General features: G+C 72.6%; 46 protein-coding genes (1 of these 46 cut by a window edge). 27 read left to right on the top strand and 19 right to left on the bottom strand.

What is annotated here, in order from left to right; translation table 11 throughout:
• Positions 1–132 (top strand): integrase core domain-containing protein (locus tag ACYVLJ_RS19150; RefSeq protein ID WP_460439622.1); only part of this gene is annotated, 132 nt, incomplete at its 5' end.
• Here the strand turns inward: ACYVLJ_RS19150 and ACYVLJ_RS19145 are convergent.
• Complete coding sequence (locus tag ACYVLJ_RS19145; RefSeq protein ID WP_460439607.1) at positions 129–926, bottom strand: hypothetical protein; 798 nt, start codon at positions 924–926, stop codon at positions 129–131. The two genes, ACYVLJ_RS19150 and ACYVLJ_RS19145, sit on opposite strands and share 4 nt — an antisense overlap.
• 100 nt (positions 927–1,026) lie before the next feature.
• Here ACYVLJ_RS19145 and ACYVLJ_RS19140 point away from each other — a divergent pair, with 100 nt between their 5' ends.
• Together ACYVLJ_RS19140 and ACYVLJ_RS19135 are read left to right on the top strand one after the other, a co-directional pair.
• The gene (locus ACYVLJ_RS19140) at positions 1,027–2,424 is read left to right on the top strand and encodes an ATP-binding protein (protein ID WP_460439606.1); all 1,398 of its coding nucleotides are present in this window, start codon (positions 1,027–1,029) and stop codon (positions 2,422–2,424) included.
• The gene (locus ACYVLJ_RS19135) at positions 2,421–4,385 is read left to right on the top strand and encodes a vWA domain-containing protein (protein WP_460439605.1); all 1,965 of its coding nucleotides are present in this window, start codon (positions 2,421–2,423) and stop codon (positions 4,383–4,385) included. Before ACYVLJ_RS19140 ends, ACYVLJ_RS19135 begins: the two co-directional genes overlap by 4 nt.
• A gap of 135 nt (positions 4,386–4,520) precedes the next feature.
• Here ACYVLJ_RS19135 and ACYVLJ_RS19130 read toward each other — a convergent pair whose 3' ends face one another.
• Complete coding sequence (locus ACYVLJ_RS19130) at positions 4,521–5,792, bottom strand: hypothetical protein (RefSeq protein WP_460439604.1); 1,272 nt, start codon at positions 5,790–5,792, stop codon at positions 4,521–4,523.
• 128 nt (positions 5,793–5,920) lie between these two features.
• Between ACYVLJ_RS19130 and ACYVLJ_RS19125 the strand changes: the two genes are divergently transcribed.
• Positions 5,921–6,679: a MerR family transcriptional regulator gene (locus ACYVLJ_RS19125; RefSeq protein WP_460439603.1), complete on the top strand. Its 759-nt coding sequence runs from the start codon at positions 5,921–5,923 to the stop codon at positions 6,677–6,679.
• Positions 6,680–6,750: 71 nt separating this feature from the next.
• Positions 6,751–7,989, top strand: a complete 1,239-nt coding sequence (mshC, locus tag ACYVLJ_RS19120) for a cysteine--1-D-myo-inosityl 2-amino-2-deoxy-alpha-D-glucopyranoside ligase (RefSeq protein ID WP_460439602.1) — start codon at positions 6,751–6,753, stop codon at positions 7,987–7,989.
• Positions 7,990–8,035: 46 nt separating this feature from the next.
• On the opposite strand, the gene ACYVLJ_RS19115 is transcribed toward mshC, so the two are convergent.
• Positions 8,036–9,664 (bottom strand): ABC-F family ATP-binding cassette domain-containing protein, encoded by a 1,629-nt coding sequence (locus tag ACYVLJ_RS19115; RefSeq protein WP_460439601.1) that lies wholly within the window; start codon positions 9,662–9,664, stop codon positions 8,036–8,038.
• 157 nt (positions 9,665–9,821) lie between these two features.
• Positions 9,822–10,298: a MarR family winged helix-turn-helix transcriptional regulator gene (locus tag ACYVLJ_RS19110; RefSeq protein WP_451972543.1), complete on the bottom strand. Its 477-nt coding sequence runs from the start codon at positions 10,296–10,298 to the stop codon at positions 9,822–9,824.
• A 146-nt stretch (positions 10,299–10,444) separates the two neighbouring features.
• On the opposite strand from ACYVLJ_RS19110, the gene ACYVLJ_RS19105 reads away from it, so the two are divergent.
• Genes ACYVLJ_RS19105 through ACYVLJ_RS19095 form a run of 3 tightly spaced genes read left to right on the top strand, consistent with a single transcriptional unit; the run spans position 10,445 to position 13,100 of the window.
• Positions 10,445–11,032 carry an ArsR/SmtB family transcription factor gene (locus tag ACYVLJ_RS19105; protein WP_460439621.1) on the top strand — a complete coding sequence of 196 codons (588 nt, stop codon included), beginning with the start codon at positions 10,445–10,447 and terminating at the stop codon, positions 11,030–11,032.
• On the top strand, positions 11,029–12,303 hold the full coding sequence (locus ACYVLJ_RS19100) for an MFS transporter (RefSeq protein WP_460439600.1): 1,275 nt from the start codon (positions 11,029–11,031) through the stop codon (positions 12,301–12,303). Before ACYVLJ_RS19105 ends, ACYVLJ_RS19100 begins: the two co-directional genes overlap by 4 nt.
• A complete protein-coding gene (locus tag ACYVLJ_RS19095; protein WP_460439599.1) occupies positions 12,267–13,100 on the top strand; it encodes a metallophosphoesterase family protein in 834 nt (277 codons plus the stop codon). Before ACYVLJ_RS19100 ends, ACYVLJ_RS19095 begins: the two co-directional genes overlap by 37 nt.
• Here ACYVLJ_RS19095 and ACYVLJ_RS19090 read toward each other — a convergent pair.
• The gene (locus tag ACYVLJ_RS19090) at positions 13,095–13,640 is read right to left on the bottom strand and encodes a CGNR zinc finger domain-containing protein (RefSeq protein ID WP_460439598.1); all 546 of its coding nucleotides are present in this window, start codon (positions 13,638–13,640) and stop codon (positions 13,095–13,097) included. The two genes, ACYVLJ_RS19095 and ACYVLJ_RS19090, sit on opposite strands and share 6 nt — an antisense overlap.
• A gap of 38 nt (positions 13,641–13,678) precedes the next feature.
• Here ACYVLJ_RS19090 and ACYVLJ_RS19085 point away from each other — a divergent pair, with 38 nt between their 5' ends.
• Positions 13,679–14,614: a phosphotriesterase family protein gene (locus ACYVLJ_RS19085; protein WP_460439597.1), complete on the top strand. Its 936-nt coding sequence runs from the start codon at positions 13,679–13,681 to the stop codon at positions 14,612–14,614.
• 4 nt (positions 14,615–14,618) lie between these two features.
• Here the strand turns inward: ACYVLJ_RS19085 and ACYVLJ_RS19080 are convergent, their stop codons facing one another.
• Positions 14,619–15,524, bottom strand: coding sequence for a PAC2 family protein (locus ACYVLJ_RS19080; protein WP_451972553.1), 906 nt, complete (start codon positions 15,522–15,524; stop codon positions 14,619–14,621).
• A gap of 38 nt (positions 15,525–15,562) precedes the next feature.
• Here ACYVLJ_RS19080 and metH point away from each other — a divergent pair, with 38 nt between their 5' ends.
• The 6 genes from metH to hisG all read left to right on the top strand — a co-directional run bounded on the left by metH (position 15,563) and on the right by hisG (position 23,051).
• Positions 15,563–19,117 carry a methionine synthase gene (metH, locus tag ACYVLJ_RS19075; RefSeq protein ID WP_460439596.1) on the top strand — a complete coding sequence of 1,185 codons (3,555 nt, stop codon included), beginning with the start codon at positions 15,563–15,565 and terminating at the stop codon, positions 19,115–19,117.
• Positions 19,118–19,129: 12 nt separating this feature from the next.
• Positions 19,130–19,792 (top strand): HAD family hydrolase, encoded by a 663-nt coding sequence (locus ACYVLJ_RS19070; RefSeq protein WP_460439595.1) that lies wholly within the window; start codon positions 19,130–19,132, stop codon positions 19,790–19,792.
• 59 nt (positions 19,793–19,851) lie between these two features.
• On the top strand, positions 19,852–21,315 hold the full coding sequence (locus ACYVLJ_RS19065) for an AlkA N-terminal domain-containing protein (protein WP_460439594.1): 1,464 nt from the start codon (positions 19,852–19,854) through the stop codon (positions 21,313–21,315).
• Between the two features lie 8 nt (positions 21,316–21,323).
• Positions 21,324–21,830: a methylated-DNA--[protein]-cysteine S-methyltransferase gene (locus tag ACYVLJ_RS19060; RefSeq protein ID WP_451972561.1), complete on the top strand. Its 507-nt coding sequence runs from the start codon at positions 21,324–21,326 to the stop codon at positions 21,828–21,830.
• A gap of 66 nt (positions 21,831–21,896) precedes the next feature.
• Positions 21,897–22,160 carry a phosphoribosyl-ATP diphosphatase gene (locus ACYVLJ_RS19055; protein WP_451972563.1) on the top strand — a complete coding sequence of 88 codons (264 nt, stop codon included), beginning with the start codon at positions 21,897–21,899 and terminating at the stop codon, positions 22,158–22,160.
• 45 nt (positions 22,161–22,205) lie between these two features.
• Positions 22,206–23,051, top strand: coding sequence for an ATP phosphoribosyltransferase (hisG, locus tag ACYVLJ_RS19050; protein WP_451973304.1), 846 nt, complete (start codon positions 22,206–22,208; stop codon positions 23,049–23,051).
• Between the two features lie 29 nt (positions 23,052–23,080).
• Here hisG and ACYVLJ_RS19045 read toward each other — a convergent pair whose 3' ends face one another.
• The 3 genes from ACYVLJ_RS19045 to ACYVLJ_RS19035 form a co-directional block, all read right to left on the bottom strand.
• Complete coding sequence (locus ACYVLJ_RS19045; protein ID WP_451972565.1) at positions 23,081–24,016, bottom strand: ParA family protein; 936 nt, start codon at positions 24,014–24,016, stop codon at positions 23,081–23,083.
• Positions 24,017–24,080: 64 nt separating this feature from the next.
• Entirely contained in the window at positions 24,081–24,872 is a 792-nt protein-coding gene (locus ACYVLJ_RS19040; RefSeq protein WP_460439593.1) for a thioesterase family protein, read from the bottom strand.
• Positions 24,872–25,768 (bottom strand): RecB family exonuclease, encoded by an 897-nt coding sequence (locus tag ACYVLJ_RS19035; RefSeq protein ID WP_451972569.1) that lies wholly within the window; start codon positions 25,766–25,768, stop codon positions 24,872–24,874. Before ACYVLJ_RS19035 ends, ACYVLJ_RS19040 begins: the two co-directional genes overlap by 1 nt.
• Before the next feature lie 146 nt (positions 25,769–25,914).
• On the opposite strand from ACYVLJ_RS19035, the gene ACYVLJ_RS19030 reads away from it, so the two are divergent.
• Positions 25,915–27,066, top strand: coding sequence for a site-2 protease family protein (locus tag ACYVLJ_RS19030; RefSeq protein ID WP_451972571.1), 1,152 nt, complete (start codon positions 25,915–25,917; stop codon positions 27,064–27,066).
• A gap of 62 nt (positions 27,067–27,128) precedes the next feature.
• A complete protein-coding gene (locus tag ACYVLJ_RS19025) occupies positions 27,129–27,959 on the top strand; it encodes a tRNA (adenine-N1)-methyltransferase (RefSeq protein WP_451972573.1) in 831 nt (276 codons plus the stop codon).
• Here ACYVLJ_RS19025 and ACYVLJ_RS19020 read toward each other — a convergent pair whose 3' ends face one another.
• Together ACYVLJ_RS19020 and ACYVLJ_RS19015 are read right to left on the bottom strand one after the other, a co-directional pair.
• Positions 27,960–28,409, bottom strand: a complete 450-nt coding sequence (locus ACYVLJ_RS19020) for a hypothetical protein (protein ID WP_460439592.1) — start codon at positions 28,407–28,409, stop codon at positions 27,960–27,962. It lies immediately after the preceding gene.
• A gap of 13 nt (positions 28,410–28,422) precedes the next feature.
• Positions 28,423–29,274, bottom strand: coding sequence for a flagellar basal body-associated FliL family protein (locus ACYVLJ_RS19015; RefSeq protein WP_460439591.1), 852 nt, complete (start codon positions 29,272–29,274; stop codon positions 28,423–28,425).
• Positions 29,275–29,637: 363 nt separating this feature from the next.
• Between ACYVLJ_RS19015 and arc the strand changes: the two genes are divergently transcribed.
• Positions 29,638–31,440, top strand: a complete 1,803-nt coding sequence (gene arc / locus ACYVLJ_RS19010) for a proteasome ATPase (RefSeq protein WP_451972579.1) — start codon at positions 29,638–29,640, stop codon at positions 31,438–31,440.
• 51 nt (positions 31,441–31,491) lie between these two features.
• Here arc and ACYVLJ_RS19005 read toward each other — a convergent pair whose 3' ends face one another.
• The 3 genes from ACYVLJ_RS19005 to ACYVLJ_RS18995 all read right to left on the bottom strand — a co-directional run bounded on the left by ACYVLJ_RS19005 (position 31,492) and on the right by ACYVLJ_RS18995 (position 33,801).
• Complete coding sequence (locus ACYVLJ_RS19005) at positions 31,492–32,418, bottom strand: DMT family transporter (protein ID WP_460439590.1); 927 nt, start codon at positions 32,416–32,418, stop codon at positions 31,492–31,494.
• Positions 32,419–32,513: 95 nt separating this feature from the next.
• Positions 32,514–33,401: an LLM class oxidoreductase gene (locus ACYVLJ_RS19000; RefSeq protein ID WP_460439589.1), complete on the bottom strand. Its 888-nt coding sequence runs from the start codon at positions 33,399–33,401 to the stop codon at positions 32,514–32,516.
• A 67-nt stretch (positions 33,402–33,468) separates the two neighbouring features.
• Positions 33,469–33,801, bottom strand: a complete 333-nt coding sequence (locus ACYVLJ_RS18995; RefSeq protein ID WP_451972585.1) for an ArsR/SmtB family transcription factor — start codon at positions 33,799–33,801, stop codon at positions 33,469–33,471.
• A gap of 87 nt (positions 33,802–33,888) precedes the next feature.
• Here ACYVLJ_RS18995 and ACYVLJ_RS18990 point away from each other — a divergent pair, with 87 nt between their 5' ends.
• From ACYVLJ_RS18990 to ACYVLJ_RS18980, 3 genes are read left to right on the top strand one after another with little or no spacing between them, the layout of a single operon-like run.
• Positions 33,889–34,227, top strand: coding sequence for a hypothetical protein (locus tag ACYVLJ_RS18990; protein ID WP_460439588.1), 339 nt, complete (start codon positions 33,889–33,891; stop codon positions 34,225–34,227).
• A gap of 8 nt (positions 34,228–34,235) precedes the next feature.
• Positions 34,236–35,165: an aldo/keto reductase gene (locus ACYVLJ_RS18985; RefSeq protein WP_451973306.1), complete on the top strand. Its 930-nt coding sequence runs from the start codon at positions 34,236–34,238 to the stop codon at positions 35,163–35,165.
• Between the two features lie 53 nt (positions 35,166–35,218).
• Entirely contained in the window at positions 35,219–35,833 is a 615-nt protein-coding gene (locus ACYVLJ_RS18980) for a hypothetical protein (RefSeq protein ID WP_451972589.1), read from the top strand.
• Here the strand turns inward: ACYVLJ_RS18980 and ACYVLJ_RS18975 are convergent.
• On the bottom strand, positions 35,824–36,342 hold the full coding sequence (locus ACYVLJ_RS18975) for an NUDIX hydrolase (RefSeq protein WP_460439587.1): 519 nt from the start codon (positions 36,340–36,342) through the stop codon (positions 35,824–35,826). The genes ACYVLJ_RS18980 and ACYVLJ_RS18975 overlap by 10 nt on opposite strands.
• A 42-nt stretch (positions 36,343–36,384) precedes the next feature.
• Between ACYVLJ_RS18975 and dop the strand changes: the two genes are divergently transcribed.
• The 4 genes from dop (at position 36,385) to prcA (ending at position 39,987) form a co-directional block, all read left to right on the top strand.
• Positions 36,385–37,887, top strand: a complete 1,503-nt coding sequence (gene dop, locus ACYVLJ_RS18970) for a depupylase/deamidase Dop (RefSeq protein ID WP_451972593.1) — start codon at positions 36,385–36,387, stop codon at positions 37,885–37,887.
• An 86-nt stretch (positions 37,888–37,973) separates the two neighbouring features.
• Positions 37,974–38,168, top strand: a complete 195-nt coding sequence (locus tag ACYVLJ_RS18965; RefSeq protein WP_013226725.1) for a ubiquitin-like protein Pup — start codon at positions 37,974–37,976, stop codon at positions 38,166–38,168.
• A gap of 111 nt (positions 38,169–38,279) precedes the next feature.
• Positions 38,280–39,134, top strand: a complete 855-nt coding sequence (prcB, locus tag ACYVLJ_RS18960) for a proteasome subunit beta (protein ID WP_451972595.1) — start codon at positions 38,280–38,282, stop codon at positions 39,132–39,134.
• A 52-nt stretch (positions 39,135–39,186) separates the two neighbouring features.
• Positions 39,187–39,987, top strand: a complete 801-nt coding sequence (gene prcA, locus ACYVLJ_RS18955; RefSeq protein ID WP_460439586.1) for a proteasome subunit alpha — start codon at positions 39,187–39,189, stop codon at positions 39,985–39,987.
• Positions 39,988–40,036: 49 nt separating this feature from the next.
• Here prcA and ACYVLJ_RS18950 read toward each other — a convergent pair whose 3' ends face one another.
• From ACYVLJ_RS18950 to ACYVLJ_RS18940, 3 genes are all read right to left on the bottom strand, one after another.
• Complete coding sequence (locus ACYVLJ_RS18950; RefSeq protein WP_460439585.1) at positions 40,037–40,807, bottom strand: class I SAM-dependent methyltransferase; 771 nt, start codon at positions 40,805–40,807, stop codon at positions 40,037–40,039.
• Positions 40,808–40,838: 31 nt separating this feature from the next.
• Complete coding sequence (locus tag ACYVLJ_RS18945) at positions 40,839–42,026, bottom strand: alpha/beta hydrolase (RefSeq protein WP_460439584.1); 1,188 nt, start codon at positions 42,024–42,026, stop codon at positions 40,839–40,841.
• A gap of 103 nt (positions 42,027–42,129) precedes the next feature.
• The gene (locus ACYVLJ_RS18940) at positions 42,130–43,554 is read right to left on the bottom strand and encodes a phosphatase PAP2 family protein (protein WP_460439620.1); all 1,425 of its coding nucleotides are present in this window, start codon (positions 43,552–43,554) and stop codon (positions 42,130–42,132) included.
• 200 nt (positions 43,555–43,754) lie between these two features.
• Here ACYVLJ_RS18940 and pafA point away from each other — a divergent pair, with 200 nt between their 5' ends.
• Positions 43,755–45,113 carry a Pup--protein ligase gene (gene pafA, locus ACYVLJ_RS18935; RefSeq protein WP_451972603.1) on the top strand — a complete coding sequence of 453 codons (1,359 nt, stop codon included), beginning with the start codon at positions 43,755–43,757 and terminating at the stop codon, positions 45,111–45,113.
• A gap of 63 nt (positions 45,114–45,176) precedes the next feature.
• The gene (locus ACYVLJ_RS18930; protein ID WP_460439583.1) at positions 45,177–46,202 is read left to right on the top strand and encodes a WD40/YVTN/BNR-like repeat-containing protein; all 1,026 of its coding nucleotides are present in this window, start codon (positions 45,177–45,179) and stop codon (positions 46,200–46,202) included.
• Here ACYVLJ_RS18930 and ACYVLJ_RS18925 read toward each other — a convergent pair.
• Positions 46,199–46,340 carry the final stretch of an SDR family oxidoreductase gene (locus ACYVLJ_RS18925; RefSeq protein WP_460439582.1) on the bottom strand. The gene runs 557 nt beyond the window's last position, so the window shows 142 of its 699 coding nt (coding positions 558–699); its start codon lies off the right edge, out of view; the stop codon is at positions 46,199–46,201. The two genes, ACYVLJ_RS18930 and ACYVLJ_RS18925, sit on opposite strands and share 4 nt — an antisense overlap.

The following is a 46,340-nucleotide window of genomic DNA, read 5'->3' as shown; positions in this document are numbered from 1 at the left end:
CCCAGCGAACACGACCGCAGGTCAGCCCTGCCCGGGTGGCTGCACTTCTACAATCACCACCGACCCCACTCATCCGTCGGAGGCAAGACACCCATCACCCGGCTGACCAACCTCCCCGGACATCACAGCTAGCCTTCGCGGGCCGTCTGCTCGGCGAACACCCGCACGGCCTCGTTGACCGCCGCGCACCGGGCCGTTCGCACTGCGTCCGACAGGGGCCGTAACGCCTGAGCTCGCAACGTCGAAGCCGAAGCCGACAGCGCGCCGCCCGGGTCGTCCGAGGACGCGATCGTCAGGATCGCCGCGATCTCCTCGGCTCGTTGCAGCACCCGCAAGGCGCGCCCCGGGGTGCCGGCCGGCCAGTCGACGTCCGGCCGGGCCCGCAGGTGCGCCGACAGCTCCGCGCGGACTCCCGGGCGGTCGGAGGCGACGTCCAGGGTCTGCAGCGCGCCCGCGCTCGCGCGGATCGCGTCGGTCAGGCCGTGTTCGGCTTCGCCGAGGGCGACGAACTCCGGCGGCGCCGGCGAAGACAGGGCGTAGACCGTCCACCGGACCAGGCCCTCGGCGATCGGCTCCGGCACCAGGCCGAAGCCGAGGTCCGGCAGCACCACCGCGTCACCCGCGCGCAGCGCCGCCTCGGTGAACGGGCCACCGCCACCCAGGCCGCGGACGTCGCCCGGGACCGGGAGCACCAGCTGCATGCTTTTCGCTCCCTGCGAACGCAACGCCATCAGGAGCTGGACCGGCGTGGCCGCCCGGTTGAAGGCCAGCGGGAGCGCGAACGCGTCGGCCGCGGCCGCGTCGGCGGCGACCACGTCGTGGGCCTCACCCCACGCGAGCAGGGCGTCGAGCACATCGTCGGACGCCGCGGCTCCGTTCAGCCACGCGGAGGACCAGACGGCGAAAGTCGCACTGGGACGGCACACGACGCCCTATTTTACCGGCTCGTCCCGCGACGGCAGAGCGCGCCCACGCTGGAGTCGCTCCACATCGACGGGCCGCCGATCCGGCAGTAGCGTCGAACGGGTGAACGCAGTTCCAGACGCTCTTCCCCGCACCGCCGGGGCCCTGCGCGCGGCCGGGTACGAGCCGCGGCCCATCGCGCAAGAGATCCACGACAACCTCCTCGAAGCGCTCAAGAACGGCGAGGACGCCTGGCCCGGCATCGTCGGGTTCTCCCGCACCGTGCTGCCGCAGCTCGAACGCGCGCTGCTGGCCGGGCACGACGTCGTCCTGCTCGGCGAACGCGGTCAGGGCAAGACCCGCCTGCTGCGCACCCTCGCCGGCCTGCTCGACGAGTGGACGCCCGTCATCGAGGGCTCCGAGCTGGGCGAACACCCGCTGCAGCCGATCACGCCCGCGTCGCTCCGCCGCGCCGCCGAGCTCGGCGACGACCTGCCCGTGACGTGGCGCCACCGTTCCGAGCGCTACACCGAAAAGCTCGCCACGCCGGACACGTCGGTCGGCGACCTGATCGGCGACGTCGACCCGGTGAAGGTCGCCGAAGGCCGCAGCCTCGGCGACCCCGAGACCATCCACTTCGGCCTGGTCCCGCGCGCCCACCGCGGCATCGTCGCCATCAACGAGCTGCCCGACCTCGCCGAGCGCATCCAGGTCGCGCTGCTCAACGTGATGGAGGAGCGCGACATCCAGGTCCGCGGCTACACGCTGCGGCTGCCGCTGGACGTCCTGCTCGTCGCCACCGCCAACCCCGAGGACTACACCAACCGCGGCCGGATCATCACGCCGCTCAAGGACCGCTTCGGCGCGGAGATCCGCACCCACTACCCCCTGGACGTCGAGGCCGAGGTCGCCGTCGTCAAGCAGGAGGCGAACCTCGTCGCCGAAGTCGGCGAGCCGCTGCTGGAAGTCCTCGCCCGGTTCGTCCGGAACCTGCGCGACTCGCCGGTCATCGACCAGCGGTCCGGGGTGTCGGCGCGGTTCGCCGTCGCCGCCGCGGAGACCGTCGCGGCCGCGGCGCTGCGGCGCTCGGCGCTGACCGGGGAGCAGCCGGCCGTCGCGCGGCCGGTCGACCTCGACGCCGTCCCGTCGGTGCTGCGCGGCAAGATCGAGTTCGAGCCCGGCGAAGAAGGCCGCGAGATCGAGCACCTCGTGCACCTGCTGCGCCGGGCGATCGCCGAGACCGCCCGCGAGCGGTTCGCCGGGCTGGACCTGCGCCCGCTCACCGACGCCGTCGAGGAAGGGCACCTCGTAGCCACCGGCGAGCGCGTCCCGGCGAAGGAGGTGCTGGCCGCGCTACCGGAACTGCCGGTGCTGCACGAGGTCGCCTCGCGGGCCGGGGTCTCGGCCGACGAGCCCGCCGGCCGGATCGCGGCCGCCGTCGAGCTCGCCCTCGAATCGCTGTTCCTGGCGCGGCGACTGGCCAAGGACTCCGACGACGCGACGACCGTCTACGGCCGATGACCGCGGTCCCGCTTCCCGACGGCTACTCCTACGGCCCGTGGCACGACGGGCCGGACCCGCTCGCGCCGCCGGCCGACCTGCGTGACGCGCTCGACGAGATCGGCCGCGAAGTGATGGCCGGGTCGTCGCCGCGTTCGGCGCTGGAGGAACTCCTCCGGCGCGGCACCGACCGCACGTCGGGCCTGGACGAGCTGACCCGGCGCCTGTGGCAGCGCCGGTCGCAGATCCAGCGTCGCAACAACCTCGACGGCACCCTGCAGGAGGTCCAGCGCCTGCTTTCCGAAGCGTTGGAAGCCGAACGGCGCGAGCTCTTCCCGGACCCGGACGACGAAGCCCGGTTCCGGGAGGCGCAGCTGGACGCCCTGCCACCGGGTACGGCCGCGGCCGTGAACGAGCTGGCCGAGTACGACTGGCGTTCCGAGCAGGGCCGGGAGAACTACCAGAAGATCCGGGACCTCCTCGGCCAGGAGCTGATGGAGTCGCGGTTCCAGGGCATGAAGGAGGCGCTGCAGAACGCCGGGCCCGAGGACGTCGAGCGCATCAACGAGATGCTCTCGGACCTCAACGACCTCCTCGCGGCGCACGCCCAAGGCGCCCAGGACATCCAGGAGCGCTTCGACGACTTCATGGCGAAGCACGGCGAGTTCTTCCCGGAGAACCCGCGCAACGTCGAGGAGCTGATCGACGCGCTCGCCGCCCGGTCCGCGGCGGCCCAGCGGATGCTCAACTCGATGTCCGCCGAGCAGCGCGCCGAACTGGCCGAGCTGACCCAGCAGGCGTTCGGCGACCCGCGGCTCGCCCAGCAACTGTCCCAATTGGACGCCCAGCTGCGCGCGGCGCGGCCGGGCGAGGACTGGACCGGCTCGGAACGCTTCCGCGGCAAGAACCCGCTGGGCATGGGCGAAGGCGCCCAGGCGATGGCGGACCTCGCCGAGCTGGACGCGCTGGCCGAGCAGCTCGGCCAGTCGTACCCGGGCGCCCGGCTGGAGGACATCGACCTGGAGGCACTCGAACGCCAGCTGGGCAAGGACGCCGGGGTCGACGCCCGGCGACTGTCCGAACTGGAGCGTGAGCTGCGCCGCCAGGGCCTGTTCGAGCGCGCCGCCGACGGGTCGCTCCGGTTGTCTCCCAAGGCGTTGCGGCGCCTGGGCGAGACGGCGCTGTCCGACATCGTGAACGCGCTGCGCGGCAAGACCGGCGAGCGCGAGACCGAGTCGGCGGGCGCGGCGGGTGAGCCGACGGGCGCGTCCCGGCCGTGGCGGTTCGGGGACATGCAGCCGTGGGACGTGCCCCGGACGATCCGCAACGCCGTCCTGCGGTCGGTGGCGGTGGGGGAGCGCTCGGTGCGGCTGGACGTCGAGGACGTCGAAGTGGTCGAGACGGAGCACCGCTCACGGGCGGCGGTCGCGCTGCTGGTGGACACGTCGTGGTCGATGGTGCAGGAGGGCCGCTGGCTGCCGATGAAGCGCACGGCGCTCGCGCTGCACCAGCTGATCAGCACGCGGTTCCGCAACGACGCGCTGCAGCTGATCACCTTCGGCCGGTACGCGATGTCGGTGGAGCTGCCCGAGCTGATCGGGTTGGAGGGCGCGTGGGAGCAGGGCACGAACGCCCACCACGGGCTGCTGCTGGCCGGGCAGCACCTGCGCCGCCACCCGGACGCGCAGCCGGTGGTCCTGATGGTCACCGACGGCGAGCCGACGGCCCACCTGGAACCGGACGGCGAGGCGGTCTTCGACTACCCGCCCCAGCCGGTGACCCTCCACAAGACACTGTCCGAAGTGGACCGCCTGGCCAAGCTGGGCGCGTCGGTCTCGGTGTTCCGCCTGGGCGACGACCCCCGGCTGACGGCGTTCGTCGACGTGATCGCCCGCCGCTCGGGCGGCCGCGTGATCGCCCCGGACCTGGACGGCCTGGGCGCGGCGGTGGTCGGGGACTACCTGCGGACGCGCCGCCGCTGACCCGCGGCAGGGCGGCTCGGGCGGGCTGACCTCGCGGCCGCCGTGCCAGCCCGGGCAGGCTGGCCCCGCGGCCGATGTGGCAGTCCGGGCAGGCTCAGCCGGGTGCCGTGCGCCCTGTAGCCGGGGGCGGCTCGGTCAACCGGCCCGGGACAGGGCCCGCGCCGCCCGGTAGCGGGACCGGGCTGCCTGGGCGATGTCCTCGTGCCCGGCCGGCAGGTACGCATGGTGGTCCGCCAGCACCTCCAGGCCGAGCGTCCGGGCCTGGGTGAGTGCGCCCGCCTCCACCAGCGCGTCGACCGCGCGTCGGCGCATGCGCAGGATGCGGGGGAGGCGGGGCGCTATCTCCGCTGTCGGCAGGGCTCGGAAGTGGCGCCACAGCGCGGCCGCGTGGTCGACGAGGTCCGCCGCCGGCAGGGCCGTCTCGACCACCGTGAACGCCCGGTCCAGGGCCGGTCCGAGGCGGTCCTCCGCGTGCAGCCGGCCCAGCACCGCCCGCTGCGTCAGGCGGTGCATCACGACCACACCGCCGCGGAACTCCGCGAGCGAGGCGTCCGCGAGCCCCGCGAGGGCCGCGTCGACCGCGACCGGGTCGGGCCCGACGCGGTGCGCCAGCTCGCGGCGCGTGCCCTGCGAAGCCAGCACCGCCAGCAACTCGGCGGCGACCAGCGCCCGGCTGTCCCGGGCCGCCACCATCCGGAGCGCCGCGAGCGTCGTGTCTTCGACGGCCGCCGGGTGGGCCTCGCCCGGCTCCCGTTCCAGCGGCGGCGTGTGCGGCAGCCGCTCGAGGTAGCCCGCGACGCCGTGGCGCCGGATCACCGCGCCCGCCTGGGCCAGCGCCAGCGGCAGGAAACCCAGCTCCCGGGCCACCTCCGGCGCGGCCTCGCCCGCTCGGGCGACCAGGAACCGGGCCGCCTCGGCCTCCTCGAACCCGCCGACGGGGACCGTGCCGCCGAGGACCTCGAAGTCCGGCACGCGAGTGGTGACGAGCACCCGCGCCCGGGCGGGCAGCCAGCGGTTGAGCGCGTCCGGGTCGGTCGCGCCGTCGAAGACCACGATCGCGTCGTCGAGGGCGTCGATCGACGCCAAGCCGGCGCGGGCGGCGTTCGCCGGGTCCGCGACCCAGACCACCGGAGCCCGGCTCTCGCGGGCGAACGCGGCGGCCAGGTGGGTCTTGCCCGCGCCGCTCCCGCCGAGCAGGACGCAGAACCGGCCGGCGGCGAAGGTCTTCTCGATCCGCGCCAGCGGCGCGTCGCGGCGCACGGCCGACAGGGGTGCGTGGGGCACGTCACCGAGCACCGCCCTCGCCTCGGAACCCGGCGGTTTCCGCCGCCGCCGCACGACGACCCAGACGGCCGTGACCAGCGCGATCACGGCGATCGCACCGCCCACCGCGACCTCCGCCCTCATCGAGCCAGGCTAACCGCGCTCGCCGGGTCGCGACGGCTACGGAAGGGTGACACTTGACCCTCACGTCGCGTGAGGCACGAGCGTGGTCCCCGCAAGGGCCACACCGGCCGGGACGAGGAGGGGGAACGATGGGGCATCCCGTGGGCAAGGTCGCCGCCCTGGCCGGGGTCACCGTCCGGACGCTGCACCACTACGACGAGATCGGCCTGCTCAGCCCGAGCGGCCGGACGCACGCCGGGTACCGCAGTTACGACGACGAGGACCTCGACCGGCTGCAGCGCATCCTGTTCTACCGGGAGCTCGGGTTCCCCCTCGAGACGATCGCGACCCTCGTGGACGACCCGGGCATCGACGCCGAAGCGCACCTGAAGAGGCAGCGGGAGCTGCTGGTGGCGCGGATGGGCGAGCTCGGGCGGATGGTCGCGGCCGTCGATCGCGTGATGGAGGCGAGAGCCATGGGCAACGCACTGACGCCCGAGGAGAAGTTCGAGGTGTTCGGCGGGTTCCGCGAGCCGGAGGGCTACGCGGAGGAGGCCGCACGGCGGTGGGGGCACACGCCCGAATGGCGGGGCGCGGCGGCACCGTCCAAGGAGGACCTGGCGGCCGGGGAAGCCGTCCGCCGGGACTGGGTCCGCCGGCTGCGGGCCGTCCTGGACGCGGGCGGCGCCCCGGACGGCTCCGAGGCGATGGACCTGGCCGAGGAGCACCGGGCGATGCTCGCCCGCGTGATGGGCGAGTGCTCGTACGAGACGCAGCAGCGGATCGGTGAGCTCTACGTCACCGAGCCGGTGCAGCTCGGCTTCCTCGTCCGGGAGGACGAGCAGCGGCCGGGCGTCGCGGAATTCGTCCGTGACGCGATCAAGGCGAACGCCGGACGCCGGGCGTAGCCGCTGCTCCACGTGGGGGAGGAGTCCCACCGGGCGGGAGGGCGCCGGAGCGAGCGCTTACAGTCGGGGGTATGCAGACTTGGTCATCGGTCGACGTGCCCCGCATCCCCGGCACCCCCCGCCCGCTGCGGCTCCACGACACGGCCACCGGGCAGATCCGCCCGACCGCTCCTGGAGCCACCGCCCGGATGTACGTCTGCGGCATCACGCCCTACGACGCGACGCACCTGGGGCACGCCGCGACGTACCTGGCCTTCGACCTGGTGAACCGCGTGTGGCGGGACAACGGGCACGACGTCCACTACGTGCAGAACGTCACCGACATCGACGAGCCGCTGCTGGAGCGTGCCGAGCGGGACAAGGATGACTGGGTCGTGCTGGGCATGCGCGAGACGGCGCTGTTCCGCGAGGACATGACCGCGCTGCGCGTGCTGCCGCCGAAGCAGTTCGTCGGCGCGGTGGAGAGCATCCCGGAGATCGTCGAGGTCATCGCGAAGCTGCTGGCCAACGGCGCCGCCTACCGCGCGGACGACCCGGAGTTCCCGGACGTCTACTTCGACCACACGGCGACGGGCAAGTTCGGCTACGAGTCGAACTACGACGAGCCCACCATGCGGAAGTTCTTCGCCGAACGCGGCGGGGACCCCGACCGCGCCGGCAAGCGCCACCCGCTGGACGCGCTGCTGTGGCGCGTGGCGCGCGAGGGCGAGCCGTCGTGGGAGTCCGAGCTCGGCCCGGGCCGCCCGGGCTGGCACATCGAGTGCAGCGCGATCGCGGTCAACCGGCTCGGCCTCGGGTTCGACCTGCAGGGCGGCGGCTCGGACCTGATCTTCCCGCACCACGAGTACAGCGCCGCGCACGCCGAAGCCGTCGCCAAGGACGGGCCGTTCGCCCGCCACTACGTCCACGCCGGGATGATCGGCCTCGACGGCGAGAAGATGTCGAAGTCGCGCGGGAACCTGGTGTTCGTCTCGCGGCTGCGGGCCGACCAGGTCGACCCGGGCGCGATCCGGCTGGCGCTGTTCGCCGGCCACTACCGCGCGGACCGCCCGTGGACGGACACGCTCCTCGCGGAAGCCGAGACGCGGCTGGCGCGCTGGCGCGAAGCCGTCGCGCTGCCTGCCGGCCCGTCGGCCGAGGACACGGTCTCGCGGCTGCGCGACCACCTCTCCGACGACCTCGACACGCCGAAGGCCCTCGCCGCGATCGACGCGTGGGCGAGCGAGGCCCTGCGCCGCGACGGCACGGACGCCACCGCGCCCGGCCTCGTCCGCATCGCGGTCGACGCCCTCCTCGGCATCACCCTCTGACGACACGGGCGGAGCTTTCCCGCGAAAGCTCCGCCCGTATAACGGCCTATACCGTGGCCGGCCGGCCGGCGGCCAGTTCCAGGCGGTCGCCTGACCAGTCCCGGCGCAGCCACCGGTCATGGGACGCGATGACGACCGCGCCCGGCGCCGTTTCCAGCGCCGCGAACAATTCTTCCGCCAGGGTCAGCGAAATGTGGTTCGTCGGCTCGTCCAGCAGGAGCACGTCCGGTGGCTCGGCGAGCAGGATCGCCAGCGCCAGCCGTCGCCGCTGACCGACCGAGAGCGCCCCGACGGGCTGCCGGAGATCCCGGGACGCCAGCAGGCCCAGGTGGCCCAGCGGGGGAGCGTCCTCGCCCAGCGTGTCCCGGTACACCCGCGCGGCCGTGCGCTCCGGTGAGGCGAACACGACGTCCTGTTCCAGCAGCCCGACCCGGACGCCGGGTCCGAAGTGGACCGTGCCCTTCGCGGGCGTGAGCCGGCCGGCCAGGACCGACAGCAGCGTCGACTTCCCGGCGCCGTTGCCGCCGGTGACGAGCAGCCGGGCCGAGCCGCCGACGTCGAGGCGGGGCAACCGGAGCCGTCCGGGGACGTCGAGGTCGCGCACCGAGATCGCCGGGCCGTCGCCCGTCGCGCGGCCGGTCAGCTCGGCCCGGAACTTCAGCGGTGCGGGGGGTTTGCGGACCTGGTCGCGTTCGAGGTTCTCCAGCCGCTGCTCGGCGTCGCGCACCCGCCGCGAGATCGTCTTCTGGACGCGGGCGCCCTTGAAGTGGTGGATGAACTTGTCGTTGTCGCGCGGGCCGCGGCCGTAGGCGACGTTCCGCGCCGTGACCGCGACGGTCTCGCGAAGCTCCTTCAGCTCCTCCTGTTCTTCGGCGAAGCGCTGTTCCCAGCGTGCCCGCTCGGCCTTCTTGTGCCCGAGGTAGTCGGTGTAGCTGCCGCCGTAGCGGACCGCGCCGCCGGCCTGCCGGTCGGCCGCGGCCGGGTCGAGGTCGACGATGTCGGTGCAGACGGCGTCGAGGAACACCCGGTCGTGCGACGACAACACCACGATCCCGGTCAGCTCGGTGAGGTGGCGTTCCAGGAACGCCATCGCGGCGTCGTCGAGGTGGTTGGTCGGCTCGTCGAGCAGCAGCGTCTCCGGTTGCCGGACCAGCAGGGCGGCCAGGCCGAGCCGGGACCGCTGGCCGCCGGACAGCGTCCCGAGCCGCCGGCCCGGGTCGACGCCGCCGAGGCCGAGCCCGTCGCAGACGAGCTTCGCGCGCCGGTCGGCGTCCCAGAGGTCGTGGGCCTGGGCCCACTCCAGTACCCGGCCGTACTCCTCGAGCACGGCCTCGTCGTCCGGCCGGTCGGTCATCGCGGCGGTCAGCTCGTCGAGCCGGGCCGCGGCGGCACGGATGTCGGCGAGCGCGTCGTCGAGGACGTCCGCGAACGCCGCGTCCAGACCGAACGGCAGCTCCTGGAGCAGGAATCCCACGTCCGGGCCGCGGAGGACCTCGCCGGAGCGGGGTTCTTCGAGCCCGGCGAGCAGCCGCAGCAGCGTGGACTTGCCGGTGCCGTTCTCGCCGACGAGGCCGAGCCGTTGCCCGGCCGAGGCGGTCAGCGAGACGCCGTCGAGGACGACGCGGGTGCCGTAGCCGAAGACGACGTCCTTGGCCTGCAAGGGAAAGAGAGACATTGCGCATCACCGGGCCCGGATGGGAAGAAGCGGAAATCCCGCCGGGCGTCGTGGCACGCGGGAGCGTCGGCTCGACCGGGTGCCGCCTCGGAAGCGGGATGGGCGCGGTTCAGTTCCTCATAGTGCGGTCCAGTTAACGCAACATCAGTAGAGTTAGTCAACTGGTTATGGCCTGGGTCACATCCGGCAGCTGACCCGTCGACCGTTCGGCCGCCGCGGTGCCGTCCGTCAGGAACTCCAGCAACGCCGTGAGCTGACGGCGGTCCAGCCGGGCGAGCCGCTCCCCGACGAACCGGGCCATCGGCGCGTACAGCTCGGCGAGCTCGGCCATCCGGTCGGGCAGCGGGCGGACGACGAGCCGGCGCCGGTCGGCCGGATCCGGCGCGCGCTCGGCGAGCCGGTGCCGCTGCATGCGGTCGAGGAGTCGCGTGAACGCGCCGGTGGACATCCCCAGCAGCCGGGCCAGCTCGGTCGGGGAGTCGCTGACCCCGCCGTGGAGCAGGTGCAGGCAGTGCAGCTCGGTCGGGGTGACGGCCATCCGCTCGGCGACCGCGGCGTGGAAGAGCGCGGTCGAGCCCACGAACCGGGGGAGGGCGAGGGCGGCGGCGGTGGCGAGTTCGCGCTGGTCGGGCAACGTCCATCCAAGGTCGGGTCACGGGGCAGTCACTGCCTTGTGCAGTCACTGCCCCGCGAACGATAGCGGATCGCCTTGACAAACCCGCAGGCGGGATCAACTATGAAGGAAACCTTTCGAAATGACTCTTTCAGATTGGCGGGATGATGGCCGAGCTGCCGCCGCGCAGGCGGATCGAGGACGTCGAGCTGCTGCGGGCGCTGTCCCACCCGCTGCGCTCGGCCCTGCTGCACCACCTGACGGCCGTGGGCCCGCGCACCGCGAGCGAGTGCGCCGACGCGGTCGGCTCGACCGCGTCCAACTGCAGCTGGCACCTGCGCCAGCTCGCGCAGTACGGGCTGGTCGAGCGGGCCGAGGGGGAGGACGGCCGCGAACGGCCGTGGCGCGCCCGGCAGGTCGGGCTCGACCTGGGCGACATCGCCGACGACCCGGTCCGCCGGGCGGCCCAGCTCGGGGTGGTCGGCGCGACGCTGGCCAACGAGCAGGAGCTGACCCAGCGGTACCTCGACTCGATGGACGACCTGGACCCGGCCTGGCGGGCGGCGGCCGGGCTCACCTCGTACTCGCTGCGGGTCACGCCCGCGGAACTGACCCGCCTCACGGACGCCATCGACGCGCTGGTCCGGCCCTACGTCGGGGCCATCCGGGCCGACGCCCCGGCCGGCGCCCGCCCGGTGCACGTCGGCCTGCGGGCGTTCCCGCGCATCGAGCACTCGGGGAAGGCGGAGGAATGAAGCAGCTGCTGGGGGTGCCGGCCTTCGCCCGGCTGTGGGTGGCCGCGTTCTTCGGCGAGACGGCCGAGTGGATGCTGCAGGTGGCGTTGCCGGTCTACGTCTTCCAGCGCACCGGCTCCGCCGCGACGACGGCGCTCAGCATCGTCCTGGGCCTGCTGCCCGCGGTGCTGCTGAGCCCGGTGGCCGGCGTGGTCGCCGACCGCTGGAACCGCCGCGCGGTGCTGTTCGGCGTCTGCTGCGGCCTCGCGGTCGTGGCGCTGCCGCTGCTGGCCGAGCCGGACGTCGTCGTGGTGTACGCGGTGATGGCCGCGCAGGCGGCGCTCGCGTCGGTGTTCGAACCGGCGCGGAACGCGCTGGTGCCGGAGCTGGTCGGCGTCGCGGAGGTGACCGGGGCGAACGGCCTGATGAGCGTCAACGGCAGCGTCGCGCGGCTGGCCGGCGGCTGGGCCGGCGGGGCGCTGCTCGGTTTCGGCGGGCTCACGGACGTCATCACGGGCTACCTGGCCGTGCTGGTGGTCGCGACGGCACTGCTCGCGAAGCCGTTCCGGCGGGTGTCTGCGCCCGTGCCGGTGAGTGAGCGCGAACCGGTGGTGCGGGCCTGGCTCGACGGGCTGCGGGAGCTGGCGGGCAACCGCCGGCTGCGGCGGACCGGGCTCGCGCTGGTCTTCACCTCGCTGGCCCAGGGCATGTTCCTGGTGCTGTTCGTGGTCTACGTCCTGGACGTGCTGGGCGGCAGCGAAGCCGACGCGGGCCTGCTGCGCGGCGTCCAGGCGATCGGTGGCCTGGCCGCCGGGTTCGCGCTGGCGACCGTGGCGCGCCGGGTGGCCCCGGCGGCCCTGCTGGGCTGGGGCTCGGTCGCGCTGGGCGTGCTGTCCGCGGTGATCTGGAACCTCGCCTTCGTGACGACCTCGCTCGGCCTGTACGTCGGCCTGTTCGTCCTGGCCGGCGCGCCCGGCGTGGTCGTCGGCGCCGGGGTGCTGTCGGAGATCCAGAGCGCGGTCGCGCCGGAGCGGGCCGGCCGGGTGCTGAGCACGACGTTCGCCGCGATCGCCACGTTCACGACGGTCGGCGCCCTGCTGGCGGGCACGCTGGTCGCGACGACCGGGCCGGCCGTGCTGCTGAACGTCCAGGCCGGCGTCTACGTCTTCGCCGGGGCCGTGGCACTGGTCCGGAAATCGCCCAGGATCCGGAGGTTTCGCGAAGATCCCCGGGAGCCGGTGGTTACGGTGGAGGGGTGCCGCACCTCTTCGCCACCAGCGACCTCCACGTGACCCACGAGGGCAACGGCCCGATCCTCGACTCGGTCGTCCCGGAGACCCCCGAGGACTGGCTGCTCGTGGCGGGGGACGTCGCCGAGCGGGCCGAAGCGACCATCGGGACCTTGAAGACGCTGCGCGAGCGGTTCGCGAAGGTCGTCTGGGTGCCCGGCAACCACGAGCTGTGGACGACGCACAACGACCCCTGCCAGCTGCGGGGCCAGGCCCGGTACGAGTACCTCGTCGAGCAGTGCCGCGAGATCGGCGTGCTGACGCCGGAAGACGAGTTCCCCGTGTGGGAGTACGGTCCGCGGCCGCTGACGATCGCGCCGCTGTTCCTGCTCTACGACTACAGCTGGCGGACGCCGGAGGCCGAGGGGCACTCGCTGGAGGAGGCGCTTCGCCAGGCACGGGCCGCCGGGGTCGTCTGCACGGACGAGTACTTCCTGCACCCGGACCCGTACCCGAGCCGGCAGGCGTGGTGCGAAGACCGCCTCAAGATCAGCACCGGGCGGCTCGATGCGATCCCCGAGGACCACGGCACGATCCTGATGTCGCACTGGCCGCTGCACCGCCACCCGACCGCGCCGCTGTACTGGCCGGAGTTCGCGCTGTGGTGCGGCACCACGAAGACCGAGGACTGGCACCTGCGCTACCGCGCGGAGATCGCCGTCTACGGCCACCTGCACATCCCGCGCACGACCGAGGCCGACGGCGTCCGCTTCGAAGAGGTGTCGCTGGGGTATCCGCGCGAATGGCGGAAGCGGGCGCGGGGCGCGGTGCCGATGCGCCGGATCCTCTGGCCGTCATGACCCGGCGCGCCGCCGCTCCCTGAGCGCGCGTACCCGGCCCCGGCTGGCGCAGGCGGGGGAGGGACACCACCGCCGCCGGCCGCCCGGGTCGGCGAACACGCCCCGGCAGTCCTGCTCGGGGCAGGCTCGCAGGTCGTGCCGCAGCGGCCCGGTGAGCCAGTCGGCCGCCTGGTGCGCGAGCCGCGCGAACGCCGCGTCCGCGGTCGGCGGGGCGCTGCGGTGCAGCCGGTCGAGGGCGGTCAGGTGAACGGGTTCGGCGGTGAGGAACGCCGTCAGCTGGCCGACCTGGCCGGCTGTCGGTGCGACGCCGTCGACCGAGCCCAGCGCGAGTGCACGGAGCACTTCTCTCAGTCGGTGGGCCGTGGGGACGTCGGCGGACGTGACCTGCGCCAGCGGGGTCAGGTCGACCCGAGTCAGCCAGTCGCGCAGCCGTTCGGCGGTCGGAATCCGCTCGACCGGCCGCGGCCCGAAGTGCCGGCCGCGCGTGGCGAGCAGGTTCAACCAGGGCGCCCCCATGTCGAGGCGGAACTCTTCGGGCACCTCGCCATCGTAACGGGTGAAGCGTTACACTCGGCGGCGTGACTGGGGACCCGCGGGTGCGGACGGTGCTGGGCGACATCGATCCGGCCGAACTGGGCGTGACGGACTCGCACGACCACCTGTTCTTCGCCTCGAAGCTGCTACCGGGTCAAGAGCTGGACGACCCGGCCGCGGCCGCCCGCACGCTCCTCGACTTCAAGGCGCGTGGTGGCTCGGCGCTCGTCCAGTGGACGCCGTACGGCCTCACCCGGCGGACCCGGGAACTCGCCAGGATGTCGGGCGAAATCGGCGTCCACGTCGTCGCGGCCACCGGCCTGCACCGCGCGGAGCACTACGCGCCGGCGACCCTCGCCCGGGTCGTGGACGGCCTGGTGCCGGAGTTCGTCGCCGACCTGACCGAGGGCACCCAGCCCGCCGACCTGCCCGACGAGCCGCGGACCGGCCCGCGCGCCGGGCTGGTCAAGGTGGCCGGCGCGTTCCACACGATCGACTCGCACGCGCGGCTGACGATGACCGCCGCCGCGATCGCCCACCAGGAGACCGGCGCGCCGATCGCCGTGCACCTCGAACTCGGCACGGCGGCCCTGGAAACCGTGGAGCTGCTGTGCGGAAAGCTCGACGTGCCCCCGGACCGGGTGATCCTCGGGCACCTCAACCGCAACCCGGACCCCCGGATCCAGCGGGAGACCGCCGAAACCGGCGTGTTCCTCGGGTTCGACGGCCCTTCGCGGGCCAACCACGCCACCGACTGGCGGCTGTTCGACGGGCTGGAAGCCCTGGTCGAAGCCGGGCACGGCGGCCGGATCCTGCTGGGCGGCGACACGACGACCGCCGCCGCGCGCGACCAGCCGGGCGCGTCCTACCTGCTCACGACGCTGGCGCCGCGGCTGACGAAGCTGCTCGGCGGCGACGTCGTCACCGCCATGCTGGTGGCGAACCCCGCCCGGGCGTTCGCCACCAGCTGGCTGAAGTAGCCCCTCAGCGCAGGCCGAAGCCTTCCTGTCCGCCGCCTCGGCCGCGGCGGCGCAGGTACCGCTCGAACTCGGCGGCGATCTTGTCGCCGCTGACCTCCTCGGGCACGACCTCGCTCTGCGCGTCGCCGCGCTCTTCGAGGCCGCGGACGTACTCGCTGATCTCTTCGTCCTCGTCGGCCATCTCGCTGACCGTGCGCTGCCACTCCTCGGACTGCTCGGGCAGCGCGCCCAGCGGGATCTCGACGTCGAGGATGTCCTCGAGCTTGTGCAGCAGCGCCAGCGTCGCCTTCGGGGACGGCGGGTGCGACACGTAGTGCGGCACCGCGGCCCAGATCGAGACGGCCGGGATGCCCGCCTGCACGCAGTAGTCCTGCAGGATCCCGACGATGCCGGTCGGGCCCTGGTAGTTGTTCAGGTCCAGCCCGTAGAGCGACGCGGTGTCCTTGTCGTACGCCGTCCCGGTCACCGGGACCGGCCGGGTGTGCGCGGTGTCGGCGAGCAGCGCACCGAGCGTCACGACCGTGGCGACGTCGAGCTGCTTGATGTGCTCCAGCAGTTCCGCGCAGAACGCCCGCCAGCGCATGTTCGGCTCGGGGCCCTGCACGAGCACGACGTCGCGGTCGAACCCGGCCGGGCGGCACACGGACAGCGTGGTCGTCGGCCAGTCCACCCGGCGAGTGACACCGTCCACCATCCGGACGGTCGGGCGGCTGACCTGGAAGTCGTAGTAGTCGTCGGGCTCCAGTTCGGCCAGTGGCGTCGCGTCCCAGTTCAGCTGGAGGTGCTCGACGGCGCGGCTGGCCGCGTCACCGGCGTCGTTCCAGCCTTCGAAGGCGACCACCATCAGCGGCCGGGTGGGTTCGGGGCGGTCGCCGGGCGGCCGCGGGGTCTCGTCGACGGGCTCACTCACCAACCCAGCCTACGACCACCGGCCTTACGCTGTTCAGCATGTCCGACCGCCTGTCGTCGTCCTTCCTCGAAGCCCTCCGCTCGCGCGTCCTGGTGGCCGACGGGGCCATGGGCACGGCGCTGCAGGCCCACGACCTGAGCCTGGACGACTTCGACGGCCTCGAAGGCTGCAACGAGATCCTCAACGTCACCCGCCCGGACGTGGTCCGCTCGGTCCACCGCGGGTACCTGGAGGCGGGGGCGGACGCCGTCGAAACCAACACTTTCGGGGCCAATTTCGCCAACTTCGCCGAGTACGACATCACCGAGCGGATCTTCGAGCTCGCCGAGGCGGGCGCGCGGCTGGCCCGCGAGACCGCCGACGAGTTCGGGACGCCGGACCGCCCGCGGTTCGTGCTCGGCTCGGTCGGCCCGGGCACGAAGCTGCCGACGCTCGGCCACGCGCCGTTCACCACGCTGCGTGACGCCTACCGCGAAGAGGTACGCGGCCTGCTGGCCGGCGGCGTGGACGCGGTGATCGTCGAGACCACTCAGGACATCCTCCAGACGAAGGCGTCGATCATCGGCGCGAAACGGGCGATGGCCGCCGAAGGCCGGTCCGTGCCGATCCTCGCGTCGATCACCGTCGAGACGACCGGGACCATGCTGCTCGGCACCGAGGTCGGCGCCGCACTGGCCGCGCTGGAGCCGCTCGGCATCGACCTGATCGGGCTCAACTGCGCCACCGGCCCGGCCGAGATGAGCGAGCACCTGCGGCAGCTGGCCAAGCACGCCCGGGTGCCGCTGTCGGTGATGCCGAACGCCGGCCTGCCGGAGCTGGGCCCGGACGGCGCGGTCTACCCGCTCGGCCCGGAGGCGCTGGTCGAGGCGCTGACCGGGTTCGTCCGCGAGTTCGGCGTGGGCCTGGTCGGCGGCTGCTGCGGCACGACCGACGAGCACATCCGGCAGCTCGCCGCGGCCGTCGCCGAAACCGCGCCCGTGCCCCGGCGGCCACGTCCCGAGCCCGGCGTGTCGTCGCTCTACCAGGCGGTGCCGTTCAAACAGGACGCCAGCGTGCTGATGATCGGCGAGCGGACCAACGCGAACGGCTCCAAGGCGTTCCGCACCGCGATGCTGGAGGGCCGGTGGGACGACTGCGTCGAGATCGCCCGCGAGCAGACCCGCGACGGCGCCCACCTGCTCGACCTGTGCGTCGACTACGTCGGCCGCGACGGCACCGCGGACATGGCCGAGCTGGCCGGCCGCCTCGCCACGGCGTCGACGCTGCCGATCATGCTCGACTCCACCGAAGTGGCCGTCTTGAAGGCGGGGCTGGAGCGGCTCGGCGGCCGCTGCGCGGTCAACTCGGTCAACTACGAGGACGGCGACGGCCCGGAGTCGCGGTTCACGCAGGTCATGGACCTGGTCAGCGAGTACGGTGCCGCGGTCGTCGCCCTGACCATCGACGAAGAAGGCCAGGCGCGAACCGCGCACAAGAAGGCCGACATCGCCACCCGGCTGATCGGCGACATCACCGGCAAGTGGGGCCTGCGGACCTCCGACGTCATCATCGACGCCCTGACCTTCACCATCGCCACCGGCCAGGAGGAGTCGCGCCGCGACGGCATCGAGACCATCGAGGCGATCCGCGAGATCAAACGGCGGCATCCCGAGGTCCAGACCACGCTCGGCCTGTCCAACATCTCCTTCGGCCTCAACCAGGCCGCGCGGCAGGTGCTGAACTCCGTGTTCCTGCACGAATGCGTCCAGGCCGGGCTGGACACGGCGATCGTGCACGCGTCGAAGATCCTGCCGATGGCCCGGATCCCGGACGACCAGCGCGCGGTGGCCCTCGACTTGGTCTACGACCGCCGCCGCGAAGGCTACGACCCGCTGCAGGAGCTGATGGCCCTGTTCGAGGGCGTCAGCGCGGCGTCGTCGAAGGCGTCCCGCGCCGAGGAGCTGGCGGCCCTGCCGCTGTTCGAGCGCCTCGAGCGCCGGATCGTCGACGGCGAGCGCAACGGCCTCGCCGACGACCTCGACGCGGCCCTCGAGCAACGGCCCGCGCTGCAGATCATCAACGACACGCTGCTGTCCGGCATGAAGACCGTCGGCGAGCTGTTCGGGTCCGGCCAGATGCAGCTGCCGTTCGTGCTGCAGGCCGCCGAAGTCATGAAGGCCGCCGTCGCGCACCTCGAGCCGCACATGGAGTCCGGCGACGAGTCCGGCAAGGGCCGGATCGTGCTGGCCACCGTCCGCGGCGACGTGCACGACATCGGCAAGAACCTCGTCGACATCATCCTGTCCAACAACGGGTACGAGGTCGTCAACCTCGGCATCAAGCAGCCGATCACGACCATCCTCGACGCCGCCGACGAGCACGGCGCCGACGCGATCGGGATGTCCGGGCTGCTGGTCAAGTCCACGGTGATCATGAAGGAGAACCTCCAGGAGATGAACTCCCGGGGCGTCGCCGCGCGCTGGCCGGTGCTGCTCGGCGGCGCGGCGCTGACCCGGTCCTACGTCGAGAACGACCTCAGCGAGCTGTACCTCGGCGACGTCCGCTACGCCCGTGACGCCTTCGAGGGACTGCGGCTGATGGACGCGGTCATGGCCGCCAAGCGCGGGGAGTCGCCCCTCGTCGACGCCGACGCGGAGAAGAAGCGCGCCGAGCGCAAGGAACGCCGCGAACGCTCACTGCGCATCGCCGAGGCGCGGAAAGCCCGCAAGGCCGAGGAAGAAGCGCTCGAAGGGCCGCCACCCGCGCGGTCGGACGTCGCCACCGACGTCCCGCTGCCGACCCCGCCGTTCTGGGGCAGCCGCGTGGTCAAGGGCGTCGCGCTCGCCGACTACGCCGCGATGCTGGACGAGCGCGCGACCTTCATGGGCCAGTGGGGCCTCAAGGGTGCGCGCGGCGGCGCCGGGCCGACGTACGACGAACTCGTCGAGTCCGAGGGCCGGCCGCGGCTGCGGTACTGGCTCGACCGGCTGACCGCGGACGGCGTCCTGGCGCACGCGGCGGTCGTCTACGGCTACTTCCCGTGCGTCGCCGAGGGCGACGACCTGGTCGTGCTCACCGAGCCGTCGCTCGACGCGCCCGAGCGGGTGCGCTTCACCTTCCCGCGCCAGCGCCGCGACCGGCGGCTCTGCCTGGCCGACTTCTACCGGCCGCGCGAGGCGGGCGAGGTCGACGTCGTGCCGTTCACCGTGGTCACCATGGGACAGCCGATCGCCGACTACGCCAACGAGCTGTTCGCCGCGAACGCCTACCGCGACTACCTCGAGGTGCACGGCCTCGGCGTCCAGCTCACCGAGGCACTCGCCGAGTACTGGCACCGCCGCATCCGGCAGGAGCTGACCTTCCCCGGCGGTGTGGCGGTCGCCTCAGAGGACCCGGACGACGTCGAGGACTTCTTCAAGCTCGGCTACCGTGGAGCACGGTTCTCACTGGGCTACGGCGCCTGTCCCGATCTCGAGGACCGGGCGAAGATCGTCGCGCTCCTCGAGCCGGGCCGCATCGGCGTGAAGCTGTCCGAGGAGTACCAGCTGCACCCCGAGCAGTCGACCGACGCGATCGTCTGCCACCACCCGGAAGCCAAGTACTTCAACACCTGAGGGAGATCCACTGTGGACGGACTCGATGCCGTGCTGTGGGACATGGACGGCACGCTGGTCGATTCCGAGAAGCTGTGGGACGTCGCCCTGTACGAGACGGCGGAAGCGCTGGGCGGCAAGCTGTCCGAAGAGCAGCGGATGACCCTCGTCGGGTCCAACATGGACGACACGTCGGCGTACCTGCTCGAGGTCGTCGGCCTGCCGGTGACGCCCGAAGCGGTCGCCGCGACCGGCGACCAGATCCGGCGCCGGACGGCCGGGCTGTTCGACGACGCGCTGCCGTGGCGTCCGGGCGCCCGCGAGGCCTTGGCCGCAGTGCGCGAAGCGGGGCTGCGTTCGGCCCTGGTCACCTCGACCGAGCGGGACCTGACCGAGCTGGCCCTGAACACGATCGGCCGCGAGTTCTTCGACGTCACGGTGTGCGGCGACGAGGTCGACGGCTTCAACAAGCCGCACCCGCGCCCGTACCTCAAGGCGGCCGAACTGCTGGGGGTCGCGCCGGAGCGGTGCGTGGCGGTCGAAGACTCGCCGCCGGGCACGGCGTCGGCGGTTTCGGCGGGCTGCACCGTGCTGGTGATCCCGAACGACGTCGAGGTCGAGCCGGGGGAGCGGCGCGTGTTCCGCGACTCGCTCGTCGGCGTCGACGTGCCGGCGCTGGCGGCCCTGCTGGGCTGAGCACGCCCAGGTCGCATTTCCGCTAGCCGCCGTCCGTCCGGTCCGCGATGCTGGACGGTGTGCATGAGGACTTCGAGCGGTGCGTGCGGGCCGTGCAGGCGAAGGATGCCCGGTTCGACGGGTGGTTCTACACGGCGGTCCTGACGACGAAGATCTACTGCCGGCCCAGCTGCCCGGTCGTCCCGCCGAAGCCGGAGAACATGAGCTTCCACCCGAGCGCGGCGGCGGCCCAGCAGGCCGGGTTCCGGGCGTGCAAGCGCTGCCGTCCCGACGCCAGCCCGGGCTCGCCCCTGTGGAACGAACGCGCCGACCTCGTCGCGCGGGCCATGCGGCTGATCGCCGACGGCGTCGTCGACACCGAGGGCGTCGGCGGTCTCGCCGCCCGGCTCGGCTACAGCGTCCGGCAGGTCGAACGCCAGGTGTTCGCGGAACTCGGCGCGGGACCGCTGGCGCTGGCCAGGGCCCAGCGCGCGCAGACCGCGCGGACGCTCATCGAGACGACCGCGCTGCCGATGACCGAGCTGGCCCTGGCCGCCGGGTTCGGCAGCATCCGGGCGTTCAACGACACCGTCCGCGAAGTCTTCGCGCTCACGCCGACCGAACTGCGGCAGCGCGCGAAGGGCAAGCCGTCGGCCGCGGCCGGGTCGATCGTGCTGCGCCTGCCCTACCGGAAGCCGCTCTGCCCGGACAACCTCTTCGGGCACCTCGTCGCGACGGGCGTGCCGGGCGTCGAGGAGTGGCGCGACGGCGCCTACCGCCGGACGCTGCGGCTGCCCCACGGCCACGGCGTCGTCGCGCTGCGGCCCGAGGACGGCCACATCGCCTGCCGGCTGACCCTGGCCGACCTCCGGGACCTGCCGACCGCCACCAGCCGCTGCCGCCGGCTGCTGGACCTCGACGCCGACCCGGTCGCCGTCGACGACCAGCTCGCCACCGACCCGCTGCTCGCGCCGCTGGTCGCGGCCGCTCCGGGCCGCCGGGTGCCGCGCACGGTCGACGGCGCCGAGTTCGCCGTGCGCGCGGTCCTCGGCCAGCAGGTCTCGACGGCGGCGGCGCGGACCCACGCCGCCCGCCTGGTCGTCGCGCACGGCGAACCGGTCGACGACCCCGAGGGCGGCCTGACGCACCTGTTCCCCTCGCCCGGGGCCCTGGCGTCGCTGGACCCGGAGACCCTGGCCATGCCGCGCAGCCGCCGTCGCACGCTGCTCGCCCTGGTCGAGGCCCTGACGGCCGGGCTGGACCTCGGCGCGGGCAGCGACTGGGGCGCGACCCGGGCCGCGCTGACCGCGTTGCCCGGCTTCGGGCCGTGGACCGTCGAGAGCATCGCCATGCGTGCCCTGGGCGACCCCGACGCGTTCCTCCCCACCGACCTCGGCATCAAGTACGCCGCCGAGACGCTCGGGCTCGGCGGCCAGGCCGCCGTCGTCGCCCGGTCCGGGCAGTGGCGGCCGTGGCGCGCCTACGCGACCCAGCACCTGTGGGCCACCGGCGACCACGCGATCAACCGGATGCCCGCGGCCTAGGAGGTCCCATGCGTTCCCACACCGTCGTCGACAGTCCCTGCGGCCCGCTGACCCTGGTCGCCGAGGACGCCGCCCTCTGCGGGCTGTACATGCACGAGCAGCGCCACCGGCCCGCCGAAGCGACGTTCGGCGCGCCCGGCTCGGCCGAAGTCTTCGCACGCACCGAGATCCAGCTCAAGGAGTACTTCGCCGGGCAGCGCCGGGAGTTCGACCTGCCGCTGGCCTTCGCCGGGACGCCGTTCCAGCGGACGGTGTGGACGGCGCTGCTCGAGATCCCGTACGGCGAGACCGCGTCCTACGGCGAGCTGGCGCAGCTGCTCGGCAAGCCGTCGGCCGCGCGGGCGGTCGGCCTCGCCAACGGCAAGAACCCGATCTCGATCATCGTGCCGTGCCACCGCGTGCTCGGCTCGACCGGTTCGCTCACCGGCTACGGCGGCGGCCTGGAGCGCAAGCGGTACCTCCTCGACTTCGAACGCCGTCCCAGTACTCGGGAGGCGCCGTCCACTTCGGTGTGAGATCGGCGGCATCCGCGGCGGGCCGGGGCGGCACGGCCGGGCCCGGGGTGGAAGGATCTGCAGACCGTGAAGACCTTCGATGAGCTGTTCGCGGAGCTTGCCGAGCGCGCCCGCACCCGTCCCGACGGGTCCGGCACCGTCGCCGCCCTCGACGCGGGGGTGCACGCGCAGGGCAAGAAGGTGCTCGAGGAAGCCGGTGAGGTGTGGATCGCCGCCGAGCACGAGTCCGACGACCGCCTCGCCGAGGAGATCTCCCAGCTGCTGTACCGGCTGCAGGTCCTGATGCTCGGCCGCGGGCTGTCGATCGAGGACGTCTACCGCTACCTGTGACGGGTCGCGCGAAGATCTCGCGTGAAGAACGAGGAGAAGAGCGAAATGCTGCGTGTTGCCGTGCCGAACAAGGGAGCCCTCGCCGCCGCGGCGACGGAGATGCTCGGCGAGGCGGGCTACCGCAAGCGGCATGAGCAGCGCGACCTGACCGTGCTCGACACCGTGAACGAGGTCGAGTTCTTCTTCCTGCGGCCCAAGGACATCGCGATCTACGTCGGCTCCGGTGACCTCGACCTCGGCATCACCGGCCGCGACCTCGCGCTGGACTCCGGAGCCCCGGTGGAGGAGATCCAGGCGCTCGGCTTCGGCGGCTCGACGTTCCGCTACGCCGCTCCGGCAGGCCGGGACTGGAAGCCGGCCGACCTGCAGGGCAAGCGGCTCGCGACGTCCTACCCGCGCCTGGTCCGGGACGACCTGGCCCGCCACGGCGTCGAGGCCGAGGTCATCCGGCTCGACGGCGCGGTGGAGATCTCGATCCAGCTCGGCGTCGCGGACGCGATCGCCGACGTCGTCGAGTCCGGCCGGTCCCTGCGCCAGCACAACCTGGTCGCGTTCGGCGACCCGATCTGCGTGTCGGAAGCCGTGCTGCTGCAGCGGGCGGACACCGCGGAGAGCCGCGCCAAGTCGCAGCTCGCCGCCCGCCTGCGCGGCGTGGTTTTCGCGCAGCAGTACATGATGCTGGACTACGACTGCCCGCGGACGCTCGTCGAGCGCGCGATCGCCATCACGCCGGGTCTCGAGTCGCCGACGGTCGCGCCGCTGGCCGACGAAGACTGGGTGGCCGTGCGCGCGATGGTGCCGCGCAAGAAGGTCAACCTCGTCATGGACGAACTGGCCGAGGTCGGCGCCAAGGCGATCCTGGCGTCGGACATCCGCTCCTGCCGCCTCTGACCGGCGAGCCGGCCGGCCGCGCGGAAACCTCAGCGCGGCCGGTTCGGCTTCTTCGGGAGCAGGTCGTAGAGCCCCTTGCGGGCGCCGTTGTCGTTGGCGTTGCGGGCGACCGCCACCTCCGAGATGAAGTCCTCGAAGACGAACTCCTCGTCGGCCGGGACCACCGCGGGGGCCCGGTTCTGCTCCAGGTAGCTGTCCAGCGTCGCCGCGATCTCGCGGAACGACAGGGCCTGCAACGTCTCCGGCGCGTACGTCGTCACCGGGACGCCGTTCGCCGCCGCCTCGTTCATCACCACGCCCAGCGGCAGGTGTGAGAGCATCGGGATGCCGAACTCGTACATCTCCTGCAGCGCGGCCGCCGCGTAGTGTGAGATCGGCCGCCGGTAGAGGCTCGGCACGAGCCCGAACCACGACAGCGGCTGGCGCCCGACCGTCTGCTCGACGTAGCGCACCTGGTCGGCCAGCAGCCGCAGCGCGCGGATGCTCGTCTTGTCCGGCTGGACCGGCACCAGGATGCCGTGCGACGCCGCCAGCGCGTTGTTCGTCAGCACGTCCAGCGCCGGCGGGCAGTCGATGATGCAGTGGTCGTAGTTGGCGAACTGGATCACCCGCGCGAGCTGCCAGCCCGGCACGCGGAACGAGTCGAGCCGCCGGATCAGGTCGAACATCCCCGGCGAGGTCGGTACGACGTCGAGCGCGCCGCCCTTGCCGAGGTTGCTGCGCGGGTGCCGCACGACGAGCTCCTCGATCGGCCCCTTCCACGTCTTGGCCAGGGCCTTCGCCAGCGTGGGCGCGTCCCCGCGGACCTCGGACAACCCGAGCATCTCGGTCGTCGCGTGGCCCTGCGGGTCGAGGTCGACCAGCAGCACCCGCCGGCCCCGCTCGGCCAGCGCGGCCGCGGTGCCGACGCTGAGCGAGGTCTTCCCGACCCCGCCTTTCTGGTTGACCACCGAGGTGATCTGCATGCCGGAGCGCTCCTCAAGTCGGTCGTTCCGCGAAGGTTATTGGATGCGGGCCCGTTGTGGGTGGCTATCCGCCCCCGGCCTGTCGCGGTCGCACCATCAGGGCCTGTGCGCCGGTGGCCACCGGGCCGCCCGAGTCGTGCAGGATGCTCGTCGCCGTGCCGATGCCGTGCGTGCCGACCAGGGTGACCGCGTCGAGGCCGATCCACTCGCCTGCGGGCGTCCGCCGCAGGTGCACGGTCAGCTCGGAGTTGATGAACCACCACTTGCGCGGATCGAGGTAGTTCGACACGCCGTTGCCGGAGTCGGCGACCGTGAACAGCCGCTGCAGCCCGCTCGGCTCCTCGCCGTCGACCAGCGGGACGCGCTGCCGGGCCCAGACGGCGGCCGGGCCGGGGACGTCCATGCCGCCGCGCACGGCGCGCCACTCCACCGCGTCGAGGTAGCCGGCCTGCCAGCCCTCCGGCCACGGTGACTCCGTGACGGTGTCCGGCGCGGGCATGAGCGGGCCGGCGTCGGTGGCGATCTCGGCCGTGTCGGAGGTCGCGATGCGCCACGCCGTCGCCCGCGCGACGACGCGTTCGGCGCTCGCCAGCTCGGCCTGCACCAGCTCCACCGACCGGCCCGGGCGCTCGACCCGGGCCCGCACGGAAAGCTCGGCGACCGGGGCCGGGCCGAGGATTTCGACCGTCACGCGCGCGAGCTCCGCCGGGTGCGCGGGTTCGACGTGTTCGAGCGCGCGGACCAGGAGCGCGGACGGCGGCCCGAAGTGCTGGGAATCGGAGGACCACGGACCGGCCGTGTGGGCGGTCGCGGAATACCGGTCGCCGCCGAGCGGCACGTAGAAGGCGTCGGCCATCAGTCGGCCCGGTCCAGCGGCGTCTCGTCGCCCGCGTCGGGCTCCGGCCAGCCGGGGTATGCGGGTGGGGTGCCGCCGTACTCGGGGCAGCGCGCCTGGTGGTCGCACCAGGTGCACAGCTTGCTCTTGTTCGCCCGGAAGTCGCCGGTCTTGCCCGCCTTGAGGATGGCCTGCCAGATGGCTTCCAGCGTGCGTTCGAAGCGCAGCAGCTCGGCTTCGTCGGGCGTGTAGGCGAGCGACTGGCCGTCGGTGAGGTACATCAGCTTCAGCTGGCGCGGCACGATCCCGCGCAGCCGCCACAGCACCACGGCGTAGAACTTCATCTGGAACATCGCCTTGGCCTCGCCGATTTCGCGCGGCGCGGCGCCGGTCTTGTAGTCCACGACCCGGATCTCGCCGGTCGGCGCGACGTCGAGCCGGTCGATGTAGCCGCGCAGCAGCACGCCCGAGCCGAGCTCGATCTCGACGTGCAGCTCGCAGGCCTCCGGCTCGAGCCGCCGCGGGTCTTCGAGGTCGAAGTAGGCGTCCAGCAGCTTTTCCGCCGACCGCAGCCAGTCCGCGTGGTCTTCGGGCTTTTCGCCGTCGAACAGTTCGGTCCACTCCGGACGGTCCGCCGACAGCTCCGTCCACGCCGGGCCGAGCAGCTCCCGCGCCTGCGCCGGGACGCGCTCGGCGGCCGGCAGCGCGAACAGCCGCTCCAGCACCGAATGGACGAGCGTGCCGCGCAGCTGGGCCTTGGTCGGGACCTCCGGCAGCCGGTCGACCGCGCGGAACCGGTAGAGCAGCGGGCACTGCTTGAAGTCGCTGGCCCGGGACGGCGACAGCGCGGGCCGCCGCCGCACCTCGGTGGCGACGGACGCGGGCGGATCGGTGGTGACGGTGTCGGCGTCGGGCATGGGCAGAGCGTAACGCCGGGGTACGACAGTTCCGGCGACCGCAACGCCCGGGCGGCCACGCCGACCGCCGCGCCCGGCCGTCCGGGGGCGACACCACCGGGGGCGGATCACCCGCTCCCCACACCGGGGGCTCTAGGCTCTCCGGCATGGCCGCGACCAGTGAACAGGGCACCGGGGGGACCCGGCAGGCCGTCGTCTCGGACGGCGGGCTCCTGCTGTTCCGCGTCGCCGGCGTGCCCGTGCTGCTCGCGCCGTCCTGGTGGATCGGCTCGCTGATCGTCGTCGTGCTGTACGCGCCCCTTGTCGGGCGGCTGCTCCCGGACGCCTCCACGCTGACGTCGTGGCTGCTGGCGGGCGCGTTCGCGCTGCTGCTGGGGCTCTCCGTGCTCGCCCACGAGCTCGGGCACTGCCTGGCCGCGCTGCGGCTGGGGATCCCCGTCCGGAGACTGCGCCTGTTCCTGCTGGGCGGTCTGTCCGAAGTGGCGCGCACGCCGAAGCGGCCCGTCCACGAAGGCCTGGTCGCGGCGGCCGGCCCCGCGGTGTCGCTGCTGCTGGGCGGGTTCTGCGGGCTGCTCATGTTCGCCGTGCCGCCGGACGGCGCGGTCTGGATGCTGATCGCCGAGTGCGCGGTGGCGAACCTCGCCGTCGGCGTGTTCAACCTGCTGCCCGGGCTGCCCCTGGACGGCGGCCGGCTGGTCCGCGCCGGGGTCTGGGCGGCCACCGGGATCCGCGCGAAGGGCACGCGCGCCGCCGTCGCGGGCGGGGCGGTCGTCGCCGCGGGCCTGCTCGTCTGGGCGATCTGGGGCCTGGCGACGGCCAGCCCGGACCGGTGGCTGCGCCTGGGCGTCTGCATCGTCACGGCGTGGTTCGTGATCCTCGGCGCGCGCTCCGAGCTGGCCGCGGAGGCCCGCCGCACCTGGCCGGAAGGTCTGGACCTCGGCGAGCTGGTGCGACCGGTGCTGCAGCTGCCCGCCGAAAGCCCGGTGTCGGACGCGCTGGCCGCGTCGGCCGGCCGGGGCGTGGTGCTGGTCCGCGCCGACGGCGTCGCGGCCGGGCTGCTGGACACGGGCGCGGCCGAGCGGCTGGCCGGGACGTCGCCGCACGCGCCCGCCGAACTGGCGGCCGAGCCGATCCGGGCCGAAACCGTGTTGCTGGCGTCGGAACCGGGGGAGGACGTCGTCGAGCGGGTCCGCGAAACCCCGGCGTGGCAGTTCCTGGTGGTCGACGACGAGGGCCGCCCCGCGGGCGTGCTGCGCCGGGACGATCTGCGCGCCGCGCTGAACCGCCGCACCCGCTGACGCCGGAGCCCGGGCGGCCTGCGAAGATCTGTCGTCGGCCATTCGGGGTACAGGAGGAAGTGTTGTCGGTCAGCGGACCGTTTCGCGCGGGTGATCGGGTGCAGTTGACCGACTCGAAGGGGCGGCACTACACGCTCACGCTGGCCGACGGCGGTGAGTACCACACCCACCGCGGCGCGCTCGCCCACGACGACCTCATCGGCCGTCCCGAGGGCTCGGTGGTCACGTCCGCCGGCGGCTCGACGTACCTGGCCCTGCGGCCCCTCCTGCCGGACTACGTGCTCTCGATGCCCCGTGGCGCGCAGGTGATCTACCCGAAGGACGCCGCGCAGATCGTGATGTGGGGCGACATCTTCCCGGGCGCCCGCGTGCTCGAGGCCGGCGCCGGCTCCGGCGCGCTGACCTGCTCGCTGCTGCGCGCGGTCGGCCCGGAAGGCCGCGTCCACTCCTACGAGATCCGTGACGACCACGCCGTGCACGCCGAGCACAACGTCGTGAAGTTCTTCGGCGAGAAGCCCGCGAACTGGTCGCTGACGGTCGCGGACCTGGCCTCGCACGAGGGCGAGGTCGACCGGGTCGTGCTGGACATGCTGGCGCCGTGGGACCAGCTGCCGAACGTCGCGGCCCACCTCGTCCCGGGTGGCGTGCTGACGGTCTACGTCGCGACCGTGACGCAGCTTTCGCGGGTCACGGAGTCCCTGCGCGAGCAGCAGTGCTGGACCGAACCCGAATCGTGGGAAACGCTGATGCGCCCGTGGCACGTGGTGGGCCTGGCGGTGCGCCCGGACCACCGGATGGTGGCGCACACGGCGTTCCTGCTCACCGCGCGGCGGCTGGCGGACGGCACCGTGTCCCCGCGTGTGTCGCGCCGGCCCAGCAAGGGCAAGGGGTAGTCAGCCCGGCACGCACCAGCGGCCGCTCTCCTTGTGCAGGGGGAAGGGCGTGTCCTTGGTCCCGCCCGCCGCTTCGACGTGCACCTTCGCCGTCGCGGACTCGCCGCGGACCTCCGGCGGCCCGGCCAGGGTCGCGGTGACCGGCCCGGCCGCGTCCCACGTGCGCTGCAGCCCGGCCAGCGCCTCGGCGGTCTGCGGCTTGCAGGTGAGCTTTCCGAACGCCGCCGAGTCGTGGTGGGCGATCGCCGCGACGATCTGCCGGGCCAGGACGTTCACCGCCGCCGTGTCGATCGCGTCGGGCGCGGCCGACTTCGACGGGCGGGTCACCGGCGGTGGCGGGCTCGACGGAGCGGGCGCGGAGCCGGACGGCGCGACCAGCAGCAGTCCCAGCACCACGCCCGCGACGGCCACACCGAGCAGGGCCAGCCCGGCGACGAGCGCCCGGTTCACCGACGGCGAAGGCTCACGAGCCGTCCGCCCGCACGTTGGACAGGCACCACAGGTCGGATTCCTTCTGGGCCGACATCGTGCCGACCTTGGTCGCCTTGCCGTCCGTGGCGGAGTACCGCACCGTGGACTTGTCCCCGGTGTCCGTCGGCGCGCCGGTCAGCTTGACGGTGACCTTCGGGATCTGCCCGGTGGTGCCCTCGTAGACACTGCGGCAGATGACGTCGCCGAGCGCCTTCTCGTCGCCCGCGTTGTAGGCGGCGATCGTCGAGTCGAACAGCTCCTGCGAGCTCGGCTTGCCGCCGGGGGCCGGGCCGCCGGCGGGCTTGCTGCCCTTCGTCGACGGGCTGGTCGGCGGGGTGGTCTTGCTCTTCGGCGTCGTCTTCGGCACCGGCGAGCTCGTCGCGGGCGGGGCAGCGGTCGAGCTGTCGTCCTTGTTGGCGAGGATGAACCAGGTCGCGCCGCCCCCGATGATGACCACCGCGGCGACCGCGATGCCGACGATGAGCCCGGTTTTCTTCTTCTTGGGCGGGGGCGCGTCGCCGAAGCCGCCGCCCCCGTACGGGTCGTAGCCCTGCTGTGGCTGTCCCCACTGGTCCTGCTGGGGGGCCTGGCCCCACTGGTCCTGCTGCCCGTACTGCGGGTAGCCCTGCTGGGGCTGAGGGCCCGTCTGGGGCGGGTAACCGCCCTGCTGGGGCTGGCCGTAGGGGCCGGGCTGCCCGAACTGCTGCGTGCCGCCGTAGCCCGGCTGGGGCTGGGGTCCGCTCTGGGGGTAGCCGCCCGGCTGCTGACCGTACGGCCCGGGCTGCTGCCCGTACCCCCCGGGCTGCTGGCCGTAGCCGCCCGGTTGCTGCGGCGGGTAGGTCATCGGTGGTGCCCCCTCGCGTTCCTTCGACTCCGGACCCGGCCGTGACGTGGCCGATGTCGGGCCGATGCTAGCCATCGGGCTCCCCCGCCGCGCGGTTAGGGCGGAACTCGTCGGAATCGTCATCTCCCGCAGGGTTGGCGCCTCGCCCGCGCGGGTACTCCTGACGTGCTTGGTTCGTCCCAGCCCGGCCGACCTCGCGACGCGCCCGTGCCAGGGTACCGAAATGGCCGCTTGCGCTGCGGGAATGTCCGTGCTGGACCAGGCGAGGAAACCGCGACGCGCCGATCTTGTGATCCGGAAAGGCCTTTTCTTGTCGGTGATCGCCGGTACCGTGGAATGAAAAGCACTCCGAGGAGGTGCCCGATGCATCATGACCTTCCCGGAGGTCGGCGCGAGGAGGCCGACCCTTCAGCAACATCCGGAGCTGGGACGACGGCGGACGAGCAGGCTCGGCAGATCCGTTTTCTCGAGGAGGAAGTGGCGCTGCTGCGCCGCAAACTGACCGACTCGCCACGGCAGAACCGAGTTCTCGAACAGCGACTCGCCGAGGCCTCGGAAAGGGTGAGCCAGCTCACCGAACGCAACACCAAACTGGTCGAAACCCTGCGTGAGGCGCGAGGACAGCTCCTCGCTCTCCGTGAGGAAGTCGACCGGCTGGCCCAGCCACCGTCCGGGTACGGCGTCTTCGTCGAGGCGTACGAGGACAACACGGTGGACGTCTTCACGGCCGGCCGGAAGATGCGGGTGTCCGTTTCGCCCGCGGTCGAGCTCTCGTCGTTGCGTCGCGGCCAGGCGCTGCGGCTCAACGAGGCGCTCACCGTGGTCGAGGCGGGCGGGTTCGAACGCACCGGCGAGGTGTGCGCGCTGCGTGAGGTGCTCGCCGCCGACGTCGAGGGCGGCAGCCTTCGCGCGCTGGTGGTCGGGCACGCGGACGAAGAGCGGGTGGTCCTGCTCTCCGACCTGCTGGCCGAGCAGCCGCTCAAGCCGGGCGACTCGCTGCTGGTCGACTCCAAGGCCGGTTACGCGTACGAGCGCGTGCCGAAGGCGGAGGTCGAGGACCTGGTGCTGGAGGAGGTGCCGGACGTCCGCTACGAGGACATCGGTGGCCTCACCCGGCAGATCGAGCAGATCCGCGACGCGGTGGAACTGCCGTTCCTGCACGCCGACCTGTACCAGGAGTACCAACTGCGGCCGCCCAAGGGTGTCCTGCTCTACGGCCCGCCGGGCTGCGGCAAGACGCTCATCGCCAAGGCCGTGGCGAACTCGCTGGCGAAGAAGGTGGCCGAGGCGCGGGGCGACTCGGCGGACGGGAAGTCCTACTTCCTGAACATCAAGGGTCCCGAGCTGCTCAACAAGTTCGTCGGGGAGACCGAGCGGCACATCCGCCTGATCTTCCAGCGGGCGCGGGAGAAGGCCTCCGAAGGCACCCCGGTGATCGTGTTCTTCGACGAGATGGACTCGATCTTCCGGACCCGTGGGTCGGGCGTCTCGTCCGACGTCGAGACCACGATCGTGCCGCAGCTGCTGTCGGAGATCGACGGTGTCGAGGGCCTGGAGAACGTCATCGTCATCGGCGCCTCCAACCGCGAGGACATGATCGACCCGGCGATCCTGCGGCCGGGCCGGCTCGACGTCAAGATCAAGATCGAGCGTCCGGACGCCGAAGGCGCGAAGGACATCTTCTCCAAGTACCTGGCCGAAGGCCTGCCGATCCACGCCGACGACCTCGCCGAGTTCGGCGGCGACGCCAAGGCGACGTTCGACGCGATGATCCAGCACACGGTCGAGCGGATGTACGAGGAGAGCGACGAGAACCGGTTCCTCGAGGTGACCTACGCCAACGGGGACAAGGAAGTCCTGTACTTCCGCGACTTCAACTCGGGCGCGATGATCCAGAACATCGTGGACCGGGCGAAGAAGTCGGCGATCAAGTCGGTGCTGGAGACCAAGCAGCCGGGTCTCCGCGTCCAGCACCTGCTCGACGCGATCGTCGACGAGTTCGCGGAGAACGAGGACCTCCCGAACACCACCAACCCGGACGACTGGGCCCGGATCTCCGGCAAGAAGGGCGAGCGGATCGTCTACATCCGTACGCTCGTCACCGGCAAGAACCAGGACTCGGGGCGGGCGATCGACACCGCCACGAACACCGGTCAGTACCTGTAGGGCTCGCACCCCGGAAGGGCGGTCGCCGCGGCGGCCGCCCTTCCGGCGTGTCTAGCGGCGGACGAGCTCCGGTTCGCTCCGGCGGCGCACGCGGAGCCGTCCGTGGGCGGCGAGGATGCCGAGCACGATCAGGAGCGCCCCGGCCGGCTGGTTCCAGCTCACCGGTTCGCCGAGCACCAGCACCCCGAGCAGCACCCCGACGACCGGTGTGAGGTAGGTCACCGCGGACGCGTTGGCCGCGCCCCAGGTCGCGATGATGCGGACGTTCCAGACGTACGCGATGCCCGTGCCGAAGACGCCGAGCGCGACCATGCCCGCCACCACCGGCCAGTCCAGGTGGACCGGCGTGGCCGCGATGGCCGGCGCCAGCAGGCCCAGGAGCACGCTCGCCGAGCCGGTTTGACCGAACGCGACGACCACCGGGTCGGCACCACGCGGTGAGACGAATCGGCGCATGTAGACGAAGCAGGCGCCGTAACACGTAGTGGCGCCCAGGCAGGCGAGCTGAGCCGTCAGCTGGTGCGAGACGTCGACGCCGTGCCACACCCCGACGATCGTGAGCACACCGAGGAAGCCGAGCGACAGGCCGAGCACCCGCGGCGGCGTGAACCGCTCCTCGGGGAGGGCCGCGGCCGCCAGCAGCATCGTGATGAGCGGCGTGGTCGCGTTGAAGATACTGGCCAAACCGGACGAAATGTACTGCTCGGCCCACGAGAACAACAGGAACGGCGCCACGCACAGCAGCACCGAGACGACCGCCAGATGACCCCATAGCACGGGATCGCGGGGGAGCGGCCGCCGCCGCGTCAGCAGCACCGCCCCCAGCGCGAACGCCCCCAGCGCGACCCGCGCCAGCGCGATCTGCGCGGGGGAGAGGCCGCTGAGGCCGACCTTGATGAACAGGAAGCTCGCTCCCCAGACCACGGCCAGCAGCGCGAACCGCGCCGTGACCCCGAAACCCGCTGTGCTCGACCGCATGAGCGCAGTCAACGGGCAGCACCGGGACGGAAGCCAGCGGTTTTCGGACCTCTGCCTGTGTATAACGACCTATACCGCACCGCGAGTGGCTCGGCCTACGCGGCGACGGGCAGCAGTGCCTCGGCCAGCCGGCGCCAGTGCGGCAGGGCCGAAGTGCCCGGCTCGACCCCGATGACCTGGATGCCGACGTGGTCGGCGCCCGCGTCGAGGTGGCCGCGCAGCTTGCCGGCGACCGTGTCGAGGCCGCCCCAGTACACGAGGTCGTCGACGAGCCGGTCGCTGCCGTGGCCGCCGTCGATGTCGGCCTCGGTGTAGCCGAGCCGCCGGAACTTCGCGACGTTGTACTGCGACGTCAGGTACGTGTGCAGGTGCCGGCGGGCGGTTTCCCGCGCCCGGGTGGCGTCGGTTTCGAAGAGCACGGCGTGCTCGACGCCGAGGAACGGGCCGGTGCCGAGGATCTCCCGTGCCTGGGCGGTGTGCTCCGGGGTCACGTGGTAGGTGTGCGCGCCGGCCGACCGGTCGCGGGCCAGCGCCAGCATCTTCGGGCCGTACGCCGCGAGCAGTCGTCGCACCGGCGCGCGTGGTTCGGGGTTGACGCCGGTGGTGACGTCCAGGGCGTCGAGGTAGTCGTTCATCGCCTGAAGCGGCTTCGCGCCCGGCTTTCCGGCGCCGAAGCCGAGGCCCAGCAGGTGGCGGTCCGGGTAGGCGTCCGCCAGCAGCAGGGCCGCGCCGCGGGTCCACTGCGGCTCACGGGACCAGATCTGCGCGATGCCGTTGACGACGGCGAGATGTTCGGTTGCCGACAGCAGGAAGCCGGCGTGCGTCAGGGCTTCCCGCCCTTCGGTCTCCGGGATCCAGATCGCCGGCCAGCCGAGTTCTTCCAGCTCCTGCACGGACTCCCGGATCAGGCTCGCCGGCTGGTCCTCGAAGTCGAACGTCCAGATCCCGTAGCGGCCCAGCCGCATGCCCTCGATCGTACTCATGAATCGAAGTATCGCAGAATTACGATGTGAGTCAACACGCGGGCTCAGCGCCGGGGAGGGGAGTGGTTCAGAGGGAGCGGCCGAGCGCGGCGACGAACTCGGCGATCCGGGCTTCGTCGCGCTTGTAGTGCGTCCACTTGCCGACGCGCGTCGCGAGCACCAGCCCGGCGCGCTGCAACCCGGCCATGTAGGCCGAGACCGTCGACTGCGCGAGACCGGTCTTCTCCTGGATGTGGCTCACGCACACGCCGACCTCCACCGGGTCGGCGATGGCCCGGTCCACGGGGAAGTGCCGCTCGGGCTCCCGCAGCCAGCCGAGGATCTGCAGGCGCTCCGGGTTCGCGAGCGCCTTGAACACTTCGAGGAGCTGCTCGGCCTCGGGCCCGGTGCGCGTCGTCATGGCCTCCCGAGTATAGGTCGATCACATCGAGGCACGCCGATGCGTGGTCCCCGGTCTTTCGCGTATAACGACCTATACTTCCCGGCTGTGAGCGAAGAAATCGCCCGGCCGCGCGCGCCGATCACCGAGTCCGACGTCCTGGCCTGGCTGGAGACGACCGCCGCCGCCGTCGAGGCGGGGAAGGTGAGCGCGCAGGAGCTCATCGACCTGCTCGGCGAGTTCCGCCGGGCGTCCGCGGCCTGCGCGGACGCGTCCGACTGGCTGCTGCTCGCCGCCCGCGAAGGCGGCGCCAGCCTCCGCCAGATCGCCCCGGTCTTCGGCAAGGGCTACGTCCGGGCGCCGGCCGCGCGCCTGGAGAAGCTCCACCGCCAGGCGCAGAACGCCGGTCAGTGGCTGGCCATCCTCCGGCACAAGCAGACGGCGTGAAGGAACCCATGGACCGCATCGCGCTCGGCCTGGCCGCACTGGGCCGCCCCGCCTACATCAACCTCGGGCGCGAAGGCGCCCTGCCGCCGGTGCGCGACGTCGGATCGATGCGTGCCGCGACCTTCGCGGTCCTGGACGACGCGTACGCGGCGGGCGTCCGGCACGTCGACGTGGCCCGCTCCTACGGGCGCTCGGAGGAGTTCCTGGCCGGCTGGCTCGCCGAGCGCGGGCACGCCGACGTCGAGGTCTCCAGCAAGTGGGGCTACGCCTACGTCGGCGACTGGCGGCTCGACGCCGAGGTGCACGAGGTGAAGGAGCACTCGGCGGCGCGGTTCGCCGCGCAGTGGGCGGAAACCCTGGCGCTGCTGGGGAACCGGGTCGGGCTCTACCAGGTCCATTCGCTCACTGTGGACAGTCCGCTGTTCGCCGACGAGCCGCTGATCGAGGCGCTGGCGGAGCTGTCCGCGAACGGGGTCGCGGTCGGGTTCTCGACGTCCGGGCCGGCCCAGGCGGACGCGATCGAGCGGGCGTTCGCGCTGGAAGTGGCCGGGCAGCCGGTGTTTTCGGCCGTCCAGTCGACGTGGAACGTGCTGGAGCCGTCCGCGGGTCCGGCGCTCGAAGCCGCGCACGCGGCCGGGAAACGGGTGCTGGTCAAGGAAACCCTGGCCAACGGCCGGCTCGTCGTCGAGGCGCCGGCGGTCGTGCTCGCCATCGCGGCGGCGCACGGGGTCGGGGCGGACGCGGTGGCGGTGGCCGCGGTCCTCTCGCGCGGTTGGGCCGACCGTGCGGTCATCGGCCCGGCGAGCCCGGGCCAGCTGGCGGCGAACCTGCGCGCGACCACGCTTTCCCTGAGCACCGAGGAGGAAGCCGCGCTGGCCGGCCTGGCGGAGAATCCGGGGGAGTACTGGCGACACCGGTCCTCCCTCGGGTGGGACTGAGCGGCTGCACTACCCTCGCAGCCACACGAGCGGACGACAGGAGGCCGGAGCAGGTGCGTCATCGGCAGGTGGTCGCCTTGGCCGCGGTCGCGTTGGTCGGCCTCACGGGCTGCGACGGGCCCGACCCGAACAACCTCGAGACGTACTACGACGACCCCGTCCCGACGTCGTCGCCGGTCCCGACCGCCACGGAAGCGCCGGTGAGCCCGGCCGAGGCGGCTCCGGCCAAGCCGCCGGCGCCCGACCCGGGCCTCGTCGCGGAGCAGGCGTTGCTGACGGACGCGGACGTCGCCGAAGAGGGGGTCCAGCCGGGTTCGGGCGAGGCTTCGGGGTGCCTGACGGACACCGTGTCGGCGAGCAGCCGGACCGCGACCTGGCGCTACCCCAGCGGGTCGCTGCTGCGGCACCGGGTCGCGGCGTACCCGGACCAGCCCGCGGCCGACGTCGTCGCGAACGCCGTCTGCACGGGCAGGCCGGTGACCGTGCCGGCCCAGCCGGGTGTCGAGCGGCAGCGGGCGTGGTGCGACGGAAAGACCTGCACGGTGTTGCTGGCCAAGGGAAAGCTCGTGTCGGGGCTGACGGTCTCGGCGAGCACGGAGGCGCGGGCCGTGGACGCGGCGAAGCGCCTGTTGCCGGCGATGACGGCGAAGCTCGCGGCTCAGCCGTAGCGGCGGAACCATTCCTGGACGCCTTCGCGGCCGTCGGGGATGAAGGGCAGTTCGGGCGCGGGGTCGTCGACCCAGGCGCGCAGCTCGTCCAGGGGCAGCCAGCGGCCTTCGACGATCTCTTCGGCCTGGTGGCGGATCGGGCCGTCCCAGCGGACTTCGAAGGCGAAGTTGTGGCAGCGGTTGCGGCCGTCGTCGTACACCTTCGTGAACAGCGGAACGGGTTCCACCCCGTGGACGCCGAGCTCTTCGGCCAGTTCGCGGCGGGCGCAGTCGGCCGGGGTCTCGCCGGCCGCGACCACGCCGCCGGCCCAGCAGTCCCACGTAGAGGGGAACACGTCCTTCACCGCCGTGCGGAGGTGCACGTAGACGGCGCTTCCGTCACCCGAACGGACCAGTACGACGCCGGCGGCGTGCCACAGCGCGTCGGCGCGGACCCGGCCGCGGGTGGCCGTGCCGACCACCGAGCCGGCCTGGTCATAGAGGGCAACGAGTTCGTCACTGCCTGGCATGGGTGCATCGTTCCACTAGGGCGACCCCGTAGGGTGGTGGACATGCGGCGGATCATGGGAACCGAAGTCGAGTACGGCATCTCCGTGCCGGGCGACGCGACGGCGAACCCGGTACTCACCTCCACCCAGGTCGTGCTGGCCTACGCGGCCGCGGCGGACATCCCGCGCGCCCGCCGGGCCCGGTGGGACTACGAAGTGGAGTCCCCGCTGCGGGACGCGCGCGGGTTCGACCTGACCGGCCCCGGCGGGCCGGGCCACGACCCGGACGTCGAGGACCTGGGCGCGGCGAACGTCATCCTGACCAACGGGGCGCGGCTGTACGTCGACCACGCGCACCCGGAGTACTCGGCGCCCGAGGTGACGAACGCGCGCGACGCGGTCATCTGGGACAAGGCGGGCGAGCGGGTGATGGAGGAGGCCGCGCTCAAGGCGGCGTCCGTCCCCGGGCAGCCCCAGCTGCAGCTGTACAAGAACAACGTCGACGGCAAGGGCGCGAGCTACGGCACGCACGAGAACTACCTGATGGCGCGCTCGACGCCGTTCACGGCGGTGATCGCGGGGCTGACGCCGTTCTTCGTCTCGCGGCAGGTCGTGACGGGCTCGGGCCGCGTCGGGATCGGCCAGCAGAGTGAAGAGGCCGGGTTCCAGCTCTCCCAGCGTGCTGACTACATCGAGGTCGAGGTCGGCCTGGAGACGACGCTCAAGCGCGGGATCATCAACACCCGCGACGAGCCGCACGCGGACGCGGACAAGTACCGCCGACTGCACGTCATCATCGGCGACGCGAACATGTCGGAGTACTCGACGTACCTGAAGGTCGGCACGACGGCGCTGGTGCTGGACCTGATCGAGTCCGGGATCCGGTTCGACGACCTGAAGCTGGACGAGCCGGTGAAGGCGGTCCACCAGATCAGCCACGACCCGACGCTGAAGACGCAGGTGGCGCTGGCGAACGGCAAGAAGTACACCGGGCTGGACCTGCAGTTCGCCTACCACGAGATCGCTTCGCAGAACTTGGAGCGCACCGGCGCCGACCAGGCGTCGAAGGAGGTCCTGCGGGTCTGGGGCGAGGTGCTGGACGCCCTGGCGCGGGACCCGGCGGAGTGCGCGGACCGGCTGGACTGGCCGGCGAAGCTGCGCCTGCTCGAGGGCTACCGCCAGCGGGACAACCTGGCCTGGGGCGCGCCGCGGCTGCGGCTGGTCGACCTGCAGTATTCGGACGTGCGGCTGGCGAAGGGCCTGTACAACCGGCTGGTGACGCGCGGGTCGATGAAGCGGCTGGTCACGGAGGAAGAGGTGCTGGCCGCGGTGACGACGCCGCCGTCGGACACGCGGGCCTACTTCCGCGGCCGGGCGCTGGAGAAGTACGCGACGTCGATCGCGGCGGCGTCGTGGGATTCGGTCATCTTCGACGTCGGCAAGGAGTCGCTGGTGCGGATCCCGACCCTGGAGCCGTTGCGGGGGACGAAGGCGCACGTCGGCAAGCTGCTGGACGAGTCGGCGACGGCCGAGGACCTCGTGGAGGCCCTCACCGGTTCGGACTAGGCGGGACGCACCAGCGATCGCGGCGTGACCCCGAATGTCGGGGCCGCTGGGTAGGCTAGGAAACATCAGCCACACCGGGAGGCGAGATGGCCCAGGAAAAGATCGAAAAGCACGGCGGCGGCGACTCCGACGAAGAGTTCGACGACACCGGCGCGGCGGGTCAGGAGCGGCGCGAAAAGCTCGGCGAGGACGTGGACACGATCCTGGACGAGATCGACGACGTGCTCGAGGAGAACGCCGAGGACTTCGTCCGGGCCTACGTGCAGAAGGGCGGCGAGTAAGCCGCTCGGGCGCCGCGCCCTTGCCGACCGTTCAGCCGGCGGCCGGGGCTCCACGTGACGGCTGGCCGCACGTGGGGCTTCGGCCCGCACAGATGGGATTTTTGAGCACGTATGGACAACACCAGGGGCATCTCGGGTCCCGCGCTGCCGGCCGCGTACTTCTCGTCGGCGACGTCGTCGTTTTCGGACTTCCTGCGTGAGCAGGCGCCCGAGTTGCTCCCCCGGCGCCCGGTGACGCCGGGCGCCGCGGAGCTGGGCGTGCCGCACGGGACGACGATCGTCGCGTGCACGTTCGCGGGCGGCGTGCTGATCGCGGGCGACCGGCGGGCGACGTCGGGGAACCTGATCGCGAGCCGGGACATCGAGAAGGTGCACGTCACCGACGAGTACTCGGCCGTGGGCATCGCGGGCACGGCCGGCTTGGCCGTGGAGATGGTGCGGCTCTACGCGGTGGAGCTCGCGCACTACGAGAAGATCGAGGGCGTTTCGCTGTCGCTGGACGGCAAGACGAACAAGCTGGCCGGCATGGTCAAGGGCAACCTCGAGATGGCGATGGCCGGGCTGGCGGCGATCCCGTTGTTCGTGGGGTACGACCTGGAGGCCGAGGACGCCAAGCACGCCGGGCGGATCGTGTCGTACGACGCCGCGGGCGGGCGGTACGAGGAGAACGGCGGCTACGCGGGCATCGGTTCGGGTTCGCTGTTCGCGAAATCCGCGCTGAAGAAGCTGCACGACCCGGACGCCGACGTCGAAGGCGCGGTGCGGGTCGCGGTGGAGGCGCTCTACGACGCGGCGGACGACGACACCGCGTCGGGCGGGCCGGACCTCGTGCGGCGGATCTTCCCGAGCGTCGTGACGATCACGGCGGAGCGGGGTGCCGTGCAGCTGTCCGAGTCGGAGACCGCGGCGGTCGCGGAAGCGGTCGTCGCGGGGCGGATCGAGCGCCAGCAGCGCCGGCTCGCCTGACCCGGACCGAACCAGTGAACGTTGGAACACCGGAAGACCTGGAGCGCACACCGTGACGATGCCGTTGTATGCCTCTCCCGAGCAGCTGATGCGGGAGCGTTCCGAGCTGGCGCGCAAGGGCATCGCGCGCGGCCGGAGCGTGGTGGTGCTGAAGTACTCGGGCGGCGTGCTGTTCGTGGCGGAGAACCCGTCGGCGACGTTGCACAAGGTGTCCGAGATCTACGACCGCATCGGGTTCGCCGCGGTCGGGCGCTACAGCGAGTTCGAGAACCTGCGCGTGGCGGGGATCCGGCACGCGGACCTGAAGGGCTACCAGTACGACCGGCGTGACGTGAGCGCGCGGGCGCTGGCGAACGCCTACGCGGCGACGCTGGGCAGCATCTTCACCGAGCAGCTGAAGCCGTTCGAGGTGGAGATCTGCGTGGCGGAGGTCGGCGCGAGCTCGGCGGAGGACCAGCTGTACCGGCTGACCTACGACGGCTCGATCTTCGACGAGCCGCAGTACGTGGTGATGGGCGGTCAGACGGACAAGATCTCCTCGAAGCTCAAGGAGACGTTCGAGGACGGCCTGGAACTGCAGGCGGCCCTGGGCGTGGCGATCGAGGCCCTGAAGGCGGCCAGCCAGTCGTCGACGGCGTCTTCGTCGTCGGCGGGCTCGTCCTCGTCGTCGACCGCCGGGACGTCGTCGAACGGCAACGGCGACGCGGACCCGATCAAGCTGGAGGTGGCGGTCCTGGACCGCGACCGCCCGCGGCGCTCGTTCCGCCGCCTGACGGGAACGGCGCTGGACGCGCTGCTGCCGGTGCCGGACCCGCAGGGCGAGGAGCCGGAGAGCAAGCCTGAAGGCGAGTAAGCCTGTTCGGAGACGGGGCGTGGCCGGTGGCCGCGCCCCGTTTCCGCGTTCAGCGGCGGGCGATGGCGAGCAGGTGGGCACTCGCGTGCACGAGGTGCGGGTCCTGTTCGGCGAGCCGGGCGGCCCGCAGGGCGGATGCGGCGAGGCGCGGGAACTCGTCCGGGCCCGCGCTGTCGAGGGCGGGCCATGACGGGCCCTCGACGCCGTACACCGAGGGGTCGGTGAAGCCCGCGCCCGCGACTTCGTCGTGGAGTTCGGCGGCGGTGTGCCAGTGCGTGGGGACGAAACCGGCGTGACCGTCGTACGCCCCGGTCGTGACGACGGCGCGGACGCCGTCTTCGCGCTCGTCGGTGAGCGTTCCGGCGGCGCCGGTCTCCAGCAGCGAGAGGTAGCGGCTGATCCCGGCCGCCGCGAGCAGGCCGCCCGGGCGCAGCACCCGCCGGGCCTCCGCCAGCGCGCGAGCGCGATCGGGCGCGTCGACGAGGTGGTAGAGCGGGCCGAACAGCAGGACGACGTCGTAGGACGCCTCGGCCGCGTCGAGGCCGCGCGCGTCGCCGACCGAGGCCGTCACGCCGGGCAGGGCCGCTGCCTGGGCGACGTGGGCGGGCACGACGTCGACCAGGTGCACCGGATGCCCGTCCGCGGCCAGCCAGGCGGCGTGGACGCCCGTGCCGCCGCCGACGTCGAGGATCCGGGCTCGTCCGGGCAAGAACCGGCGGAGCAGTTCTTGCGTGCGCAGGTATTCGAGCCTGCCGTGCGGGGTGCGGGCGAGCCGGGTGTCTTCGGCGGGGCCGGTGGCGTAGTGCGTCGCGAGGTCCATGATCCAGGGTCTCGGACGCGACAACCGGATTTCAGGAGCTCGCCGGCGAAGCCCGGAAGTTCTGGTCGGCGAACGCCAGCATGTACGGCAGCGTGGCCCGCGCGGTGTGCCACGTGTGGTTGAAGCCGCGCTCGGCGTGGACGACCGCCTCCTGGCCGCGGGCGCGCAGCGCGTCAGCGATCCGGTGAGCCGTCGTGACGTCCGTGGGCGCGCCCGTGCCGACCGCGAGCATCACCGAGATCGGCGCCGGGAAGGTCATCGTGGGCAGGTAGCGGCGCGGGGTGTTGGCCGCGATCGCCGCGCGGTTGCCGTCCAGGACGCCGACCGAGTCGTTGAGGTCGTCGTAGGGGAGGGCGATCAGCAGCGTGCCGAACTCGTCGACGTGGTGCAGGCCGATGTTGAGGGCACCGAAGCCGCCGCCGGACATGCCGCCCAGGGCGCGGTGGCGGCGGTCGGGGATCGTGCGGTAGCGCTGGTCGATCGCCGGGACCACCGTGCGGGCGAGGTAGGTCTCCAGCTGCGGGCCGCCCGGGACGTCGAGGCATTCCCAGTCCGTGCTGGGGACGCCGGCGGTCAGGTCGACGCTGACCACGATCATCGGCTCGATGACGTTCGCCTTCTGCAGGGCCAGGAGCGTGCCGGGCGCGTCGCCGGAGGTCAGCCAGTCGCGGGGGCCGCCGAACGGGTAGCCGTGGATGAGGTAGACGACCGGGTAGCGGCGGGCGGCGTTCGCGTTGTAGCCCGGCGGCAGCACGACGTAGTTGCTGCCGGACGGGACCGCGTGCGCGGGGTCGGGCAGGTTCACGACGTCGACCCGCTGGCCGGCGCTCGGCTGGGAGACGCCGGCCCGGGGTGCGGACGGGGCGTCTTCGCCGTCGTCGAGCATGCGTCCGGCGAGGTTGACCGGGCCGGGGCCGCGCTGGAGGAGCCGCGCGAGGTCGTCGGACGTGCGCACGTACCCGACGTAGCTGTTCAAGGCAGTGACTGCGGCGAGCAGGAGCAGCACGCCGACGGCGGCCGAGCCCCAGCGGCGCACCCGGCGCCGGTGGCCCAGCGCGATCACGGCCGCCAGCACCGCGACGGCCGCCGAGGCGAACGCGAGCCAGATGAGCGGTGATTCGAACGGGCCGATGTCACGGGCGCGGGCCGTGACGTCGCCGGGCAGCACCGGATCACTGGCGGCCCGGTGGATCAAGCTCGCCAGGCCGTGCCCGTCCATGCAGTCCCCGCTCGTCCCCTGGTTGCGGGCAGGGTCGCCCGCAACTCCCTCGCGAAGCTATCGAGACGAAGCTGTGGGTTCGTTGAGAGAAGGTAAAGAGTTATTAAGGACGGTAGATGGTCAGGGCGCTGGGGCGGGACCGGAAGCGGAACCGGTTGCCGAGCGGGCCGACCTCGCCGTCCGTGGCTACGCGCCGGTGGCCGTCCTGCAGCTCGACGTCCAGCTCGGGCACGTCCAGCTCCTGGTAGACGTGGCTGGCGGCCAGGGTGCGCGTCAGCATCGCGACGAGGAACCGGGCCCGCGAATAGGGCAGGTCCGCGCGCAGGTAGCGGACGTCGAGCAGGCCGGTGTCGAGCGCGGGCCGGCGGCTGGGCGCGAAGCCCTTCGGGGCGTACGTGCCGTTGCCGACGAACAGCAGCCACACCTGGGTGAGCTTGCCGTTGAGCCGGACGGTCAGCGGCTTGGCGTGCCGCAGCGTCCGCGCCAGCGCGATCGCGGCCGAGGGCCACTTGGGGTGCTTCTCCTGCAGCTTCTCGCGCAGCCGCACCATCTCCGGGTAGCCGCCGAGGCTGGCGGTGTTGACGAACCAGCGGTGGGCGGTGCCGTCGGCCCCGTCGATCACGACCTCGCCCAGGTCGATCCCGACGGCGTTGCCGACCTCGGTGGCCGCGTCGGCGTCGGGCATCGAGCGGACGCCGACGTCGCGGGCGAAGTGGTTGAGGGTGCCCGCCGGGATCAGCGCGAGCGGCAGGTCGCGTTCCGCGGCGACCGACGCGACCGCGGCGACGGTGCCGTCACCGCCCGCGACGCCGAGCGCCCGGACCGTGCCGCGGGCGTCGATCTCGGATTCGAGCTGGGTGCGCAGGTCCTGCTCGGGGTCCGGGTAGAGGATCTGGGCCTTGGGCCAGGCGTAGCGGGCTTCCTCGGTCGGGTCCTGGCCGTCCACCCCGGACTTCGGGTTGACCAGCACCAGCATGTCCTCGCCGTCGACCATCTCCGGCGCGTCCGCGTCGTGGGCGGTGCGGGCGGGGACGTCGTCGTGCAGTGGCCACCAGTGCCGCGTCGCCAGGCCCACGCCGACGCCGATGCCCAGGCCGACGCCCACGTCCGAGGGCCAGTGGACTCCCGTGTGGACGCGTGAATAGGCGACGGCCAGCGCCACCGGGGCGACGGCGAGACCGGCGCGCGGCGACTCGAGCGCCACGGCCGTCGCGAAGGCCGCCGCGGAGGCGGAATGGCCCGAGGGGAACGACGACGACGTCGGGCGTTTCCGCAGCCGGCGGTGCTCGGGCACTTCTTCCTCGGCCGGGCGCCGGCGGGGGAAGAGCGGTTTGCCGAGCAGGTTCGCGACGGCGCTGGCCCCGGCGATCGCGACGACCCCGCGTAGGGCGCCGCGGCGGGTGGCGCCCTTGCGCGTGGCCAGCAGCGCCGCGACGGCCCACCAGAGCCGGGACTTGTTGGCCGATCTCGAGAGGGCCATCAGCGCGTCGTCGGCCTTCGTGGCCGGCAGCCGCGCGCTGCGCCGCATCAGGGCGCGATCGGTCCGGCCGACCCGCCGGAAGGCCCGGATGAGCTGGTGTGACAAGAGGTCCGCCTTCCGCGTGCCGTCAAGAGCCGTGCTCCAATCGTGCCTGATTCAGGGTGAATTCACCGTCTGTGGCCTACTGGGCGCGTGTCGACGCCCGAACGGCGCACCGTCGGAGGGGGTGCAGCGCCTACTCTGGTGGGATGCAGCGGCGGATCTTTGGCATCGAGACCGAGTTCGGGGTCACGTGCACCTTCCACGGACAGCGCAGGCTCTCGCCCGACGAGGTGGCGCGGTACCTGTTCCGGCGAGTCGTGTCGTGGGGACGCTCCTCCAACGTGTTCCTGTCGAACGGCTCCCGGCTCTACCTGGACGTCGGCTCGCACCCCGAGTACGCGACGGCCGAGTGCGACGACCTGGTCCAGCTGGTCACGCACGACAAGGCGGGCGAGCGGATCCTCGAGGACCTGCTGGTCGACGCCGAGCGGCGGCTCGCCGACGAGGGCATCGGCGGCGACATCTTCCTGTTCAAGAACAACACCGACTCCGCGGGCAACTCCTACGGCTGCCACGAGAACTACCTGGTGACCCGCGCGGGCGAGTTCTCGAGGATCGCGGACGTCCTGCTGCCGTTCCTGGTGACCCGGCAGCTCATCTGCGGGGCCGGCAAGGTGCTGCAGACGCCGCGCGGCGCGGTCTACTGCCTCTCCCAGCGTGCGGAACACATCTGGGAAGGCGTCTCGAGCGCGACGACCCGCTCGCGGCCGATCATCAACACGCGTGACGAGCCCCACGCCGACGCCGAGCGCTACCGGCGGCTGCACGTCATCGTGGGCGACTCGAACATGGCCGAGCCCACGACCATGCTCAAGGTCGGCACCGCGAACCTGGTGCTCGAGATGATCGAGGCCGGCGTCCAGTTCCGCGACTTCACCCTGGACAACCCGATCCGGGCGATCCGCGAGATCAGCCACGACCTCACCGGCCGCCGTCAGGTGCGGCTGGCGGGCGGGCGCGAGGCGTCGGCGCTGGACATCCAGCGCGAGTACCACGCCCGCGCGGTCCAGCACCTCAAGGACAACGGCACGACCGCGGCGAACGAGCGCGTCGTCGAGCTGTGGGGCCGGGCCCTCGAGGCGGTCGAGCAGCAGGACTTCAGCAAGATCGACACCGAGATCGACTGGGCGATCAAGCACCGGCTGGTCGAGCGCTACCGGCACAAGCACGACCTGGACCTGTCCAGCCCGCGGATCGCCCAGCTCGACCTCGCCTACCACGACATCCGCCGGGGCCGGGGCATCTTCGACCTGCTCCAGCGCAAGGGCCTGGTCCGCCGCGTCACCGACGACGGCGAGATCGAGGCCGCCAAGGACACCCCGCCCCAGACGACCCGGGCGAAGCTGCGCGGCGACTTCATCGCCGCGGCCCAGGCCGCCGGCCGCGACTTCACGGTCGACTGGGTGCACCTGAAGCTGAACGACCAGGCCCAGCGCACGGTCCTGTGCAAGGACCCGTTCCGCTCGGTCGACGAGCGCGTGGAACGCCTGATCAGCTCGCTGTAGCCCGGCTCGCCCGCCCGGTGTTCCCTACGAAAGTCGCCGGGCGGGTGCGGCAGGATCTTCCGCATGCGTGTCGTGCTGCTCGTGTGCGCCCTGCTGGTCTCGCTCGCAGCTCCGGCTTCGGCCGGGGAACACCTGCCGAGCTGGGACGTGAAGCCGACCGGCGTCACCGCCCAGTTCCGCGGCCTTTCGGCCGTCAGCGCCCGCGTCGCGTGGGTGAGCGGCACGCAGGGCACGGTCCTGCGCACCACCGACGGCGGGACGACCTGGAAGTCCGTCGGCCCGCCCGGCACCGGCACGCTCGAGTTCCGTGACATCGAGGCCTTCGACGCCGAGCACGCCGTGATCCTTTCGATCGGCCCCGGCGCCGGCTCGCGCGTCTACCGGACCGACGACGGCGGCGCGCACTGGCGCCAGACCTTCCAGAACACCGACGAAGCCGCGTTCTACGACTGCCTCGCGTTCTTCGACCCCTGGCGCGGCCTGGCGATGAGCGACCCCGTCGACGGGAAGTTCCGGGTGCAGGCCACCTTCGACGGCGGCCGGAGCTGGCGGCAGGTGCCCGAGAGCGGCTTCCCGCCCGCGCTGCCCGGCGAGGCGGGGTTCGCGGCCAGCGGCCAGTGCATCACGACGGCCGGGCCGTTCGACGCGTGGCTCGCGACCGGCGGCGGCGCGACCGCCCGCGTCCTGCACTCCGGCGACGGCGGGCGGCACTGGACGGCCTCGGACACGCCGTTGCCGAGCAGCCCGTCCGCCGGTGTGTTCGCGGTCGCCTTCCGCACGCCGGGCCAGGGTGTCGCGATCGGCGGCGACTACGCGAACCCGGCCGCGCCCGGCCCGGCCGTCGCGCTGAGCCGGGACCTCGGCCGCACCTGGCAGACGCCGGCGCAGTACCCCGCCGGGTACCGCTCGGGGCTGGCCTGGCGCGGCGGGAGCGTCCTCGCGGTCGGCCCGGGCGGCAGCGACCTCAGCCCCGACGGCGGGCGGCACTGGACGTCGTTCGACACCGGCAGCTTCGACTCCGTGGACTGCGCGGGGGCGAGCTGCTGGGCCAGCGGCGCCCAGGGCCGCGTCGCGCGCCTGAGCCGCTAGAGGACCTGGCCGGTCGGGCGGACCATGATCTCGTTGACGTCCACCGACGGCGGCTGCTGCAGCGCGTAGAGCACCGCACGGCCGATGTCGTCGGGCTCGAGGTGCGGCTTCTTGCGCTGCTCGTCGGTGAGGATGTCG

Source organism: Amycolatopsis stemonae, from assembly GCF_054781455.1.
Note: the sequence above shows the minus strand (reverse complement) of the source record. Positions and strands in the feature narration are given on the sequence as shown.

Excerpts from the sequence above, each read along its gene's own strand:
- ACYVLJ_RS19135 (WP_460439605.1), top strand. The coding sequence starts at position 2,421 with ATGACCGCGGTCCCGCTTCCCGACGGCTACTCCTACGGCCCGTGGCAC.
- ACYVLJ_RS19130 (WP_460439604.1), bottom strand. The coding sequence starts at position 5,792 with ATGAGGGCGGAGGTCGCGGTGGGCGGTGCGATCGCCGTGATCGCGCTG.
- ACYVLJ_RS19125 (WP_460439603.1), top strand. The coding sequence starts at position 5,921 with ATGGGGCATCCCGTGGGCAAGGTCGCCGCCCTGGCCGGGGTCACCGTC.
- mshC (WP_460439602.1), top strand. The coding sequence starts at position 6,751 with ATGCAGACTTGGTCATCGGTCGACGTGCCCCGCATCCCCGGCACCCCC.
- ACYVLJ_RS19115 (WP_460439601.1), bottom strand. The coding sequence starts at position 9,664 with ATGTCTCTCTTTCCCTTGCAGGCCAAGGACGTCGTCTTCGGCTACGGC.
- ACYVLJ_RS19105 (WP_460439621.1), top strand. The coding sequence starts at position 10,445 with ATGGCCGAGCTGCCGCCGCGCAGGCGGATCGAGGACGTCGAGCTGCTG.
- ACYVLJ_RS19100 (WP_460439600.1), top strand. The coding sequence starts at position 11,029 with ATGAAGCAGCTGCTGGGGGTGCCGGCCTTCGCCCGGCTGTGGGTGGCC.
- metH (WP_460439596.1), top strand. The coding sequence starts at position 15,563 with ATGTCCGACCGCCTGTCGTCGTCCTTCCTCGAAGCCCTCCGCTCGCGC.
- ACYVLJ_RS19060 (WP_451972561.1), top strand. The coding sequence starts at position 21,324 with ATGCGTTCCCACACCGTCGTCGACAGTCCCTGCGGCCCGCTGACCCTG.
- hisG (WP_451973304.1), top strand. The coding sequence starts at position 22,206 with ATGCTGCGTGTTGCCGTGCCGAACAAGGGAGCCCTCGCCGCCGCGGCG.
- ACYVLJ_RS19045 (WP_451972565.1), bottom strand. The coding sequence starts at position 24,016 with ATGCAGATCACCTCGGTGGTCAACCAGAAAGGCGGGGTCGGGAAGACC.
- ACYVLJ_RS19040 (WP_460439593.1), bottom strand. The coding sequence starts at position 24,872 with ATGGCCGACGCCTTCTACGTGCCGCTCGGCGGCGACCGGTATTCCGCG.
- ACYVLJ_RS19035 (WP_451972569.1), bottom strand. The coding sequence starts at position 25,768 with ATGCCCGACGCCGACACCGTCACCACCGATCCGCCCGCGTCCGTCGCC.
- ACYVLJ_RS19030 (WP_451972571.1), top strand. The coding sequence starts at position 25,915 with ATGGCCGCGACCAGTGAACAGGGCACCGGGGGGACCCGGCAGGCCGTC.
- ACYVLJ_RS19015 (WP_460439591.1), bottom strand. The coding sequence starts at position 29,274 with ATGACCTACCCGCCGCAGCAACCGGGCGGCTACGGCCAGCAGCCCGGG.
- arc (WP_451972579.1), top strand. The coding sequence starts at position 29,638 with ATGCATCATGACCTTCCCGGAGGTCGGCGCGAGGAGGCCGACCCTTCA.
- ACYVLJ_RS19005 (WP_460439590.1), bottom strand. The coding sequence starts at position 32,418 with ATGCGGTCGAGCACAGCGGGTTTCGGGGTCACGGCGCGGTTCGCGCTG.
- ACYVLJ_RS19000 (WP_460439589.1), bottom strand. The coding sequence starts at position 33,401 with ATGAGTACGATCGAGGGCATGCGGCTGGGCCGCTACGGGATCTGGACG.
- ACYVLJ_RS18995 (WP_451972585.1), bottom strand. The coding sequence starts at position 33,801 with ATGACGACGCGCACCGGGCCCGAGGCCGAGCAGCTCCTCGAAGTGTTC.
- ACYVLJ_RS18985 (WP_451973306.1), top strand. The coding sequence starts at position 34,236 with ATGGACCGCATCGCGCTCGGCCTGGCCGCACTGGGCCGCCCCGCCTAC.
- ACYVLJ_RS18975 (WP_460439587.1), bottom strand. The coding sequence starts at position 36,342 with ATGCCAGGCAGTGACGAACTCGTTGCCCTCTATGACCAGGCCGGCTCG.
- dop (WP_451972593.1), top strand. The coding sequence starts at position 36,385 with ATGCGGCGGATCATGGGAACCGAAGTCGAGTACGGCATCTCCGTGCCG.
- ACYVLJ_RS18965 (WP_013226725.1), top strand. The coding sequence starts at position 37,974 with ATGGCCCAGGAAAAGATCGAAAAGCACGGCGGCGGCGACTCCGACGAA.
- prcB (WP_451972595.1), top strand. The coding sequence starts at position 38,280 with ATGGACAACACCAGGGGCATCTCGGGTCCCGCGCTGCCGGCCGCGTAC.
- ACYVLJ_RS18950 (WP_460439585.1), bottom strand. The coding sequence starts at position 40,807 with ATGGACCTCGCGACGCACTACGCCACCGGCCCCGCCGAAGACACCCGG.
- ACYVLJ_RS18945 (WP_460439584.1), bottom strand. The coding sequence starts at position 42,026 with ATGGACGGGCACGGCCTGGCGAGCTTGATCCACCGGGCCGCCAGTGAT.
- ACYVLJ_RS18940 (WP_460439620.1), bottom strand. The coding sequence starts at position 43,554 with ATGCGGCGCAGCGCGCGGCTGCCGGCCACGAAGGCCGACGACGCGCTG.
- pafA (WP_451972603.1), top strand. The coding sequence starts at position 43,755 with ATGCAGCGGCGGATCTTTGGCATCGAGACCGAGTTCGGGGTCACGTGC.
- ACYVLJ_RS18930 (WP_460439583.1), top strand. The coding sequence starts at position 45,177 with ATGCGTGTCGTGCTGCTCGTGTGCGCCCTGCTGGTCTCGCTCGCAGCT.